Annotated in this window: 41 protein-coding genes, 1 other RNA gene and 1 pseudogene (1 of these 43 running past the window's edge); 24 read left to right on the top strand and 19 right to left on the bottom strand. The window is 68.0% G+C overall.

Features of this window, described 5'->3' with window-relative positions; translation table 11 throughout:
- The 6 genes in view from ACZ7D7_RS30570 to ACZ7D7_RS30545 are tightly spaced (at most 37 nt apart) and all read right to left on the bottom strand, a layout consistent with a single transcriptional unit that may run on beyond the window.
- Positions 1-507: the beginning of a type IV secretory system conjugative DNA transfer family protein gene (locus ACZ7D7_RS30570; RefSeq protein WP_470828534.1), read on the bottom strand. It extends 1,314 nt beyond the left edge of the window; the window shows 507 of its 1,821 coding nt (coding positions 1-507); its start codon is at positions 505-507; the stop codon falls past the left edge of the window.
- The gene (locus ACZ7D7_RS30565; RefSeq protein WP_470828629.1) at positions 504-1,865 is read right to left on the bottom strand and encodes an ATP/GTP-binding protein; all 1,362 of its coding nucleotides are present in this window, start codon (positions 1,863-1,865) and stop codon (positions 504-506) included. The genes ACZ7D7_RS30570 and ACZ7D7_RS30565 overlap by 4 nt, the downstream gene beginning before the upstream one ends.
- Positions 1,866-1,880: 15 nt before the next feature.
- Entirely contained in the window at positions 1,881-3,377 is a 1,497-nt protein-coding gene (locus ACZ7D7_RS30560; protein WP_470828532.1) for an SCO6880 family protein, read from the bottom strand.
- A gap of 27 nt (positions 3,378-3,404) precedes the next feature.
- Positions 3,405-4,970 carry a hypothetical protein gene (locus tag ACZ7D7_RS30555; RefSeq protein WP_470828530.1) on the bottom strand — a complete coding sequence of 522 codons (1,566 nt, stop codon included), beginning with the start codon at positions 4,968-4,970 and terminating at the stop codon, positions 3,405-3,407.
- A gap of 37 nt (positions 4,971-5,007) precedes the next feature.
- Entirely contained in the window at positions 5,008-5,823 is an 816-nt protein-coding gene (locus ACZ7D7_RS30550) for a DUF8175 domain-containg protein (RefSeq protein ID WP_470828528.1), read from the bottom strand.
- Between the two features lies 1 nt (position 5,824).
- Entirely contained in the window at positions 5,825-6,148 is a 324-nt protein-coding gene (locus tag ACZ7D7_RS30545; protein WP_366837082.1) for a hypothetical protein, read from the bottom strand.
- 523 nt (positions 6,149-6,671) lie between these two features.
- Here ACZ7D7_RS30545 and ACZ7D7_RS30540 point away from each other — a divergent pair.
- Genes ACZ7D7_RS30540 through ACZ7D7_RS30530 form a run of 3 tightly spaced genes read left to right on the top strand, consistent with a single transcriptional unit; the run spans position 6,672 to position 8,816 of the window.
- Positions 6,672-7,784: a hypothetical protein gene (locus ACZ7D7_RS30540; RefSeq protein ID WP_470828527.1), complete on the top strand. Its 1,113-nt coding sequence runs from the start codon at positions 6,672-6,674 to the stop codon at positions 7,782-7,784.
- Positions 7,785-7,815: 31 nt separating this feature from the next.
- Entirely contained in the window at positions 7,816-8,622 is an 807-nt protein-coding gene (locus tag ACZ7D7_RS30535; protein WP_470828526.1) for a hypothetical protein, read from the top strand.
- Positions 8,623-8,636: 14 nt separating this feature from the next.
- On the top strand, positions 8,637-8,816 hold the full coding sequence (locus tag ACZ7D7_RS30530) for a hypothetical protein (protein WP_470828525.1): 180 nt from the start codon (positions 8,637-8,639) through the stop codon (positions 8,814-8,816).
- 242 nt (positions 8,817-9,058) lie between these two features.
- Here the strand turns inward: ACZ7D7_RS30530 and ACZ7D7_RS30525 are convergent, their stop codons facing one another.
- Positions 9,059-10,261, bottom strand: a complete 1,203-nt coding sequence (locus ACZ7D7_RS30525; RefSeq protein ID WP_470828524.1) for a hypothetical protein — start codon at positions 10,259-10,261, stop codon at positions 9,059-9,061.
- Positions 10,262-10,642: 381 nt separating this feature from the next.
- Here ACZ7D7_RS30525 and ACZ7D7_RS30520 point away from each other — a divergent pair, with 381 nt between their 5' ends.
- A complete protein-coding gene (locus ACZ7D7_RS30520; RefSeq protein ID WP_470828522.1) occupies positions 10,643-10,954 on the top strand; it encodes a hypothetical protein in 312 nt (103 codons plus the stop codon).
- A gap of 21 nt (positions 10,955-10,975) precedes the next feature.
- Here the strand turns inward: ACZ7D7_RS30520 and ACZ7D7_RS30515 are convergent, their stop codons facing one another.
- The 3 genes from ACZ7D7_RS30515 to ACZ7D7_RS30505 form a co-directional block, all read right to left on the bottom strand.
- Positions 10,976-11,356 carry a hypothetical protein gene (locus ACZ7D7_RS30515; protein ID WP_470828521.1) on the bottom strand — a complete coding sequence of 127 codons (381 nt, stop codon included), beginning with the start codon at positions 11,354-11,356 and terminating at the stop codon, positions 10,976-10,978.
- Positions 11,357-11,483: 127 nt separating this feature from the next.
- Positions 11,484-12,368: an aminoglycoside phosphotransferase family protein gene (locus tag ACZ7D7_RS30510; RefSeq protein ID WP_470828520.1), complete on the bottom strand. Its 885-nt coding sequence runs from the start codon at positions 12,366-12,368 to the stop codon at positions 11,484-11,486.
- Positions 12,365-13,759, bottom strand: coding sequence for a helix-turn-helix domain-containing protein (locus tag ACZ7D7_RS30505; RefSeq protein ID WP_470828518.1), 1,395 nt, complete (start codon positions 13,757-13,759; stop codon positions 12,365-12,367). The genes ACZ7D7_RS30510 and ACZ7D7_RS30505 overlap by 4 nt, the downstream gene beginning before the upstream one ends.
- A 163-nt stretch (positions 13,760-13,922) precedes the next feature.
- Between ACZ7D7_RS30505 and ACZ7D7_RS30500 the strand changes: the two genes are divergently transcribed.
- The 12 genes from ACZ7D7_RS30500 to ACZ7D7_RS30445 all read left to right on the top strand — a co-directional run bounded on the left by ACZ7D7_RS30500 (position 13,923) and on the right by ACZ7D7_RS30445 (position 40,457).
- Positions 13,923-14,399, top strand: coding sequence for an ATP-binding protein (locus tag ACZ7D7_RS30500; RefSeq protein WP_382227878.1), 477 nt, complete (start codon positions 13,923-13,925; stop codon positions 14,397-14,399).
- Positions 14,400-14,473: 74 nt separating this feature from the next.
- Positions 14,474-14,875: a hypothetical protein gene (locus ACZ7D7_RS30495; protein WP_470828516.1), complete on the top strand. Its 402-nt coding sequence runs from the start codon at positions 14,474-14,476 to the stop codon at positions 14,873-14,875.
- Complete coding sequence (locus tag ACZ7D7_RS30490; RefSeq protein ID WP_382227874.1) at positions 14,872-15,051, top strand: hypothetical protein; 180 nt, start codon at positions 14,872-14,874, stop codon at positions 15,049-15,051. The genes ACZ7D7_RS30495 and ACZ7D7_RS30490 overlap by 4 nt, the downstream gene beginning before the upstream one ends.
- A gap of 135 nt (positions 15,052-15,186) precedes the next feature.
- Positions 15,187-15,369, top strand: coding sequence for an FxLD family lanthipeptide (locus tag ACZ7D7_RS30485; protein ID WP_014676476.1), 183 nt, complete (start codon positions 15,187-15,189; stop codon positions 15,367-15,369).
- A 74-nt stretch (positions 15,370-15,443) separates the two neighbouring features.
- The gene (locus tag ACZ7D7_RS30480) at positions 15,444-18,488 is read left to right on the top strand and encodes a lantibiotic dehydratase (protein WP_470828514.1); all 3,045 of its coding nucleotides are present in this window, start codon (positions 15,444-15,446) and stop codon (positions 18,486-18,488) included.
- Positions 18,458-19,642 carry a lanthionine synthetase C family protein gene (locus ACZ7D7_RS30475; protein ID WP_470828512.1) on the top strand — a complete coding sequence of 395 codons (1,185 nt, stop codon included), beginning with the start codon at positions 18,458-18,460 and terminating at the stop codon, positions 19,640-19,642. Before ACZ7D7_RS30480 ends, ACZ7D7_RS30475 begins: the two co-directional genes overlap by 31 nt.
- Before the next feature lie 92 nt (positions 19,643-19,734).
- Positions 19,735-20,955, top strand: coding sequence for a methyltransferase, FxLD system (fxlM, locus tag ACZ7D7_RS30470; RefSeq protein ID WP_470828511.1), 1,221 nt, complete (start codon positions 19,735-19,737; stop codon positions 20,953-20,955).
- Between the two features lie 520 nt (positions 20,956-21,475).
- Positions 21,476-22,642 carry a serine/threonine-protein kinase gene (locus tag ACZ7D7_RS30465; RefSeq protein WP_470828509.1) on the top strand — a complete coding sequence of 389 codons (1,167 nt, stop codon included), beginning with the start codon at positions 21,476-21,478 and terminating at the stop codon, positions 22,640-22,642.
- Between the two features lie 109 nt (positions 22,643-22,751).
- A complete protein-coding gene (locus ACZ7D7_RS30460; protein ID WP_470828508.1) occupies positions 22,752-25,928 on the top strand; it encodes an SNF2-related protein in 3,177 nt (1,058 codons plus the stop codon).
- A complete protein-coding gene (locus tag ACZ7D7_RS30455) occupies positions 25,925-31,411 on the top strand; it encodes a hypothetical protein (RefSeq protein ID WP_470828506.1) in 5,487 nt (1,828 codons plus the stop codon). The genes ACZ7D7_RS30460 and ACZ7D7_RS30455 overlap by 4 nt, the downstream gene beginning before the upstream one ends.
- Positions 31,408-38,130 (top strand): DEAD/DEAH box helicase, encoded by a 6,723-nt coding sequence (locus tag ACZ7D7_RS30450; protein ID WP_470828504.1) that lies wholly within the window; start codon positions 31,408-31,410, stop codon positions 38,128-38,130. Before ACZ7D7_RS30455 ends, ACZ7D7_RS30450 begins: the two co-directional genes overlap by 4 nt.
- Positions 38,127-40,457 (top strand): UvrD-helicase domain-containing protein, encoded by a 2,331-nt coding sequence (locus ACZ7D7_RS30445; protein ID WP_470828503.1) that lies wholly within the window; start codon positions 38,127-38,129, stop codon positions 40,455-40,457. Before ACZ7D7_RS30450 ends, ACZ7D7_RS30445 begins: the two co-directional genes overlap by 4 nt.
- Before the next feature lie 12 nt (positions 40,458-40,469).
- Here ACZ7D7_RS30445 and ACZ7D7_RS30440 read toward each other — a convergent pair.
- Positions 40,470-40,568: pseudogene (locus ACZ7D7_RS30440) on the bottom strand (dTDP-4-dehydrorhamnose reductase); the annotation flags it as partial.
- A 320-nt stretch (positions 40,569-40,888) separates the two neighbouring features.
- Between ACZ7D7_RS30440 and ACZ7D7_RS30435 the strand changes: the two are divergent.
- The 3 genes from ACZ7D7_RS30435 (at position 40,889) to ACZ7D7_RS30425 (ending at position 43,439) form a co-directional block, all read left to right on the top strand.
- A complete protein-coding gene (locus ACZ7D7_RS30435; RefSeq protein ID WP_470828501.1) occupies positions 40,889-41,284 on the top strand; it encodes a site-specific integrase in 396 nt (131 codons plus the stop codon).
- Between the two features lie 30 nt (positions 41,285-41,314).
- Positions 41,315-42,286 carry a hypothetical protein gene (locus ACZ7D7_RS30430; protein ID WP_470828500.1) on the top strand — a complete coding sequence of 324 codons (972 nt, stop codon included), beginning with the start codon at positions 41,315-41,317 and terminating at the stop codon, positions 42,284-42,286.
- A gap of 79 nt (positions 42,287-42,365) precedes the next feature.
- The gene (locus ACZ7D7_RS30425; RefSeq protein WP_470828498.1) at positions 42,366-43,439 is read left to right on the top strand and encodes a hypothetical protein; all 1,074 of its coding nucleotides are present in this window, start codon (positions 42,366-42,368) and stop codon (positions 43,437-43,439) included.
- Positions 43,440-43,470: 31 nt separating this feature from the next.
- Here the strand turns inward: ACZ7D7_RS30425 and ACZ7D7_RS30420 are convergent, their stop codons facing one another.
- Together ACZ7D7_RS30420 and ACZ7D7_RS30415 are read right to left on the bottom strand one after the other, a co-directional pair.
- Entirely contained in the window at positions 43,471-44,427 is a 957-nt protein-coding gene (locus tag ACZ7D7_RS30420; RefSeq protein ID WP_470828497.1) for a hypothetical protein, read from the bottom strand.
- 807 nt (positions 44,428-45,234) lie between these two features.
- Entirely contained in the window at positions 45,235-46,224 is a 990-nt protein-coding gene (locus ACZ7D7_RS30415) for an ATP-dependent DNA ligase (RefSeq protein ID WP_470828627.1), read from the bottom strand.
- Between the two features lie 846 nt (positions 46,225-47,070).
- Between ACZ7D7_RS30415 and ACZ7D7_RS30410 the strand changes: the two genes are divergently transcribed.
- The gene (locus ACZ7D7_RS30410; RefSeq protein ID WP_470828496.1) at positions 47,071-48,384 is read left to right on the top strand and encodes a tyrosine-type recombinase/integrase; all 1,314 of its coding nucleotides are present in this window, start codon (positions 47,071-47,073) and stop codon (positions 48,382-48,384) included.
- Positions 48,385-48,573: 189 nt separating this feature from the next.
- Here the strand turns inward: ACZ7D7_RS30410 and rnpB are convergent.
- Positions 48,574-48,979, bottom strand: an RNA gene (gene rnpB, locus ACZ7D7_RS30405) — RNase P RNA component class A.
- 33 nt (positions 48,980-49,012) lie between these two features.
- Complete coding sequence (locus ACZ7D7_RS30400; protein ID WP_470828494.1) at positions 49,013-49,591, bottom strand: Uma2 family endonuclease; 579 nt, start codon at positions 49,589-49,591, stop codon at positions 49,013-49,015.
- 170 nt (positions 49,592-49,761) lie between these two features.
- Between ACZ7D7_RS30400 and ACZ7D7_RS30395 the strand changes: the two genes are divergently transcribed.
- Together ACZ7D7_RS30395 and ACZ7D7_RS30390 are read left to right on the top strand one after the other, a co-directional pair.
- A complete protein-coding gene (locus ACZ7D7_RS30395) occupies positions 49,762-50,520 on the top strand; it encodes a MerR family transcriptional regulator (protein WP_470828493.1) in 759 nt (252 codons plus the stop codon).
- Between the two features lie 44 nt (positions 50,521-50,564).
- Complete coding sequence (locus tag ACZ7D7_RS30390) at positions 50,565-51,170, top strand: hypothetical protein (RefSeq protein ID WP_470828626.1); 606 nt, start codon at positions 50,565-50,567, stop codon at positions 51,168-51,170.
- Here the strand turns inward: ACZ7D7_RS30390 and ACZ7D7_RS30385 are convergent.
- A complete protein-coding gene (locus tag ACZ7D7_RS30385) occupies positions 51,121-52,638 on the bottom strand; it encodes an RNB domain-containing ribonuclease (protein ID WP_470828491.1) in 1,518 nt (505 codons plus the stop codon). The genes ACZ7D7_RS30390 and ACZ7D7_RS30385 overlap by 50 nt on opposite strands.
- A gap of 74 nt (positions 52,639-52,712) precedes the next feature.
- Here ACZ7D7_RS30385 and yaaA point away from each other — a divergent pair, with 74 nt between their 5' ends.
- Both yaaA and eda read left to right on the top strand, forming a co-directional pair.
- Entirely contained in the window at positions 52,713-53,495 is a 783-nt protein-coding gene (yaaA, locus tag ACZ7D7_RS30380) for a peroxide stress protein YaaA (protein WP_470828489.1), read from the top strand.
- Between the two features lie 86 nt (positions 53,496-53,581).
- A complete protein-coding gene (gene eda / locus ACZ7D7_RS30375; RefSeq protein WP_470828488.1) occupies positions 53,582-54,325 on the top strand; it encodes a bifunctional 4-hydroxy-2-oxoglutarate aldolase/2-dehydro-3-deoxy-phosphogluconate aldolase in 744 nt (247 codons plus the stop codon).
- A 1-nt stretch (position 54,326) separates the two neighbouring features.
- Here eda and ACZ7D7_RS30370 read toward each other — a convergent pair whose 3' ends face one another.
- The 3 genes from ACZ7D7_RS30370 to ACZ7D7_RS30360 are packed head-to-tail and all read right to left on the bottom strand — an operon-like array spanning position 54,327 to position 57,412.
- Positions 54,327-55,778, bottom strand: coding sequence for a bifunctional RNase H/acid phosphatase (locus ACZ7D7_RS30370; RefSeq protein ID WP_470828486.1), 1,452 nt, complete (start codon positions 55,776-55,778; stop codon positions 54,327-54,329).
- 36 nt (positions 55,779-55,814) lie between these two features.
- Positions 55,815-56,558 carry a zinc ribbon domain-containing protein gene (locus ACZ7D7_RS30365; RefSeq protein ID WP_470828624.1) on the bottom strand — a complete coding sequence of 248 codons (744 nt, stop codon included), beginning with the start codon at positions 56,556-56,558 and terminating at the stop codon, positions 55,815-55,817.
- A complete protein-coding gene (locus tag ACZ7D7_RS30360; RefSeq protein WP_470828485.1) occupies positions 56,555-57,412 on the bottom strand; it encodes a Nif3-like dinuclear metal center hexameric protein in 858 nt (285 codons plus the stop codon). The genes ACZ7D7_RS30365 and ACZ7D7_RS30360 overlap by 4 nt, the downstream gene beginning before the upstream one ends.
- Positions 57,413-57,671: the final 259 nt, after the last annotated feature.

Genomic DNA, 57,671 nt, shown 5'->3' with positions numbered 1-57,671 from the left:
GGGGTCGGCGTTGCCGATATGCACGGCGACGTGCCGGATGGTGATCGAGCTCGGGTCCTTCTCGTACATGGTGGGTAGCAGGGAGGAAGCCCGGGCCAAGGCCTGCTTCTCCCCCATGGCCTTTTCCAGCTGTGCCACAGTGGCCATGCCGTCGGCACCGCCGACACCGCGCCGCTTCCACCACGAGTAGCCTTTCCACGCCCCGCAGCCGGAGGCGACCAGCAGAAAGGTGAAGGAGCTCCAGAAAGCGATCGGCCCGCCGACGCCGGCGTGGGGCCAGACGGTGGCCGGTTCGCCGGGGTGCGAAAGGATCGCCAGAATGCCGTTCCCGGCGGCGTTCCAGCCGACCGCCGCGGGCCGGCCGTGCTGCAGCAGCCCGGAGAGCACCGCCGAGGCCCACAGCAGCGCGGTCAGCGTGAAGGCGACGATCAGAGGGATGACCCAGATGGCGTCGCGGCCCATCCGCAGCCGTACGGCGGTCTTCGGGACGGCGGCCTTGGGCATCATGCAGCGGCCCCCTTGCGCAGACGGATCATCGGCGCCGTCGGCGGCGTCACCTTGGTTCCGGAACGCTCGGTCATGCGCCTGTTGGTGTCGGTCAGCCGGACCTCGGTCGCCGTTCGGATGTGCTCAACGAGGTTGATCCGAGAGCCGACCTGCCAGATCGCCCGCCCGGGGGCGCAGATGTTCGCCCCATCCGGCAGCGACTTACGAGCCCAGGAGGTCAGCCCCAGGTAGTCAGCGGTCTTCTCGGCTTCCTCCCGATCCAGGTGGTACACCACCCGCGTCGCCGTGAGCTTGAGGATCGCGGCGGCTTCGGGGGCCTCTTCGAGGACCAAGTCCGCCAGATGGTGCAGGATCGCCCAGAAGGACAGGCCGAGCCGGCGGCCGTAGCGGACCAGCTCTTCGAACAGGCGGGCTACGGGGCGGTGGCTCAGGATGTGCCAGGCCTCTTCGACGATCAAGGTTCTTTTGATGTCGTCGCCGGGCTTGATCCACCCGAACCGGATCCAGGGCCCGATGACCGCCATCAGCAGCGGCATGGCCTCGCCCTCGCGTGGCAGCCGCGTCAGGTCGAAGATGATCAGCCGGGCGTCCAAGTCGATACCCTCGCTGGTCGGTCCATCGAACAGACCCGCCAGGTCCCGGTCGGGGTTGCACAGCTCGTCAAGCGCCAGCGCGGCGGGCTGACCCCACTCGCTCAGCTCCTCTGGGCCGACCGCTTGCTGACCCAGCAGGGCCTCGCGCGGGGCGGTGAGTGCGTTCAGGACGTCCGACAACACAGCAACGCGGCCGTGCGCGCGAGCGCTCGCCGAGGCGGCCTTGTGCGCTTCGGCGAGGGCAAACTTGGTCTGCGAGGACAGCGGCCCGCCGACGAGGATCTCCATCATGGAGACCAGCACCTTGAACTGGTGCTCGCTGGGGATGCGTGGGTCGAGCGGATTGATGCGTATGCCCTCGCCGGCCTCGGCATCCCCATAGATCAGACGGATCGGCTTGATGCCCAGCTCACGGGCGATGCCGTCCCATTCCCCCGTACCATCCTCACCCTGAGCGTCCAGGACGCAGAAGTTTCGGTCGCGGAACCGAAGCTGACGCAACACGTACGTCTTCTCCAGAGCCGACTTGCCGTGCCCGGACTTACCCAGAACCAACACGTGCGGACTGGGCAGGCGCACGCGCGCCTTTGGGTCATAGAGGATGAACGGGTCGAAAATGTACGCCTTGCCGCTGTAGGCCTCCCGCCCAATGATCACCCCGCGCGGATCCATGCTGGCAGCGCCCACGGCCGGGTACAGGCCGCAGGCATTGGCGGAGGTCGAGCGGATTGCCCGCCGCCTGGTCTGCGTCTGGGTGCGCAACATCTCCAGCACGTCTGATCAGCGTCCCTCCTTGATCAGGCCACTGGTGAACGGCAACGTGTTGGCGAAGGCCCGGTGGTGCTCCTTGTCGCACCACTCCAGGCGCAGCCCGCTGCGGGTGGCGGCGTTGCGGATGGTGTCGGCGTCGCGGCGCAATGCCTCGCTGCTGGGAGAGGTGACGGTCAGCCACCCGGCCAGGCGGATACCTGCCGCGCCGTTGGCGATCTCCTGCATGGTGGACAGGGAGGCCTTCTGCGCCTTCTGCTCGCGGGGGTCCTCGATTTTCCCGGCCCGCTTGTCGGCCTGCCCCAGCTCGTTGGTGGCGTCAGCCATCGCCTCAGTAATGGCCTGGTCGGTGGAAACGAGGTCCATGGTCACCGACATCGACACGATGACGTCCTGTACGTACAGCAGCAGCGGCGCGAGGAAGTTGATCCCGACAGGCAGGACGGGCCACTCCTTGATCCATGCGGTGCGCGAGAACCAGGAGTCCGGGGAGGCCTCCCAGCTGCGGGAGACCATGTGGTCGGATGGGCGTGCATCGAGCTCGGCGGGCCAGGCGGTGACCCGGTCCATACCGGTGGTGTCGTCGATCCAGTGGCTGGGGTCGTAGGCGTGGTGCAGGTAGGAGGCGAGCCCTGCCTCGTCCAGGTTGCGCACGTGTCGCAGCTGACCGCGTGCCAGCGAGCGGATGAACGACTCGACCTCCTTGCCCAAGGTGACCGCGTAGCCCTCGTGAAGGGTGTTGTAGCGGCGGGCTTCGGCAACGAGTTCGGAGGTGTAGGGGATGCCGAGCGCGAGGATGAGCCGGCGGTCTTCGGCGGTGACGGCGACCTGACGTATCAGCTCGCCGTAGGAGTGGTCGAGCCAGGCCGGGGCGTACGGGTCGCGGCGCGCGGCGGCGTCCCGGACGTGCGCATTGGGGTCGGTGGGGATGATCCGGGCGATCCACTGCAGGCGGCGGATCCGGCCGCCGCCGTCCGCCGTCGACTTCAGCAGGAACTCGTACGCCCGGATCAGGGCCTCTTTGTCGTCGGTGTCCAGGCTGCCGAAATCCCGCATCGCCTCGACCTCGACCGCCGCGGTGAACATCAGCTCGTGTGGCTGGAGGAGGATAGCGATCTGCCCGAACGCGGTGCGCGCCGAGATCCACTCCATGTCCTGCGGCACACCAGGGGGCACGTCGATGGGCACACGGCGCCCGTCGGCCATCCGGCCCGCGTGCGCGGCCTTGGAGCGGTACAGCAGCGAACCGTCACGCAACAGCCGTTTGTACGTCCGGTTGATCTCGAACCACTTGAGATAGGTGCGCCCCTTGTACGGGGCAAGCGTCGCCCAGGCACAGCTTCCTGCGATCACCGAGAACGCGATGAGCTTGAGAACGACGCCGCTCAGCAGCCAGACCAGGCTCAGGCCGCCGACGAACCCGACGCCTAGGACGAGTTGTTCGTCGGCCTCCAGCTTCCGACCGAGCAAGCCGCGTGGCCGCGGCCTCGGGAACGTGAATGTACGCATCGAACAAAATTCCGATCATGGAGTCGATCATCGCGGCTGATCATCGTCAGGTTCCTGGGCTAGCTCATCGGCCGTCGGCTCGGAGCGCGACCATGACGGCGGAGCAGCCTCCGGAGCGCCGACCCCATCGCCGGCTACAGCGGTGTGGTCCTGTGCGGGCGCGGCCGGAGGCGGCATGTGCTCCGAGGAGATGCCCGCCGGGCCACCAGGGCCGGACACAACCGTTCCTGATTCACTCCCAACGGCTTCGCCGACACCAGTGTCCGAACCGGGCGATGGCGTGTCCGGGGCAGCGGGGGCGTCGTCTCCGGTGCCTGCGGTGGCGCCGTCCACGGCCCGATCGACCGTCTTTTCGGCCTGTTCTTTGGCCATGTCGACGCCCTTCTTGCCTGCCACGGCAGCCGCGCCGACTCCGGTGGACGCCGCTGCGGCCTCCGCTCCCGCAGCTTCCTCCCCGGCGCCGGCCTCTCCCTCAGCGCCACCGCCGTCACCGCCGCCAGCGGCACCCCCACCACCGACTTCGGCAGAGCCGTCGCCTCCGCCGTCCGATGCGCCACCAAACCGGCTTCTGAGCTCACCGAAGGTGTCACCAACCTGGCTGCCGAGGTTCTGCGCCCGGCCTTTGAGGTCGTCGCGGGCCTGGTACATGTGCTGCAACTCGTCCCCGACCAGCGGCAGGAACTTAGCCAAGGAGAACGGCAGGAACAGCGCCAAGAAGAGCAAGGCGAGCGCGGTAAAGACCGTTGCGAATGCCTGGACGACCGACACGTCCCCGTCGCCGCTGGTGGACAGCATGCCGGTGGCCAGGGCGATCGTGGTCAAGGTGACGTACTTGCTGGCGATGATGGCGCCCATGACACCGATCCACCGCTTGGTGTGGTTCCACAGGCTCTTGTCCACCAGCCCGCTGAACACCGACGTACCGAACACCAATCCGGCCAGAATCAGCGCGTTGCGAACGATCAACTCCAGCCACACCCCGGCGACAGCGGTGAGCATGCACATCGCCAGGAAGATGACGATGACCGCGCCGCCTGGAATCGCCATCAGCGCGGCCATACCCGAGGTGACGGTGACCACCATGCTCGCCGCGTCCCCAGCGACCGGCGCGAACATCGCCTCGGCGGCCTCGTCGAACAGCTCCGTGACGTAAGCGACGGCGGCTGGTGCCAGAGCCGAGACCACCACCGAGATCAGAAGAAAGCCGATCGACTCACCCAACGCCTGCAACGGCGGGACTCCTTGCAAAGCACGCTTGGCCGCGGCGATCAGCCAGAGGATCACGGTAAGCACGGCGGAAGCAGCGAACGCCATGCTGTACGTGCGCAGGAACCCCGAGCTGCCCCAGTCGATCCGGGTGGTCGACAGCAGGGCCTTGATCATCTGCGTGAACAGCGAGGTCACCGCGTTGTTGAAGAACTGCGCGATGTACCCCAGCGGGTCACTCATGAAGTCGACGGCTTTGTTGGTGGCCTCGACCGTGTGGCAGATCTTGTCCGCGAACGGGATGTTCTTACACGACCAGTCGCTGAACTCGTTGGCGTGCGCCTGCCTTGCTGCGAAGAGCACCTGGAAGGTGGTCGTCAGCCCCATCAGTACAAGGAGTCGCGTACACAGTCGCTGCCTCGTCTCAGCCGATGTAGGGAGGCGCATCGAACTCCTCATCAGCCGTGCGGAAGTCGTTGACCGAGCTCGGTTCGCTGCCGGTGGATACCGGCGTCGGACCGTTCACCGATGTGACTGACGAGAGCTTCCAATCCCCCTCCTGCCACTGGAGGGTGAGTGTGTAGGTGGTCCAGGACGCCGAGACGGGAAGCGGCGCCTTCTCGCTGGTCGTACCGATCAGCCCGGCCATCCAGACCTCGACAGTGGCGACCTGGTCGGTGTAGCTGACGGTCTTGGTGCCCATGGCCGCAGCCCGTGCCACGAGGCTGTCGGCGTTGACGTCGCTGATGCCGAGCGAGGAGAGCACCTGCTTCATGCCGGTGTCGTCGTTGTCGGTCAGCCTGTCGCGCGCCTCCGATGTCGCCATCGCGGCGATGATCTTGTGTCGCGTAGTCGCGTCGGTGAAGTACTTCGCCGAAGACCGGGCGATCTGATAGTTGACCGCGGCCTCCACCGCGCCGGCCTGGGAGCGGGGATAGCCAACCGGAACGCCGTCGACCGTCTTCAAGGCGGAAGTCTGCGGATTCCCGCCTGCACCGCCAGGGTTTTTCCCCGGCGCCGCGCCGTGCGTCGGGCCGAGGCTGGAAGTGCCGCTCGGGTCAGTGGTACTACCGCTCCCCCGACCGAGGTTGACCACGACGGCCAGGACGAGCAGGACCACGAACAGCCCGCCGGCGACCGCCGCGCCACGCCACAACGGCTTCCTGCCCTGTACCGACTCGCTGCTGTCTCCGCCGAGCGTCTTGGTACCACGGCGCGGGGGTGGGGAGTTGCGTGTCATCTCAGATCCCCATGCCGTAGACGATCGTGAAGATCGTGCCGAGTGACCCGACGACGAACGCGCCGATCAGGGAACCGCCGACCTCCTTCTTGCCCTTGGAGACCTGCGCCACGTCGTGCTGGCCCTCGCCCACCTTGATGTGGAAAGCGCCGAGAGCCGCCCGGCCCAGCAGCGCGAGTACCACCCCAGCCATGATCGCCTGAATCACAGTGCGCGCCGTATTGCCCAGAGCGGCGAACGGCCCCCAGTCCGGGGCTATCCCATTGACCAGATTCCCGATGCTGCCGTTGGCGGCCAGCGTCACCACGTGGTGCGCGACAGACATCGTCACTCCTTCCACGTCCTCGCGTCGCGGAACTGGGTCCAGTACGGGCCGAATCGGCCTCAACGTACAGAGACCCAAGCTTGACAACAACTGTTTATGAGCCTGACGACGGGCTAGGGTACGCCTACGATCACCCGTTCGGTAGCCGAGGCCCGTCGGCGACGCCTTGGCCGAGCTCTGCGCGAGGTAGGTGCATGCCAGAGAAGCCCACCGCCGAAGACTCCCTAGCAAGACTTAACGGATGGCCAAATGCCCAGTTCAGCGCTCGTCTGATGCCCGACTTCCTGACAGTTGAGGAAGCTGCTGGCTGGCTGCGGACGACGAAGGTGCGGTGATGGCCGGCCTCCAACGCGGCGAGCTCCCCGGCCGCAAGGTCGGCGGTGAGTGGCGCATCAGCACCGCCGCTGTCCTCGCCCTCTTTCGCGGGGCGGTGCCGGAGGTCGGCACATCTTGATAGCCGACGGGAGGGAGGTAATGCTCTACTTGGCCTTGTGATTCACGTGCGTTTATGACGGGGGGTCGGGTGAAGGCCGTTCGCAACGTCGCCATCGCGGTATTCGCGGCGTTCATGTCGGTGATGGCGCTGAGCACCTTGGTCGTGGCCGGGGCGACCGGCGAGGCCAACGCCCAGACCTGCAACAGCGGTCTGCAGCCCGTCGGCAACGGACAGAGCGGCCCTGGTTCGGCCGGCGACCCGGTGAAATTCGACGGATCGACCCAACCCACCGACTCCCAGGTCATCGTCCCGCTCGACCCACAGGGCCCGCAGACCCATGCGACGTGGAGCGCTGCCCGGAGACGCAACGCCGCCACGATCACCAACGTCGCCCGAACCCGGGGTCTCGCCCCGCGCGCCGCGGTCATAGCAGTGGCCACGGCAATGCAGGAATCAAGTCTCGACAACCTCGACAATGGCGACCGGGACAGCGTCGGCCTTTTCCAGCAACGCCCGAGTCAGGGATGGGGAACGGTCGCCCAGCTGACTGACCCGGTCTACGCATCCGGCAAGTTCTACGACGCTTTGGTCAAGGTCGCTGACTGGCAGACCAGGCCCCTGACCAAAGTCGCCCAGGCCGTCCAGAGAAGCGGAACCCCTGACGCATACGCCAAGTGGGAGCAGGACGCCGGCGCTCTCGTCGCCAAAACGTGGGGCACCCATGCTGTGACCTCGGTGTCCACCGGATGCGACAGCGACGGCAGCGATGACCCGGCCGCCCACTTCACGGCGAAGAACCCCCGCACCCCGGCCCAGGCGATCAGCGCGGCTCGCCGGGCCGCCGGAAGCGCCGGCTGGTATCGGCGATGCGACAACTTCGTCGCCCAGGCCTACGGTTGGCGAAACAGCGGATCAGTGACCGCCAATGCGCATTGGGACCGCCTGGTCGACATGGGCCTCGCCCACCCCGGCGACAACAACCCGCCGGCCGGCGCGCTGCTGTTCTACGACACCGGCGAGTCGGCTGGCCACGTCGCGCTGTACCTGGGCGACGACATGGTCGCCAGCAACGACATCTTGAGGGCCGGGAGCATCGGCATCGTTCACCGCAAGGACATCACCGACGGCACCTGGCGCCTGCGCTATCGAGGCTGGGCCGAACCCGCCTTCCCCGGCGCCGGCGGCACCAGCACGATCTGACCCCTCTCTCGGCCAGGAAGGAGTAGACGTTATGAACGCCACCGACGCGATGGTCCAGGTTCGCATCACCACCGACGGAACGTGCTTCATCGATGACGAGTTCTTCGCCCCGCCTCCGGGCGCCTCGCTCAACGAAGCCGTCCTCTCCCACCTTCAGCTGGAGGCCGCAGCTCTCGATGCCCCCGTCCGCGCCGTCATCCATGATGAGCAGGCTCATTACACCCTGGCCATCCAGGTCAACAGGGACGGCACCAGCGAACCGCTCTCGGACGACTCGACCAAGGCACAGGGGGCTGCACAGGTGGACACCCAGGTGACCCCACCACCGGGCCCGTCCAGCACCCAACCCCCCGTCGCATTGCCGTGGGACGAACCTCTCGCTCCGGACCGTCCGTACGAGCCGCTACCCGAGCCGTACCGGGCACGGCTTGAAGAAATCTGCGTCACCGCCAGAGAGGGGCGCTTCCCAGAGGCCGCCACAAGCGCAGATGCACTGATAAGCGAACTGACCACGAAATACGGCCCAACTCACCTCTACACGCTGGCAGCCGGAAGCGTTCGCGGCGACATCGCTTGGCTCATGCGCGATGACCGTTACGCTCTGCAGATTTGGATCTTCATCGCTAGGGCGTGGCACAACCTCCTCGGCCCGACGCACAAAACCACCGTGCGTGCCGTCAGCAACGCAGTTGGCTGCTGGCGGCGCCTGCCATCTACACATGCCCTGGCCGCGGGGGACGAAGTCATTTCACTCCTGCAAGAGATTCCCATCCCTCGTGCAGAACCCAACCTCAGAGCAATCAGGCAGCGTCTCCGGCGGTTGGCCGCTACCAAGTAAAGGGAGAGGAAATCATGAACCCGATCCGCACCGGTCGCACCATCCTGTTCGTCCTTCCGTACGTCCTGATCACCACAGGCGTGCTGGTTGCCGGTGAGAAGGCAAGCACACCTGGGGGTGCCATCGGCGCTCTTCAGGCCCTCGCCGTCGCCGCCATCGGTGCGCTCTGGGCATGCGTTCGCGCACGCCGATAGGCGTTTGACGGCGACCGACCACGTTGGCAGTGGGTGGCGTTCGGCAGTCAGGTAGGGGCAGGGCATCGCCGACTGGCTTCGCCCCTTGCACTAAACGATAGATCACCTGCGCAGTCTCGAATCTGCGCAGAAGGCGTCCGACAAGAGACGTCGCAGGCGTTGGCGCGACAGCCGGCGCAAGAGATGCCGACGGACGGCTCCCTCGGTGAGCCCCGGAGTCACAGCGCTACGGCTTGCTCCGCCTACGCGGCAAGCTCTCCGGGTTCTGTTGACTCAGCGGAAATGCCACCGATTGTGAGTCCCAACATGAGCGCTCCTTCAAGCGCTGATAGGACCGCCATGAGCTGTTCGCGTTCTTCGGGTGTACCGCCGTCTGCGTGCTTGAGTTTCTGCAACTTGTTTCGCGCCGAAACCAGGACGAGTGCCAGTACGTCGTGAAGGAAGCTGGGACCCTGTCCATCATCGTACTTATTGGCCTCGCGGGCTCCTATAGGCTCGCCGCCGTAGATGAGACACAAGGCCTCAGCTCGCTTGGTCGGCTTTCTTTGGCCTTCGTCAAGGTACGTGAGGTCCGGCTCATCAGGCAGATTTTTGTCCACCCACAGCAGCACGTCCTTCGGGGGGAAGGACTCGCGCATGATTCGGTCAAGTAGCTCGATGAGGGAGTTCGCGGCCTGTGAGATGCCGTCCTCCGAGTACTTGAGGGCATCCCGCGCGCCGCGGATCTTCCTCACAAGCGGCGAGTTGGCTCGCTCGACGCGTCGCGCAGCAGCTTCTGTGACGAGGGTGCGGCACTGGGCGGCGAGAATGTCCGGTCCATCCGGGGCCCAGGGGGCAAGGTCGGGGCTCGTCGCAGCTGTGGCTTCCATCGGCAGAGAGGCAAGGACCTTGTTGCCCAAAAAATCGTCCAGGCTGATGACCAGCTGGACAGCATTTACTGCGAGAACCTCTCCTCTGCTAGCGGCTTTCAGTTGGCTTTTCGACATGAGGCTGAGGGCATCGTTCCACGCCACGGCGAAGGGAGCTAGTGCGCGGATGCCGCGACGGACGGCCAAGGCAACCACGGCAGCGTCCTCTTTCAGTGCATTCACGAGTAGCCGGTACCGTGCGGCACCCAGAAGCCGCTCCACGAAGCTCTTGTAGCTCTCATTCTTGAACTTGTCTACCCAGTGCTTCGGATTGTCGTTCCGGAACTGCTCCTCGAACGCCGTCAGAATTTCTCGAAGTCTTTCCTCATCGACGTTTTCGAAGCAGGCCTCAATCCGTTCCTGCCACGGCCGAGAGTCGCCAGAGTTAGTGAGTGCCTTGCACGCTGATACAAGCACTTCCGTTACGAGAACAACGGAATCGTCAATCCTAAGAGCCATCAAGAGGGAAGGCTCAAGGCTTTGGATGTACACGGCGAAGCTCGACTGGTAGGTGTCGACGGATCTTGAACTCTGCACTGTGCTTCGCCTCGCTTCACCACGTACGCGCGCTCACTGTAAAGGTACCGGGACAACTGTGGCTCGTGACAGGGGTTTTGTGTGCCGTGGCATCGTTCCAGCACGACAGCGACTTCCCCGAGAGAATGGTAGAGGTCGGCACTGACAACGACGCCTGTGTCCGAGGTCTGCGCCCCGGGCAACCCCGCAGGCGGCTCAATACCCGACGATGATCACGGCATATCAGCGTCGCTCGGCGAAGGCCTCGCTGCGGAGGCAGGCAGTCGCCAGGCGGGCGTAAGCGGTCACGATCGCCAACGGGGCCATCAGGGAGGCACCTTCAGCAGCTCGGTGTCGAGTATGGGGAAGGGGAGGGGCGGCATGTCGAGGGGCAGGCAAACGTTGCGCGAGCTCGGCCACGCGGTACGGGAGGCGGCCAAGGAGGGAGTCGAGGAGAGCGCGCGCGGCTACTACATCAGTGTGTACGATCGCGGCTTCAACGAGGCGGCCCAGACCTGCCTGGGTGTCCTGTCCGATGCCAAGGAGGAGTTGTTGGCGAGGATGAAGTCCGGAAACCTGTCCAAGCAAGAACAGGCGCTGTACGCGCGGCTGACTGAACTGACGGCTGAAATGGACGAGCGTCTCCGGAACGCCTGCCAACAAGAGTCGGCAGGAGCCGCCCTGCCAAAGCTGTCCGGCACCCGACCCAGCTAGCCAACAGGACGTCCCTGCAGCCTACTTCTGAGGATCGGCTCCGTACGTCACGACGTCCGGCACACCGAGAGCCATGCCGGTGATGCAACCCTTGTGCCACGCGTCGCGCTCGTCGCCGTCCAAGCCCCTAGGGAGCGCTTCTGCGCACTCCCGCTGTCCCACGGAGGCGGGGTACCGGGTGTCGGGACCGCCGGGGCGGGTGCACATGTCCTGCCGGGCGGCCACCTCCCCGCCGGTCGTGCAGTACGTGAAGGTGGTGTCGAGGACACGCTTCGCGTAGGCCGTCGCCGTCTGCTCGCCGAACCGGTAGCCGTCCCAGTACCTCGTGGCCTTGTCCTCCTCGGTGGTGCAGCCGGCCAGCGCGAGAGTGGCGAGGACGAGCGGTATGAAGGTGTGTCGCATGCGCTGGAGCTCCTCGGTCCACAGGTCGTCGCAGTGGTACAGGCCGGTCAATGCGTCCCAGGGACGTCTTTAGTGATCTCGCCACGCACATCATCGGCATGCTTAGGCCATGACAGCGCCGCGGCAGTTACATGATCCCCGTCCACTTCCAGGGACGCGGGCCACGCCGGCCGCGAAGGCAGTCCACGCGATACTGCGCTTCCTTCATCCACTCCGGTCGGGTGCCAGCGTGCTGGGCCGCATAGGTGGCCATACGCAACTCGCGGGCACCGGAGAGCAGTTCGTACCCCTCCCACTCCGTCACATCTACGCCGTACAAGTCGCAGAACTCTGCGTACTCGGGGGCGCTCACGGCACCGGTCGTGGTGAGCTTCACCGCGGTGGAGACCAGGTCCCACTCCGGTGGGCCCACGGCCACTCGCTCGAAGTCCAACAGGATCGGACCGCCGGCCGTCCGGGCGACGTTGCCCACCCACGCGTCACCATGCACGACACAGTCGGGCAGCCCGGAAGGACGCTGCACCCACTGGCGTTGTAGCTCCTCATGCCGTTGCCGGAGCCACGACCGGTCGTCCTCGGTCAAGGACGTCGCGGCGTCGATCCTCTCCGATACACGGACGAACGGGTCAAGCTCGCCCAGTGGGAAGCGGGGAACCGGCAGCGGATGAAGCCTTTTGAGGAGCTGCACCACGTCGTGGACGGTGCCGTTTGTGTGCGCGGGTAGTTCCTCCCAGAACGTCACCGGGCGCCCGCTGACCTCGACCGGCTGGTCGATGGGCAGCGCGCGCACTGCTGACACGTCATTGTCGGCCAGCCACTGTGAGACGTTCACCTCTCGGATGGCTGCCACCAACTGACCGGGGCGCGCGATGCGTACGATGGCGCGCTGACCCGGCAGACGCCATATCTCGTTCTCGGCGATGCGGATCGGCTCGGCGGCAGACGAATCGAGTCCGGCCGCCGAGCAGGCTGCGACCAGGACCGCGGAGGAGGCATGGGCCGAGATCGTCATGCCTGCAACGTAGCGCCGATTCGCTCGCGAAGGTACGCCACTTCGGGGATGCGCCGGTGCCGGGCGGCGAACCGGTTGAGTTCCTTCAGGTCATCCGCAGCTCGCCGGGAGGTCAGGTGGCCGGCGTCCGTGAGAGCTTGGTGACCGATGGTCATGGCCTGGTGCGGGTCGCCCTTGGCCATCAGAAGGCTCGCCAGCTTCGTACCAGAGATTGCGCGCGAGCGGGCGTATGCGTCGTCGTGGCCTTCGATGGCGATTTCGAAGCGCCGGCTGGCCTGTCCGGGGTCCTGGTCCTTCAACAGGACCAGGTCGTACAACGCGTGTGCGGTGTCCCCGTGATGCTGGGCTCCGTTGTAGTACGCCATCCACGGCGGATCATCCTGCGGGTTTGACCTCGCGAAGGCGTCGTCGGCGGCCCCGACGGCGGACATCGCACCGCCGATGTCGCCCATCTTTCCGAAGGCGCGAGCACGTGCGGTGTGCAGCATGGCCTGGATGGTTGGTGTCAGCCGGTCGGCCCGGACGAGCCCCTTCTCCGCGTAGGTCAGGCCTGTGTCTGGGTCGCCGATCCAGATGGCCTGCCGTGCGAGGAAGGAGAAGACCTTGGCACGCAAGTGCCAGTCGTTGGCCTCCTCGGCACAGTCTGCGGCGATCTTGAAGGCGATGCGGGCGTCGTCGTGTGCGTAGGCGTCGAAGTGGGATGCGCCGACCACGACGCCCAGGCGTGCGACAGCGGTGTAGAGAGGGGCACGGAGCTGTTCGGGGCAAGGGACGGTGAGCAGACGGACTGCCCACTCCATGGCTCGGCTGGCGAGAACGCCGACGACCCCTCCGCCGCCATGAGCGTTGTCCCGCCGGTAGATGTCTTCCGCCACGTTCAGGACTGCCGTGATGTCCTTGAGGCGAATCCTGGCGGGTGGCTCGTGCGGGGTGGTGGGGGCGACGAGCGCGGCAAGGTCTATCGATGCGATGGCGGCCAGACTGCTGTTGGCCAGGAAGGCGCGACGGTCCACAGGCTCAGTGCTCCCCAGCGGCGAAGAGGTCTCTCTGCCCAGGATGCGCCCTTGGTGTACCTGAACGGTGCCCTCCATCGCAGGGCCGGCATTCTTTTCCGTTTCACGACGGCGCTTTTCCGCTTCGCCGTACACCATCCCCCAGGCGCGGGTGAGCACGCCGCCGGTCCCCAACACCTCGTCCAAACGCTCCGCCAGGTCGCGGCGGCAGGAAGCCTGGCCCTTCTCCACCTTCTCGATGAGGGAGGGGCTGGCCTGCACCAATGGGCCTAACGAGGACGCCGAGTGGCCGCGCCTCTTCCTCCAGTACCGCACCTCGTGCCCGAACCAGTCTCGCGGCGAGGCGTCGGGAGTGAGCTGCTTTTCGGGTCGTGGCATGACGGGGGTCCCCTGGGTCCTGAAACGGAAAGTCGAGCTTTCCGTTTCCGCATCTGCAGGTTTGGGCTTCGGCCTGACTCAATGGTTGCTGACCGATCACGCACCAGTACACACCGCAGTCGGGCCTCTCGCGTGAGGTTCGCCAGAACGAAGTGGATCTGGAATGGCCAGTCTCCTTGCTCACCCCACCGCTGCAACCGGCGTGCGCGGAACGACGCGCGCTACCGCGGGCATGCTGGAGATGGACTACGACGTGACGCCGCTGTCTGTGCGGATCGCACGGGTCATAGTGAGCGCGCACTTGCGCCTGTGGGGCATGGAGAAGCTGGTCGACACGGGGGCTCTCGTCGTCTCCGAGCTGCTGACCAACGTCCTGAACCACACTCGGCCGGACCGCGATGGGCGCCGCAGCGCTCTCATCACCGTCACCCGCACCCCCGATGGAGTGGCGCTCTGCGTGCACGACGAAGACCCATCGCTGCCGCAGCGTCGATGCGCCGGCGATGAGGACGAGGACGGCCGCGGTCTCCAACTCGTCAGCGTCATCGCTGACCAGTTCGGCGTGTCCCGCACTCCCAGCGGCGGCAAGGACGTCTGGCTCACCCTGCTGAGCCCTGGTGAGCCGAAGGCCACCCCGTGATCATGCCGACGGCACTCTGCCGCAACTCCATTCTCAACCACACGACAGCCCACGCCGGGCGGAGGTAGCACCGAATGACCAGCAGAGCGATACAGGCCGGACAGCCGGCGGTGCCTGCAGGCACGGCCCTTGTGTTGTACGCCTGCGTCCCCGCGTCGCTCGGTGTCCTGGCAGACGGGGCTGTCGACGCAGCCCGCCGCCACGCGAAGGAAGCGCACTGCTTGGTCGTCGCCGAGTTCGTCGACCACGCGGACCCCTTGGGTGACCGTGACGGATGCCCGGGATGGCACAACGCCCTGACCGCGGTGGAAGAGGGCAAGGCCATGGGCATCATCACGCCGCTGATGGTGATGCTGAGCCGGGGAAAGGTCGAGCACCTGGCCGCCTGGCAGCGGCACACCGGCGCCTATCTGCTGACCTCGTCCGTCATCGACACGCCGGAGGCGAACGGCTTACTCACGCAGGGGGCAGCGTGAACCCGGAGAAACTGGCGGCTGCCTCACTGACCACGCTGGCCCGCCTCTGGTATGTGCTGCGTCACCCCCGCTGGTACGCCCGCCGGTGCGGCTTCGGCACGTTCCAGATCCTCTTTCTGCCCGCGGTGACGACCGGGAGCCTGCTCACGGCTCTGTATCTCGGCCGCCCGCGGTAGCCCGCGCGGCGGGCATCAAGCCCCCCTCCTCGGCCATCGATCCGACTCGTTCCCCCACGGGCCCAGGTCGGCCGGGGAGGGGTTCCAGGCCGGCCATCCGGCCGGCGTAAACGATCATCCAGAAGGGATGAAGGCATGGCTTCTGCTGCTGTTCTGACCAAGCCGATCACGGAGACCACCACGGCTCCGGCGGAGGACCCCTTCGACGTCCAGGTGGAGGTCGTCACCGAGATCGACGCCGAGCAACTGCCGCAGGCCTGCGGCACCGGCGACGGCTGCAAGTCCACCTGCGCGTCCTCGTGCACCAGCGCGGTGTGACGTACGACCGCTGACGTGGGGCCGGGGGACTCCCCCGGCCCCACACCCTTCCGAACACAACGGCGGAGGCACCGATGGGCAAGCACACCAGGGTCTACCAACACACAGGGGCAGCGCTGTTGCGCGCCGCTGCGGCACCGCTGACGGCGCTCCCCACGTCATGGCCGGACCCGCACGACACAGACGCGGTGAGCGATTGGCTGCGAGACGTCTGCCGTCAACGGGTGTTCGCCGACGCGATCCGGCAAGCGAGCGGTGATCTGGCCGCGCGGCTGAACGACATTTGCAGCGGACGCCCCGTACACCCGAGGCAGATTCGGCGTGCCTACCTCGCTACCGTCTCCTACGTTCTGCGCGCCACCGGGCGCCCGACGCCCTTCGGTCTCTTCGCTGGGGTGGCGGCTGCCGGGATCGACAGGGAGCCGCACGTGCGGTGGGGCGACGCTCACCGCGCCGTCATCCGGGCAGACACCGAATGGCTGGACGACGTCTGTACCCGCCTGGAGTCCATCCCGGAACTACTGGACCGCCTGAGCGTCGTCCTGAACTCGCTGGCCATGCCCCGCGGTGACCGACTGCATGTCCAACACGGCGGCCCGAGGGGCGCCTCTGTCCGGCGCAGCCGCGTCGTACGACTCATCGAGAAGCACACCACTCGCCCTGTTCGCGTCACCGCGTTGCTCGCCGAGCTCGACAGGGCGTTTCCGGAAGCCGATCCCGTTCGTGCGCGTGCGCTGATCGCCTCCCTCATGGGGCAGAAGTTCCTCCTGACGAACCTGCGGGCCCCGATGACCGAGACGGATCCGCTGGGCCACCTCGTCGGCGAGCTCAACGCGATCGACGCGGACAGTGTGCCCTCCGCTGCTGGCATGCTCGTTGGTCTCCTGGCCGTGCAAGAAGCCTTCCGGGAGCACAACACGGCCCCCGCCCACGACCAGGACATCCTGCGCGAGGCAGCCGTGAGGGACTGCCGCAACGTATCCGCGGCGGCACGCAGTCCGATCGCCGTCGATCTGGTCCTGGACGCCGACGTCCAGATCCCCCTCAGCGTCGTACGGCAGATGGAACGTGCTGCCGACGCGCTGCTGCGACTCACGCGACAGCCGGCCGGACAAGGCGTGTGGCGGGATTATCACGCCGCGTTCTGGGAGCGTTACGGCAGCGGCACCCTCGTGCCGGTCAAGGACGTCATCGACCCGGTGGCCGGGCTCGGCTACCCGGCCGAGTACCCGGGCAGCCGTCGACTCGCCGCGAGGCTGATGGTGTCCGAGCGGGACGGGCGCCTGCTCGCCGTGGCATGGGAGGCAGCTACTGCCGGCAGCCGCGAGATCATGCTCACCGACGAGCTGGTCGACCAGATCGCGGGGGCGCCTGCCGTGAGCGAAGCAACACCCCCGTCCGTCGAGATGTGCGCCCGCATTCACGCCCGCGACCTGCAGGCCCTGCGGGATGGCCACTTCACGGTCACGGTCACACCGGCAAGAAGCGCAGGGACGCTCACGTCCCGGTTCACCCCGGTAGCCACCGGCTCCGGCCTCGAAGGGGTGTACCGCAAGGTCCCGCCCAGCATCGAAGGCGCGCTCACCGCCCAGCTCTCCTTCCCGGGCCTGTACGCCCACATCGAGAACGTGGCCCGTATCCCTGCCTACCTTCCCCATGTGATCTCTCTGGGAGAGCATCGCCCCGCCGGTGAGAAGGTCGAGGTCATCGACGTCGACGACCTCGCCGTCACCGCCACTGCCAACCGCCTGTACCTCGTCAGTCGTTCGCGTCGCCAGGTCATCGACCCGCAGGTCTTTCACGCGATGGCGCTGGAGAAGCAGCCGCCGCTCCTTGCCCGCTTCCTCGCCCACCTGAACCGGGCCTTCGGCCCCGCCTGGACCGGGTTCGACTGGGGCCCGCAAGCAGAGCGTCTACCGTTCTTGCCGCGCGTGCGCTACGACAAGACCATCCTGTCACCGGCCCGCTGGTACCTTTCCGCCGACAGCCTTCCCCCTGCCAAGGAGGACAGGAGCCAGTGGATGGATGCCCTCACCTCCTGGCGGAAGATGTGGCAGTGCCAAGGGCCCGTAGAGCTACGCGACGACGACCGTGCCCTGCGACTGATGCTCGACGTGCCCGCACATGCCGCAATCCTGCGGGAGCACCTGAACCGTAACGGGCAGGCCGTACTCACCGAGGCACCGCCGGAGGACGGATTCGGCTGGATCGGCGGCCGTGTCCACGAGGTGGCCGTGCCGATGACCAGCACCCGGTCACCCTTGCCCAATCCCCTCACCGGTCGCCTGCCCGTGCAGCGCAACCGCACGCTCGGCCCCCTCCCCGCCGCACCCGCCGCGCCCTGGGTGAACGTGCAGCTCTACGCCCACCCCGATCTCCATGACGAGCTGATCGCCCAGGGCGTGGCCACCTTCGCCCCGCGTCTGCAGGATCACCCTGACTGGTGGTTCATCCGATATCGGACGCCACACGGTGCGGACCACATCCGCCTCCGCGTTCGCGCTGCGAGCGCCGGCCAGCGCAGCGCCTACACCGAGGCCATCGGCACTTGGGCGGCGATACTGCACAACTGCGGCATGATCAGTGACCTCGCGTTCACCACCTACACTCCCGAAATCGGCCGTTACGGCAGCGGTCGCACCCTCGCGCGCGCCGAAGCCGTGTTCGTCGCCGATTCGTACGTCGCAGCCACGGCCCTCGCAGGCACCACAGCTCCGGGCACCCACGGTCACGCCCTCACAGCCGTGGGCATGGTCGACATCGCTTGCGGCCTGCTCGGTGCTGACAAGGGCCTGCGCTGGCTGGCCGAACGCCCGGTATCAGCCGCCGCTGGACGCGATGCGACCGACCAGGCCATCGATCTCATCCGGGCCGGAAACCCAGCCGCACGCGGCTGGTCCGCGGCCCTCGCCGACGCGTGGCACCGCCGCGGTGAGGCCCTCGCTCGCTACCGCGAGCTTCTGGACGACGGTATGGACGTTGATGCGGTGCTGGAGTCGCTGCTGCACATGCACCACAACCGGATGCGCGGCGTCAACCGCGACGACGAGAAGACCTGCCGCCGCATCGCGCGCCAGACTGCCATCGCATGCCTCGCATGGTCGGAGGCACGCCGGTGAACCCTACGGCCCAGGCAGCGCCCGGCTGGCCGCAGTCCCTCTACTCGGGAGCCGCCGGCATCGCCCTTTTACAAGCGGTTAAAGAGCTTGTGGGCGTGGGCGATATGGAAGCGATGCGAGCGTGCGCCGAGTCCATGTTTCGTATGCCGATCATGGCGGGTCCCGAGGGATTCGGCCTGTACGAGGGCGCCCCAGCAGTCGCCTATGTCCTCACCTTCACGGACACCCCCTCCACCGAGCGGCTCCTGTCTGCCCTCGACGGCCATGTACGGCGCATGACGACCTCGCGGCTGGAAGCCGCCCGCGCCCGGCAGGAGAGCGGGCAGCCCGCGAAGACGGCCGAGTTCGACTTGATCAGCGGACTGGCTGGCTTCGGCGTCTACCACCTGCGCCGGGGCAACATCGGTGAGCTGCAGGGCATCCTGTCCTACCTCGTTCAGCTCTGCGAGCCCATCACCGTCGGCGGGCAAACGCTGCCCGGCTGGTGGAGCATTAGCGAGGCCGGTACCGCGTGGCCGGCCGACGGGCACGGCAACTTCGGTCTCGCCCACGGCATCACCGGGCCCCTGGCGCTTCTCGCCACCTCCTCGTTGCGCGGTTACACCGTGCCCGGCCAGGAACGCGCCATGACTCGCATCTGCCAGTGGCTGGACGACTGGAGGACCGGCGACGGGCGCTCCGCCCACTGGCCGGAGTGGATCGACTTGCAGGAGCAGCGACGCGGCAGTACCGCGAGCATGGGCCCGAAGCGACCGTCGTGGTGCTACGGCACTCCAGGGATCGCCCGTGCGTTGCAGCTCGCCGGACGCGCGCTCGGCGACGCTGCGCTCCAGGAGCATGCCGAGCAGGCACTCGCCGGATGTCTGCTGGACCCGCAGCAGCTCGCCCTGCTGACCGATGCTTCCTTGTGTCACGGGTGGTCGGGGCTCATACAGGCGGCCCGACGTGCTGCCGAGGACGAGAAGGGCGGACAGCTCTCCGACCTGCTCCCAAGGCTCCGGGGCGGGCTCACGACCCACCTCGAAGAGCACGGGCCACCGGCCCGCTCCACCCTCATGGAAGGCACAGCGGGACTGGACCTGGTCCGCCTCGACGACTCCAAGTGCGCCACGCCCGAGACGAATTGGGATCTCTGCCTGTTGTTGAGCGGCTGACCCGATTCACCACCATTTCCCACCACCACGACGTAGCTAGGCTCTGCCCGCACTCCGCCCAGGACGAGCCGGGCGCTCCCGGAAGGACATGTATGACTGAGCACAGCACTCCGCAGGAACTGCGCAACCGCCTGGTCGACCGGATCGTGAAGGCCAGCCTCCCCGGCCTCTACGACGCGCGGGTCGAGGACGCGATGCGCACGGTCCCCCGGCACGACTTCATTCCCCAGGCATCTCTGGAACTGGCCTACGCCAACCAGGCCGTAACGATCAAGGACAACCCGGACCCCGACGCCCTGCCCCTCAGCTGCGCCTCACAGCCCGACGTGGTGTTCTTCATGCTCGCCCAGCTGGGCATCCAGCCGGGCAACAACATCCTGGAGGCCGGCGCGGGTACCGGGTACAACGCCGCGCTCATGCGACACCTCACCGGCCCGACCGGGACCGTCACCACGCTGGACTACCACGAGGACGTCGCTGCCCACGCGCGGCAGCGGCTCGACGCGACCGGCTTCAGCGACGTGCGGGTCCTCACGCGCGACGGCGCCCTGGGAGCCCCCGAATATGCGCCGTTCGACCGGCTGATCGCCACCGTCGGTGTATGGGACCTGCCCGCATCTTGGTGGGATCAGTTGGCCGTCGGTGGCCGCCTGGTGCTTCCGCTGCGCTGGCGCGGCCTGACCCGCAGCATCGCCTTCGTCCGCGAGGCCGACTGCCTGCGCTCGGAGTCTCTGGCCACCTGCGGCTTCCTGCCGATGATCGGCCAGGACGGCGAACGTGAGGGCTACGTCGACGAGGACCACCTGGTCAAGCTGTACTGGGATGCCGACCAGCCCATCCACGCGCTCAGCCTGCGCAAAAGCCTGGCCGAGGCGAAGGAACACCTCCTGTGGACCAACGTAGCCGTCGCACCGGACGAACCCCTCGACGGAATCTGGCTCCGCCTCAGCGCAGTGGATCCGGCGACCTGCCGCATCACCGTCCGCCCCGAGGCCTTCGCCAGCGCCGCCGGCCTCCATCGCCCGACCATCCCCGCTCTGAGCCCTGCCCTGGTTGAAGGCGACTCCCTGGCCTACCTGGTTCTCGAACCGGTGGACGTTCAGGGCAGCAAGCGGTATCGGCTGGGCGCCGCCGGGTACGGACCGGCCGGCCAGGAACTGGCCGAGCGACTGGGTGTGCAGCTGCGTGCCTGGGACGACGACCGCACCCTGCCACCGTCGATCATCGCCTACCCGGCGGGGACTCCGGACGAGAAGATGGCCAGCGGACACATCATCGACAAGCCATCCGTCCGCCTGGTCATCACGTACTGATTCTCCCCCTCGACCTGGCGCGGCAGCTGGCGCAACGGATGCGTCCGCTGCCGCGTCATGGCTGCGAACTTCACTCTCACCCGGTCGCTGCCCACGAACCTGAACCGAGGCACCGAAGTCGACGGCCTCGCCGTCGGTCCTGATCCACGGGTTGGTGCCGCTGGCGTCGTTGTCCCGCTTGCGTTGGAGAACCCGAGTCCCAGCAGCCGCAGCCACTGACATGTACCGGACAGTGAATGTCGTCGGTGAACAAGCCGCCGGCTCCCCTGCCATCGCGCCCGGGCGTGCGTGCTCAGACGCTGAACCCCGATAATCAGCAAAGTACGAGCGATCACCGCATCCGGACATACGAGGCATACGCCTGTTTCCGCCGCCGCCTTCGCCGCCCCGTAAGGAGTGAGTGCGTCCGGAAGGCAGGACGCGTCGTAGGGTCGCCGAACTGGTATGACACTCGTACGACCACGATCAGTAAGTAGTCTGTAGCGGTCGTACAGTCGTTGCGGAAGTCCCGGGGGGTGTGGTGAAAGGCGCGACTCTGCCGCCGCGAATCGGTCCGTATCTCGTCGAGCGGCGGCTCGGCGCCGGTGGGATGGGGGAGGTATACCTCGCCTACTCCATCGCTGGTGAACCGGTCGCCGTCAAGGTGATCCGGCCCGACCGCACGGATCCGCACACGCGCGCCCGTTTCGAGCGCGAGGCAACCATCGCGCGTACGATCTCGGGAACGGGCCGTGTGGCCCGTTTCATCGAGGCGGATCCCTTCGCCGAGCAGCCCTGGCTGGCCATGGACTACGTCCCCGGACGCCCGCTCTCCGACGTCGTGGATGATCAGGGTCCACTATCCGCGCCACTCGTGGCGAGCCTCGGCGCACTCCTGGCAGAGGGGCTCGCCGCCGTACACGCTGCAGGTCTGGTGCACCGCGACCTGAAGGCGCAGAACGTCATCCTCGGCGACTTCGGACCCGTGATCATTGACTTTGGCCTCGGCGCCTTCGTCGGGGCGTCCAAGGGGTCGCTGACGCAAGCCGGCTCGGTCATCGGCACGGTGCGCTGTATGCCGCCCGAGCAGGCCATGGGCGAGCTGGACGTGACGCAGGCCGCCGATGTGTACGGCCTGGGCACCGTACTTCTGTACGCGGCGACCGGGCACTACCCGTACGACGGCGCCCGATGGGAGGCTGTCGCCGCGCAGGTGGTCAACCCGGAGGTCGGCCCAAATCTGTCCGGGCTGCCCGATGAACTGCTCCCCGTCGTGACGGGCATGCTGGCGCACAAGGCGGACGACCGGCCCTCCCTGGAGGAGGTGACCCGGCAGTGTACCGATCTCCTGCGTCTGCTGGGAACGAGTCCAGCCCGTGCCCGGCGCGCTCTGATCCAGGAGACGACGGCGACGGACCATCCCACGATGGTGTTGCCGCAACCTGATGCGCCGATGCTGGACCGGCTCGACTCGCTGGAGCGGCAGCTGCGCGCAGAGTCGGAAGCTCCGGCGGAGAACGTTCCTGCCCCGGCGCCGGACCTGGAATCGGCTCCGGACGCGGCATCCGAGCACGAGCCGGAGTCCAGGAGGGGGAGCCCGGACAAGCCCGCACCCCGAAGGGGCCGTCCTCCCGTTTCCCGCAGGGTCGCCGAGGAGCTGCGCGAGCGCTACGCGGCCAAGCCGACGCTCGCCTGGTCGAAGCGCTGATCCGCTCCCCCGTCTGTCAGCGGTGGGGGCCGGTTCAGGGCGTTGACCACCTCGCGCCCCATATGTGCACACTGCACATCACCGATCACAGTCCACAGAGGAGCACCACGTGACCACGGCGATGCAGCCCGAGGTTCCTGAGGCGCGCGACGCCGACGCGAGGGAGTGTGCGTATCCGGCCGGCGCGAGGCCGGCCTTCGCCCCTGGTGCCCAGGTGCGCATCCGGGAGGAGCAGTGGCTCGTGAAGTCCGTCGCGGAGTCCCGTGACGGACTCATGGTCGAGGTCAGCGGAGTGTCCCCGTTCGTCCGCGGTACGGACGCGGTCTTCTACTCCGGCCTGGACCAGATCGACGTACTCGATCCGCGCAAGACCAAGCTTCGGCCCGACGACACCTCCAGGCACGCCAAGGCCCGCCTCTACCTGGAGGCGGTGATCCGCAAAACCGCGCTGCCGCAGACCGAGCACGGCATCGCGCTCGCCGACTCCTTCCTCATGGACCGGCAGGAGCATCAGCTTCGTCCCGCCGAGCTGGCGCTGTCGATGCGGAACCCGCAGCCGCGGCTGCTGATCGCCGACGTGGTCGGTCTGGGCAAGACCCTGGAGATCGGCATCACGCTCGCCGAGCTGATCCGGCGCGGGCGCGGCGAGCGCATCCTCGTGGTCACGCCTGCCCATGTGCTGGAGCAGTTCCAGCGCGAGCTGTGGACCCGCTTCTCCCTGCCGCTGGTGCGCCTGGACTCCACCGGCATCCAGCGCATCCAGCAGGAGATCCCGGCGGGCCGGAACCCCTTCGCCCACTTCAAGCGAGTCATCGTCTCCGTCGACACCCTCAGGTCGGCGACGTACGCCCACCACCTGGAGAACATCACCTGGGACGCGGTGGTCATCGACGAGTCGCACAACCTCGTGAACAAGGGCACCCGGAACAACGCCCTGGCCCGCCGCCTCGCCGAGCAGACCGATGCGCTGATCCTGGCCTCCGCCACCCCGCACAACGGCGACGCCGAATCCTTCGCCGAGCTGATCCGGATGCTCGACCCGGCGGCGATCGCAGACCCCAGGAACTACAAGGTCGCCGACCTCGACCACCTCTACATCAGGCGCACCAAGACCGACCGCGAGGTACGCGACGGCCTCAAGGGCAAGCCGTGGGCCGAACGCGGTCCCTCCCTGCCGGTGCCCGCACCTGCGACGCCGAAGGAGATCGCCGTCCTGGAGAAGCTCGCGAGCGAGTGGACCCCGGGTGACCCGAACCGTTCGTCGGTCTGCGCCGACCCGCTGGTCGGCTACAACTTCCTGAAGGCATTCCTCTCCTCCCACGTCGCCCTGCGGGAGTCCCTCGCCAGGCGCCGTGAGCACCTGAACAACCCGAAGAGCGGCACGACGAAGGGCCGCAAGGCCAAGACCGCGGCGGACGCCGCCGCCCGCCGCGCAGCTCTCGCCGCCGAGAGCAAGGCCCTCGCCGAACTGGAGACGCTGGTCGCGGACTTCACCGACCAGGACTCCGCGAAGCTCGACGTGCTCGTACGCACACTCAAGGACGACCTCGGTGTCGGACCGGCCTCCCAGCGCCGCGTCGTGATCTTCTCCGAGCGGGTCGACACGCTGAACTGGCTGGCCCAGGTGGTTCCGGCCCGCCTCGGCTTCAAGAAGAAGCACCAGGCCAAGCCCGATCAGACACGTCCGTGGAAGGCGTACGACGGCGCCGTTGAGGTCATGCACGGCGACACCACCAACGACCAGCAGCAGCAGGAGATCGTCGACCGCTTCGGCCGACTCGAGGAACCGGTTCGGCTGCTCTTCACCGGAGACATCGCCTCCGAGGGCGTCAACCTCCACCATCAGTGCCACGACCTCATCCACTACGACCTGCCCTGGTCCCTCATCCGGATCGAGCAGCGCAACGGACGCATCGACCGCTACGGACAGGCGGTCAGCCCGGAGTTCCGTGCGCTCATCCTGACCGCCGACGTGCCCTGGCGGCGCGACGAGGAGAGCGGCGAGATGCTCACGCTCGACGACCGGCTCGTCGGCACCCGTCTGCTGCGGCGTGAGGCCCAGGCTCACGAGATCGAGACCGGCGAGGGCAGCGCCGAGGCTGTCACCGGGCTCTACAACGACAAGAAGGAAGAGGACCGCCTCACCCGCGACCTGATCAAGGGCGGCACCGTCGAACGCTCTCTCAAGCAGTCCCGGCAGGAGTCCGGTGGTGTCCTCGCCGGGCTGCTCGCCGGCGCCAACGCCAGGCTGGCCGACCCGACTGCTGCCCCGGCCACCGTCGGGAAGGCCCCGGTCCCCGAGGCGGACGTTCCCCATGTGTTCGCGAACACCAAGGCATACTTTCAGGCCGCGGTGGAGCTCATCTACCCGCCGGCCGAGCGCGAGGACCTGGGCTGGAAGCCCGAGACGGCGGGTGGGCGCATCGAGTTCACCCCGCCCGACGACCTCCAGTACCGCTTCCGGGAACTGCCGAAGTCGTACCTGGAGCAGGAGAAGATCCTCACCACCCCCAAGCACGAGGGCACGCTGCGCATCACCTTTGACAAGAAGTACGCCGCCGACCGGCTGGAAGCCGCCCGCAACGCCAAGCAGGGCAAGACCGGCCAGCCCACCTCCCAGTGGCCCAATGTCTCCTATGTCTCCGACATCCACCCGGTGCTCGACTGGGTGACGGACAAGGTCCTCGCCAAACTCCGCTACGACGAAGCGTTCGTCCTCGCCTACCGGCCCGACGTCGACAAAGCCAAACGGATCGACGCCGCCCTGCCCGCGGCGCTCACCGGCCCGGTCTACCTCCTCCAGGGCGTCTACTCCAACGCCGCGGGCAAGCCGACGGTCGTCGAGTGGATGGCCGTCACGGGCCTCGCGGAGGCCGCACCTCGCGTATGGCGCATGGACTCGGCGTTCCTCGCCGCCTGCGGCGTCGGCCCCGACATGCCCGGCCGTGGCCGGCCCGTCGATCCCGACCTCCTCCAGGCACTCGTCCCCGCGGCCGTCGACGCGGCCGAGACCCACCTGCGCGAGCGCCGCGCCGACTACGACAAGCAGGTCGACTCCTACCTGGCCCCCTACGAGGAGCGGGTGCAGGCCTGGGAGCAGGGCGCGCTGATCGCCGTAGGCAACCAGGAGCGCCGACGTCGGCACGTGTACGACACGGCCGCCCGCCGCCGCGACCTCGTACGCCGCCTGCGAACCGACGGCGACCCGATGCTGCGGGTCCTCGCCGTCCTCGAACCCCTCCACATCACCGCGTCCGCCGCGCAGGCCGAGGAGCCCGCACGATGAGCTACACCTACGACTCCTTCGCCAACCGCGGCGAATACCTCTCCGCCCACTACTTCAGTGAAGAGCTGGAGAACACCCTCAAGAAGAGCAAGGCGGGCGACGAGGGTCTGTTCACCCTCTGGACCAACCGCGAGACCGACCCGCACGACCCGCGCGCCACCCCGCGCGAACTGCTCCCCCGGCTACGCGGTGACTACCAAGCCACCGTGCGCCCCTTCCTGGCCTCCCGCGCCCAGCAGGAGGAACCCGGCAGCACCTACGACGACCCGACGGGCGAGTGGGCCGAGCACCTCACCACCTGGCACACCGCCTTGCTAAAGGCCCTCGGCTACGGCGGTGACCGGCCCGAGCCGATCACCGTGCACAACGCTGGCCGGGACTACGAGCTCCAGGCCGCCTGGCACGGAGACGGCATCGTGGCCGTCGACTGCGGGTGGACCGCCACACTCGACCACGCTCTCGACCCCGAGAAGGCAGGACTGCTCCTCCACCCCCTCAAGACCGCCGACGGTCTCATCGAAGTAGGCGAGAAGCTGGCGGGCTGGCTCTTCCAGAGCGAGCTGCACGAGCCCGGCGGCGAGGCTCCTCGCTTCGTGCTTCTGCTCTGCGGCGGCGTGCTCGTCCTCGCCGACCGGGGTGCCTGGGCCGAGGGCCGCTACCTCGCCGTCAGCCTCGACGCGGCCCTCGCCCGCAACGACACGGCAAAGGCAGGGGAACTCGCCCTGCTCGCCGCCCTCTTCTCCCACGACATGCTCGCGCCCCGTCCCGACGGCAAGGGCCGGCGCATCGACGACCTGCTCAAGGCGTCCCGGGACAACGCCGTCGGAGTGAACTCCGAGTTGCGCAAGGGCCTCCAGCGCTCGGTCGAGATCATCGCCAACGAGGTGCTGGCCCGTCTGCGCGAGGCGGAGGTCGAGCCACGGGACATCGAGGACCCCAAGCAGGGACCGTTCGCCAAGCAGCTCACCCGCGAATCGCTGCGCTACCTCTACCGCATCCTCTTCCTCCTGTACGCGGAGGCCCGTCCCGAGCTGGGCATCCTGCCCGCCGAGGACTCCACGTACGAGGCCGGCTACTCGATCGCCCGCCTGCGTGAGTTGGTGGCGCGAGAGAGAAAGCTGGTCGACGAGGAGAGCCGCATGGGCTTTCACCTGTACGCATCCCTCGACGTCCTGTTCAACAAGGTCAACTACGGCCACCGACCGCACGGCACCGAACCGGACGACCACAAGCCCGCCGCCGAGCGCAGCGAGCAACGCGGCCTGCGTTTCGAGGCGCTGCGCAGCGAGCTGTTCGACCCGAAGGCGATCACCCTTATCGGTCGCCGCGTCCTCGATCCGCGCTGGGACGAGGACGGGGACGAGCAGCCGCGGTGGCTGGACCTGCGGCTGCGCAACGAGGCCCTGCACCAGGTGCTGCGTCTGCTGACCATGAAGGAGGCCAGTCAGAGGGGAAGGCAAGGCGGCTTCATCTCCTACCGCAACCTCGGGATCAACCAACTCGGCGCGGTCTACGAGGGCCTGATGTCCTACACCGGCATCATCGCAGAGGAGGAACTGGCGGAGGTCGCCAAGCCCGGCGCGAAGAGGGGCGACAAGCAGTACGGCGACCCGGAGAAGGGCTCCTGGCTCATCCCCGCGGACCGGCTGAGGGACTACCCCGAGAACACGCATGTCGTGTACTCCGCCCAGGACGCGGAACAGTACGGTCTGCGCGGCCCGAAGAAGTACGCCCCGGGCACGTTCGTCTACCGCCTGGCCGGCCGCGACCGGGAGACCTCCGCCTCCTACTACACCCCCGAGTCCCTCACGAAGGTCACCGTCGAGCTGGCGCTCAAGCACCGCCTCGACCAGGAGAAGGACGCAGAGGGAAACACAGTCCGGACGCGGGCGAGCGATCTGCTGCGCTACACGATCTGCGAACCCGCCCTGGGCTCCGGCGCGTTCCTGAATGAGGCGATTAACCAGGTCGCCGAGGAGTACCTCAAGCGTCGCCAGGAGGAGCTGGGCGTCAGTCTTGACACGTCGAAGACGCTGGACGCCAAGCAGAAGGTGAAGGCGTACATCGCGCTCCACAACGCGTACGGGATCGACCTGAACGCGACGGGCGTGGAGCTGGCCGAGGTGTCGCTCTGGCTGAACACCATGCACCCGGGCATGCGGGCGCCGTGGTTCGGCCTGCACCTTCGACGAGGCAACTCCCTTATCGGAACTCGTCGTTGGGTGTATGAGGCGGAGCGCATCAAGAAGGAGCGGACGATCGGCGCCCAGACGCCGACCAAGCTGCCTTTCCGAGCTCCGGAGGACGGTGCGGAGCAGCCCCTGCCGGAAGGGGCTGTGCATCAGTTCCTGCTGCCCACGCCCGGGTGGGGTGCGGTCGCGGGGGCGAGCGGCGATGCGAAGAAGCTGGTCGAGCAGCTCGCCGGGCCGCAGGTGGAGAAGCTGAAAGCGTGGAAGAAGAGCGTCCAGACCAAGCCCAAGCCGACGGGCGGCAAGAGCAGCCAGCTCGCCCGGTTGCAGGCCGCGGCCCGTCGGGTCGAGTTCCTGTGGCAGCTGGTGGCCAAGCGCATGGAGCTGAGCGAACGGGAGATCGCCCGAACGATCGATGTGTGGGGTACCGACCGTGCGGAGGACGCGGAGGAGTACGCCTTCCTCCGCCGCGACAAGCAGAACGCGGACCGAAGCCTGCCGCTGACCAAGGAGCAGGTCTTCAAGGACCTCTTCGACGCGGAGGGTTCCCCATACTGGCGGCTCAAGCAGGTCATGGACGCGTGGTGCGCGCTGTGGTTCTGGCCGCTGGACAAGGTGGGGCTGCTGGACGGGTCGGACGCGGAGTACGCCACAGCTCCGGTGGTGACGGCACAGGCGGGCGCCGACCTGGACGCGCTGCTGTCGTCGGTGGCCGGGCAGACCGTCGAGGCCGCCGGGCAGCCGCCTGAGCCGACGCCCGCGCCTCAGTTCGTCGAGAACGGGCTGCTGTTCAGCATGGACGGTGACCAGATGTCCTTCGGCGAAAGCGGGGACGACGACGCGCTCGTGGTGAAGAAGGAGGTCAAGAAGGGGCGTGGCTCCTCCGGACCGAGGAAGCCCGCAGGCGCGGCGCGCCGCCGGGACGTCATCCCACTCGCGAGCCTGGACGACTGGATCGCCTTCCTGGAGTCCATGGTGGGCACGGGACCGATCCCCGAGAACACCTTTGCCACGACCGTCGGCTCTCTCAAGGAACTGAAGGCTTTCGAAGACCTGATCCAGGCTGAGATGGGCATGGATGACGCCCGGAAGGCGGTGGAGACGCGGTATCCGTGGATGCGGGTCGTCCGTGACATCGCCGAGGAACAGGCGTTTCTACATTGGGAGTTGGACTTCGCTGGCGTCTTTGTCAGCGAGGCCGGGGGCTTCGACCTTCAGGTGGGCAACCCGCCGTGGGTGCGGCCGGAGTGGAAGGAGAACCCGGTCCTTGCGGAGTACGAGCCGTGGTTCATGCTCACGGAGAAGCCGAAGGCGGAGGACAGGAATCGGCGGCGGGAGGCCGAGCTCGCGCGCAAGGAGGTGCAGGAGTACCTGGTCGGTGAGGTGACGAATACGGTGACGATGGCGAGCTATCTGTCTGCGTCGCCTGTCTACCCGCTGATCTCGGGTAGCCAGCCGGATCTGTACCGGGCGTTCATGTGCGAGGTCTGGGACCACGCCGGGCGCGGTGGTACGGCCGGAATGGTGCACCCCGACACCCACTTCGCGGGTGACAACGAAGCCAAGCTGCGGGCTGCGGCGTACCAGCGGCTACGCGTGCACGGTGACTTTGTCAATGCGGGAAACCGCTTCTTTCCGCCGCCGGTGGGTCGGTCCAGTCACTTCGGCGTGCACGTCTACGGGCCCGAAGGGGAGATCTCCTTCGACTCTCTGTCGTGGCTCTTCACCGTCGACTCGCTTCGGCTGTCCGCCTCCGCCGAGAACGCCGGCGCCGATCCCGGCGTCAAGTACGACGGCGACTGGGACGAACGCCCCCACCCGAAGCGTGTCGTCCGCGTCACGCGCGACACCCTCAAGCGGTGGCGTCGGCTGGCGGGTGACGAAGGGCCGCTGGAGCACACGCGTCTGCTCACGCCGGTGAGCACGGCGGAGGACCCGGCGATCGACGCGCTGGGCATGTATCCCTTGCGCCTGGGTGCGCTGCGCCCGGAGATCACCCGCGGATACGACGAAAGCGGAGCCAAGAAGGCGAGGTTCGGTCCGGACAAGAATCAGCGGCTCATCGACTACAACACCGGCGTCGACCGCCAGGAGGACTACCACGCGAAGGCGTGGAGCGACGTCATCCTCAAGGGTCCGCAGATCGGCGTTGCGAACCCTATGTTCAAGCAGCCCAGCCAGGGCGGTGGCGAGGTTCGCGGCCTCGACCCCAGGGTGCTCGCGGACGACGCGGTGCCGGAGTCGGAGTACCGGTGCGTGGCTCCTCGCGAAGTATTCCTGGGCGAGCAGGACAGGTGGCCCGACTGGGAGAAGTACGAGTCGCTGCTCGCTTCGGAGGAGGAGCGGGCGCAGGCGCGGCTCCGGATCGCGGAGAAGCGGGACGTGGAGCCGGAGGCGGTCGAGGACGAGCAGGTGGAGAAGTTTCTGCTTGCTAAAGCCAGCAGGCCATACAGTGAGCGATTCCGTTGGGCGTGGCGGAACCAGATCGCTCCGGACACTGAACGCGCCTTGTATACAGCCTTGTTGCCTCGCGAGGTCACTCATGTAGGTGGAATCCGCAGTGCCTTCGTTTCATCGATGCGGCATTCGGCCTTGATCGGAGGATTCTGGTCGGGCCTGCCGATCGACTACTTCTTGCGGACGCTTGCCTGGTCGCATCTTCACGAGAACCCAGCCAAGCTGCTGCCGGCCCCCCAGGAAAACCACCCCCTAGCCCCCGCCCTCCTCCTCCGTACCCTCCGCCTGAACGCCCTCACCACCGCTTACGCCGACCTCTGGGCCGATCTGTACGACTCCAAGTGGCCCGGCTACGAGCCCTGGGCCGTCGAATGGCCTCACCTCAAGACCGAGCTGCACAGGGTCACCCCTACCTGGCAGCGCGACACACCCCTCCGTACGGAGTACGCCCGCCGCGCCGCACTCGTGGAGATCGACGCGCTCGTGGCCGTATGGCTCGGTATCGACGCGGACACGCTCATCGCCATGTACCGGGCTCGTTTCCCGATCATGCAGGACTTCGACCGGGTGACGTGGTTCGACGCCGAGGAGCGGAAGATCGCCGGGGACCGGTACACGTACGGATTCGACCAGACCAAGGACCACTGGACCCAGTTCGAGGCCTACCTGAAGGACCCCGAAGCCGCCCCCGTCCCCGACGGATACACCGCCCCCTTCTACAAAGCCGACCGCGAGCGCGAGATGCGGGAAGCGCATGCCTATTTCAAGAAGCGCCTCGACGAAGCCGTGGCGAAGGGTCTCTGGGACCCGGAGAAGATGGAGGTCCCGGGTAAGTGAGACCGACCCTCGAAGCACAGGGACTGAAGGAAAGCCTGCTCCAGTACCTGTCCACGACGTACGGCCTCGCGGACGAGGGCGCTCGCAAGGCCCTGCACGCCTTCCTCGGAGACGAGACGACGGGCATGTTCCGCGGCCCGTACCTGCGGCTGCGTACGCCCTTCACCCCGGCCGAGGACGGCTGGCAGCAGCACCTGGACTGGGTGCGTACCGACGGCTGGAGGCCGTACGCGCACCAGGCCCGCGCCTTCGCCCGGCTCACCTCGAAGGACGGCCACACGCCTCAGCCCACCCTGGTCACCACGGGCACCGGGTCCGGTAAGACCGAGTCGTTCCTCTACCCCGTACTCGACCACTGCGCCCGCGAGCGCGCCGCCGGGAACGACGGGGTCAAGGCGGTCTTCCTCTACCCGATGAACGCCCTCGCCACCGACCAGGCGGCCCGCATCAACGGACTGCTCACCGAGTACGACGAGCTGGGCGGCGTACGCGCCGGCCTGTACATCGGGGACAAGGCGGCCACGCACTACGACAAGGTCTACACCCGCCGCCAGGACATGCAGCTGTCCCCGCCGGACATCCTGATCACCAACTACAAGATGCTCGACCTGCTGCTCCAGCGTGCCGCCGACGCACCGCTGTGGGACAGCAGCGACATCCGCTATGTGGTCGTCGACGAGTTCCACACGTACGACGGCGCGCAGGGCACCGACGTGGCCATGCTGCTGCGCCGCCTCGCCATCGCCGTCGGCGCCACGAGGCCCGGCAGTCCGCTCGGCACGATCACTCCCGTCGCCACGTCCGCGACCCTGGCCTCCGGCACCGACGAGGACGGAGTACGTCGGCTCCTCTCCGTGGCCACCAACGTCTTCGGCGCCGAGTTCACCGCGGACGCGATCATCGGCGAGGACCGGCTGACCGTCGACGAGTTCATGCTCGACGAGTCGATCCCGGACGCGAAGTTCTTGCCCGGCCAGGCCACGCCTCCCGAAACGCTGACCGCACTGCCTGATCCCGCCTCCGGTCCCGAAGCGCTCGCGGACCTCGCCGAGGCCGTCACCGGAACCCGTACGACCGATCCGGTCACCCTCGGTGCCGCGCTCAAGCGCAACCGGCTCACGTACGCGGTGCTGAACGCCTTCGACGGGACTGTGCGCACCTACGACGAGGTGCTCGACGTGATGCGCCGCAGTGGGGCGAAGAGCTGGGACGAGGCGATCACAACACGGCCGCAGATCGCCGCCCTGGCGCTCGCCCGCTTCGTCGCCCTGCTGTCCGTGGCGCGTGACCCGGACGCAGCGGCCGCGCTCAGCCGTCCCCTCGTGCAGGTGGAGGTGCACCAGTGGGCGCGGTCCGTCACGCGCGTGCTGCGTGGCCTACTGCCGTGGCCGAAGGCCGAGTTCGCCTGGGACACCGCCGGGGCTCAGAGCCGGCTGCGTACCACGCCGGACACGACCACCTCACGCGACACCAAGATCTTCCTGCCCGCCGTCTACTGCCGCGAGTGCGGGCGATCCGGATGGTCGGTCCTCGCTCCGGAGTCGGACCTGGAGGAGCTGGAGTTCGAGGCACACAAGATCCGCCGCGCCACCGTCACCGCCGAGAAAGCCAAGGTACGCACCTTGGTGGCGGCCACCGACAACGAGGCCCGTGAAGGCAATGGCCGTACCGCCATGGACCCGGCGGCGCAGAGGTCGCTGACCACCGGCGGCGCAGGTGTGCTGATGGTCCTCGACGGGCCCTCCCGGCGTCTACGTCTGCCCGACCCCCAGGCCGACTACGACGACGAAGGCAACCCGCAGCCCGCCGGCCCCGATTCGGCTTTCGTCCTCGTCCAGCTCGGCGACACCGCGGAACGTGCCGCCAAGGACGACTGGTGCCCAGCGTGCGGCACGCACAACGCGATCCGCTTCCTCGGTACCGGAGCCGCCGCACTCGCGGCCGCGTCCGTCACCCAGCTGTTCACCGGCGGGGAGATGGACAAGGAGCAGCGCGAGACGAAGACGCTGATGTTCAACGACTCGGTGCAGGACGCCGCGCACCGGGCCGGATTCGTCGCCTCCCGCTCGTACACATTCTCCCTGCGGGCACTGTTCACCAAGCACTTGAGCGAGGAGCAGCCCAGCGCGCTCAACGATCTCGTCGCCGACGTCGTCGCGGCCACCACCGACCGCGAGACGCTCGCCGCGGTCGTCCCGCCGGACCTGCACGACGACACGGGTGTGGCGCGTCTGTTGTCGGGCAAGGGCCGGGGCGGAGACAAGAAAACCTGGGACCTGATCGGTGAACGGTTCGCCTTCGAGGCCGTGATGGAGTTCGGCCACCGGTCCCGCAACGGCCGTACCCTCGAACTGACCCGCACCGCGGCCGCCTGGGTGGACCTCCCCGAAGAGCAGGCGGCTGTGGCGCTCGTACGGGCCGTGCATGAAGAGGCCGCCCAGCGCGGGCTGGCGCTCACCGAGCACGACGACGCCCGCTATCTCGCGTTCCTGCGCGGCCTGTTGGAGCGGCTGCGGACCCGGGGAGCTGTCGGACACCGGTGGCTGGAGAAGTTCCTCGACGAGGCGGGTACCAGCCGTTACTACATCTGGGGCGGCCGCCCGCGCGGCATGAAGGCCTTCCCCAAGGGCGTCTCCGCGCCGATTTTCCTGCTCGCGCGGCCCAAGCAGGGCAGCGAGTTCGACTTCGCCGCCGGGCGCCTGTCCTGGTACCAGACCTGGGCGCAGCGCTGCTTCGACATGACCCGTGAGCAGGCCGACGAGTTCTGGGTGCGACTGCTGCCCCGGCTCACCGATGCGGGACTGCTCGCGGCACGTACCCCCGGCGATACAACTGCCCGGATGTACGGCCTCCAACCCGGCGCCGTCCGACTTCAGTTGCTGTCGGACTCTCAGGTCAACGAGGCGTACGTGCGCTGCCCGAAGTGCTTCTGGGAGCAGACCGTCCACCCCTCGCTGCTGGCGCAATATCACGGTCAGCCCTGTCAGGCGTACCGCTGCACGAACGGGCGGCTGGTCGCCGGTGACCGGTGGCTGGAGACCGTCGACCGGCACGACCGGAACCGCGACTACCGCGACGACTACTACCGCAGCCTGTATCGGCGAGCGGGTACCTACCAGGTCATCACCGCCGAGCACACCGGCCTGCTCTCCCGCGGCAAGCGCGAACGCGTCGAGGAGGCCTTCCGCAGCGGTAGGGGCTTCAACGACCCCAACGTGCTGTCTTGCACGCCCACCCTGGAGATGGGCATCGACATCGGCGACCTCTCCGCCGTCGTCCTCGGTGCCCTGCCACGGCGGCCGGCCAACTACGCCCAGCAGGCGGGCCGGGCCGGACGCCGTACCGGCAACGCCTTCCTGCTGACCATCCCCGACCGCTCCCGCCGCGACCTGTACTTCCTCGACCGGCCACGCGACATGATCGACGGCCGGATCGTGCCGCCCGGTTCGTACCTGTCGGCCATCGAGATCCTGCGCCGCCAGTACACCGCGCACCTCCTCGACCTCGCGGCGCGCGGCCGGCTGCTGCGCGAGGACGGCAGGCCACTCGCCGCACTGCCGCGCCGCGTCGACGAACTGTTCGGTCCCTCCGGTTACCTCGCCGACTTCAGCGAGGCCGCCCTCGCCCACGGCGAGGAACTCGTCGCGGGCTTCCTCGCGCTCTTCCCGACCGGCGTGAGCGACACCGCCAAGGAGGAGCTGAAGAAGTACGCGGTGCGCCGCATCCGCAGCACGATCGAGAAGGCCGAACGCGAGTGGGAGCGTGAGAACCAGAAGCTGCGCACCCGTATCCGTACCATCCGATCCGCGATCGACGAGCTCAAGGAAGGCGACGACGATCAGGCGCGTACGAAGGCGGAGTTGGAGGCCGAGCTGGGAGCCCTCTCCCGGCAGGGCGCCGCACGTCAGCGCCAGCCGGCCCAGACCGTGCTCTGCGATCTCGGCCTGCTGCCCAACTACGCCCTGATCGACGCCGCGACCACCCTGCACTCCACGGTCTTCTGGCCCGAGGGCCCCACACCGGAGGGCAGCGTCCGCTACAAGTCGAAGCCGTTCTCCTACCAGCGTCCGCGTGGCTACGCTCTGTCGGAGCTGGCCCCCGGCAACACCTTCTACGCGGAGGGTTACAAGCACCGCATCACCGGTATCGACATCGTCACCGGCCGGGACCAGGACTGGCGCCACTGGCGCTTCTGCCCCTCGTGCGGCTATGTCCGCACCGAAGACGCCGAGACCGACATGACGCCCTGCCCGCGCTGTGGGGAGGCAGGCATCGCCGACTCCGGCTGTCTGTGGCAGATCGTCCAGCCCAGTGTCGTCACAGCCCGCGACAAGCGTGAGGACGCCAGGATCGGCGACGAGAGCGACGACCGTGATCACCGCTTCTACTCGGTCGTCGACATGGTCGACATCGATCCCCAAGACTTCGCGGTGGGCAAGTCCTGGCGGCACACCAAGGAGATCTTCGGCGTCGACTACACCCGCAGGGCTGTCATCCGCCGCGTCAACACAGGACCGCTCAGCGTCGGCGCCCAGGACAACGACCAGCTCGCCGGGCGGGCCGTGCGGATCGCGCCGTTCCATGTGTGTACCGCCTGCGGGGCCGCGAGCGCCGACGGCCGTCCGGTTTTCGACGACGACCGCGATGCCGTGGACAACTCCGCCAACCGCCAGCGCGAACTCAAGCACCACACCCCGTGGTGCCCGCTGCGGCGCGGCAAGAAGGGCGTACCCCAGGAACCGGTCCTGCTCGCCCACGAGCTGGAGACCGAAGCGCTGCGCATCCTGCTGCCCGCGGCGACCGTGCTCGTCGACGAGAAAGTCCACTCCTTCCAGGCGGCCTTGCGCCTTGGCGTGGACGATGCCTTCGGTGGTGACCCACAGCACCTCGACACCACCCTCGCCACCATGCCGGACCGTGACACCGCGGAGAAGCGGCACTTCCTCGTCCTGTACGACCGCCTTCCGCACGGCACCGGCTACCTCGACCGGCTCACCGACCCCGCGAACTTCCGGGAGGTGCTCGAAGGGGCGCGCCGGCTCCTCGTGGAGTGCCCCTGCGAAGGGGAAGGCGGGCCGGCCTGCCACCGCTGCCTGTACCGCTACGCGGACGAACAGCACATCGAGCGCGTTTCCCGCCAGGCCGCCCTGGAGATCCTCGACGAGCTCCTCGGCACCGAGACCGACGCCTGGGACACCGAGCCGGTCGGCAACACCGACCAGATCGGGCTGGACGGACAGGTCGAGTCCGACCTCGAAGCACGCTTCCTGAAGGCCCTGCGCGGGTGGGCGGGACAGCGCGCCGACGCCGTGCTGGAGGAGAGCGGCGACAACAGTGCCTATCTGCGGCTGGACGAGGTCGGCACCGTGCACGGATGGCGACTGACCGCTCAGCGCAACGAGGGTTTCACCCGTACCGACTTCACCTTCGAACGCGTCGACGGGCCCAAGCAGAAGATCACCGTCTATCTCGACGGTCACCGCTTCCACGCCACCCGGCGTCACAACCGGCTCGCTGGAGATGCCGACAAACGCAATCGGCTCCGGGCCGAGGGGCGTACCGTCTTCCAGCTCACCTGGGACGACCTCGACGCCTTCGAACGGCTCACGAACACGTCCGAGTCGGCGGTGGACCGGGAGCCAGCCGAGCCGGTCTGGCCGCCCTACCCGGCCAGTGCGCAGGACGTGGCCAAGCAGCTCTACGCCGACCGTGGTGGTGACGACCTCGCCTCCACCGCCTTCACCGACCCGATGAGCATGCTCCTCGCCTACCTGCGCAGCCCCGACGATGCCGCCTGGGGCAAGCGGGCGGCGGCCGTGGTGGGCGGACTCCTCGGAACCGGCCAGGAGATTCTCATCGGCAACGGCACCCCCAGCCAGACTCGCCAGATGCTCGACCTGCTTCTCGGCGCCTGGGGACGCGCCGACGGCATCGCCCCGGCACCCGTCCAGGACACGGGCACGCTCAACCTGTTCCAGACCTGCGACCAGTCCGGTCTGCCCGTCGCCTTCCTGGTCGACGGGGCCACCGGCTACTGGACCGCCCTGGCCTGCCTGGACGACACCGAGCCCGACCAGCTTGGCACACCCGAGCACAAGACGCGCTGGCGCGCCTGGCTCCAGTGGTCCAACATCCTGCAGTTCCTCGCTCACGACGGCGGTGACGGCGTCCAGCTGACCACCGCAACCGCGGGCCGCTTCGACACCGCGATACTCAAGGCCTTCGGCGGAGTCGGCGAACTCGAATCCCTGATTGTGCAGTACGGCACCGGCGCACCCGCGCCACAGCCCGTGGCCGCGGAGATGTCCCCCGTGGAGGCGTCCAACGACACACCCCTCGAAGCGGCGCTGCGGGATCTGCTGTGGGACCGGGAAATTCTCGTTTACCTCGACGAGGACGAACCCGACGCCCCCCTCACCCGCCTCGCCCATGCCTTGGCCGACGGCGGCAAGAAGGCCCCCGCATACGGCTACGAGCTCGGCGAACGCGGTTGGCTCGCCGACTTCGCCTGGGACCACGGCGACCTGCGGATCGCCGTCATGGCCGAGCCGTACGACCAGGATGACGACGAGGGCGAGAAGACCTGGCGTGCCTACCGCGACGCTGGGTTCACCATCCGCTCGGCCGACGAGTGGCTCGCCGATCTCGACGCCCTCCTCGCCGCTCTCCCCGACGCTGCCGCCCGCCCCGACTCCGAAGAACAGAGTGCCGCCCGATGACCGCACGCCTGAGCCTCTACCAGAAGGCCGAAAACGAGCTCTACAAAATGGACTCGTCGGTCAAAACGAAGTTCTACGACTTCTGTCACCAGTTCCGTCTCGACCCCGATCACCCAAGCCTCGATCTCAAGCCGCTCAAGGGCGACGGCCGGATCTTCCGCGCCAAGATCGACCGGTCGTACCGGGCGCTTCTAGCCCGGGCCGGGGTCGGCGCCGACGGGGTGCAGCAGTGGCTGATCGTCGCCGTTCGCCACCGCAAGGACGTCTATGAAGAGCTCAGCGTCGCCATCAACCGGATCACCGGTGAAATCGAGTTCGTCGACCTCGGTGTAGTCGGCCAAAGTGTCCTCCAGCGGGCGGGACTCCAGCTCACTCCGGCCCCGGACGAGCAAGCCGCACCCGCGGCGGAGCCCACGCCCGCGCCGGTCGTAGCAGATCAACCGCCCACCCCTGCCGAACCACTTCTCGTCGGCTGCACCCCTGAGGACCTGCGCCGGCTGGGTGTCGCCGACGCCCTCATCGACCTCGCCCTCACCGTCACGACCGACGAGGAGCTCGACCAACTCATCGCCGGCGCCCCGCGCCTGACCGCCGAGGTCCTCACCGGGCTCGGCTCAGGCATGTCCGTCGAGGAAGTCGAACGCGAGATCACCCAGCCTGCTTCCACCGAACTCGAACCTGGCTTCGAGAACGACATGGCGGCAGCCCTGACCCGCACCGCGGTCACCACAGTCGACGACGACATCCGCAACGTCCTCGCCGAGGGCGACTTCCGCGCATGGAAGGTCTATCTCCACCCCACCCAGCGCAAGATCGTCGAGCGGAACTACAGCGGTCCCGCCCGCGTCAGCGGTGGCCCCGGCACCGGTAAGACCATCGTCGCCCTGCACCGCGTCGCCCGTCTGGCCGCCGCTCTGCCACCCGGCCACGGCAAGCCGATCCTGCTGACGACCTACACCAAGAACCTCACCGCCGACCTGCGCTCCCGGCTCACCTCGCTCATGGATCCGGCGCTGCTGAGCCGGGTCGACATCAAGCACATCGACCAACTCGCCCAGAGCGTCCTCAACGAGAACTCGGCACCTGGCTCTCAGCGCAGCCTGATCACCGATGACGCGGCCCTGGACGTGCTGCGTGAAGTCCTCTTCGAACACGACGAACAGCGCTGGGACGCCGAGTTCCTCTTCGACGAATGGGAACAGATCGTCCTCGGCCAGTCCCTTGCCACCCGCCAGGACTACTTCAAGGCCCGCCGCGCCGGTATGGGGCGCGCCCTCAGCCGTCCCGAACGCGCTGTCATTTGGAAGCTGCTCGACCAGTTCACCCTGCGCCTGAACGGACTGGGCCGTGAAACCTGGGCGCAGGCCGCCGAGCGGGCGGCCCGCTACGAGATGGAACGCGCCCGCAAGATCCAGCTCCGGGCCGAACGCAAGGGAGACATCGGCGGTGGCGACCTGACCCACCTTGACGACAACAGCTCCGCGATGCGCTACCTGCGTCACCGCTACCGGCACATCGTCGTCGACGAGGCTCAGGACCTCAGCCCCGCCCACTGGAAGATGCTGCGCGCCATGGTCGCCCCCGGCTCGAACGACCTGTTCATCGCCAGCGACACCCACCAGCGGATCTATGACCGGCAGGTCACCCTGTCCACAGTCGGCATCAACATCCGCGGTCGTTCCTCGAAACTGTCCCTCAGCTACCGCACCACCCAAGAGATCCTCGACCAGGCCGCCAAGGTCGTCCGCGGAGTCACCTACGACGACCTCGACGACGGCACCGAGACCCTCAACGGCTACCACTCCCTGCTGCACGGCCCGGCCCCCGAGTACGTTGCATGCGACGACTGGACCGACGAGATCACGCAGCTCGCCGAGGCCCTCAAGAGGTGGCGCGAGGAAATCACGCACCCCGCTGAGGACGGCACCGTACGTGACCCCAGCGGCACCATGGCGGTCTGCGTCGCCGATGGCGACATGGCCGGCCGCGTCGCCGCCGACCTGGAGCTCAAGCACGGCATCACCACGGCCACCCTCACCAAGGACGGCCCACAGGGAAGCGGCGAGGTCCACATCGGCACGATGCACCGCTTCAAGGGGCTCGAATACCAGAAACTCGCGGTCGTCGGCGCGAGCGCCGGCATCCTCCCGCGCACTGCAGTTGTCGAGAAGTACGAGACAAGCGACCCCAAGCGGTACGAACGCGAACTCAAGAAGAGCCGTAACCAGCTCTTCGTTGCCACCACGCGAGCCCGCGACGCGCTGCGCATCTCGTGGCACGGCAGGCCCAGTCCCTTCCTGCCTTTGCAGGGAGCGGGCAGGCTCTGACCTTTGCAAACAGGGAGCGGCAGACGAATCGGCCTGTATGCGGGCGCCGGAAAACACCGCATCGCTGGACACATGGACCAGGCGGCTACCGTACTTCACGGCAGCCATCGAAGAGTACGGCCTGGACCGCCGGCGCACCCGGGCCAGCGTGCTCGGACACCTCGGCGAGATTCGCTTTCGGCAGGGCGACCTCGACGGCGCGCTGAGCGCCTGGTCGGAGTTCGTTGTATTGGAGTACGCGCGGGTTGCTTTGACAGCTCTGGCAGGAGAATCGGTGCATCTCAGCAGGTCAACGGCCTAGCTGGCGGCCCTTTCGCGATCTCCAGGAATCTGCGAGCAACTTTCTCGACTATGCCGGCAACCCGTTCGAGAGGTTCATCATCGTCCTGGTCGCCGTCCATGCCCTTGCCGGCACCACGATCCCGACCCCCTTGCACGAGGATCTCGACCTCGCCGCCGGACGGCTGACTGTTCGGCGCGGGAGCTGGCGGCACACCGTCTTCCTCGACGATCTCTCCCACCAAGTGGCCGCCGACTGGATTGCCGAACGACATCGGCGCTGGCCCGGAACCACCAACCCGCACCTGCTGGTCAGCCAGCAGTCCGCCATGCACACCGGCCACCCGCCGATCAGCACCAGCATGTTTGACCACGTCTTTCGCAGGGCCGGGCTGACGATGCAGCAGGTGCGAGAGGACCGCATCCTCTTCGAGGCCCGGGAGACCACTGACCCCCTCCACCTGCGCGTGTTCGGCATCAGCGACGGCACTGCCATGCGTTACATCACCGCCGCCCACCCCGAGCGCACCACCAAACTTCCTCGCTGAAGGAACAAAGCGCCTGCCATGATCTCTCGCATGACGGAACAGTGGACATCCGCGCTCAGCTTCGCCAGCTTCGCTGCCCCTCGGAGGGCCGATGGCACGCCAGCAACTTCTGACCCGCGCCGTGATGTTGAAGAGACCGCGATGCGCTGGCAGAGCCACAGCAGCCGGGGAGGAGCTGCGGGATGGTCATCGCTGCACTCCCTGGAAGCCGCAGGAGTGCAGGGACGCGGAATCCTGATAGACCGGGTGGTGGAGATACACGGCCTTGCTGGCAGCATCGGCGAGCAGTTGACACTCGCTTGGGCCGCCGAACAAGATGCCCAGCGTTTCCAGGATCCTGAAATCGAACGCGATCCGGGCCACCTTGAGGAGGTACAGACAGTCCAGCGCATGGCAGTGAGAGCCTTGTGCGAAATGAGCACCCACTTCCTGCTGGGAGCCGCGCACAGTCTTGCCAACCTCGTGCTGCGCGTTACGCTATGCAATTCCCTGGCGGCTGACGTAGTCAACGCACCAAAGAGGAATCGCAAGGCTCAAGGCTTCGAGCCGGGAACCGGTCTTCCGTTCGCATGGCCTACCTTCTCTTCATCCCTCGCGGTAGAACTATGGGCGCAAGTACTACCTGACGCTGCTGAAGCAAGCGGCATCGATAGCATTAGAAAGCTTGTCTCCCGCCTGCTGTTGCTTCAGCGAGACCATCGATTCCGGGCACTTGACGAACGTCGTGGCTTGGATTATCACCGTCGACGCCCCCAGTCGGTCAAGCACACCTCGCCCCGCACCGGCATCTGGTCCTACGACCAGGAGAAGAAACTTTCGACCACCAGAATGGTGGCCTCTGCCGAGGACGCTCAGCGAGACGAAGTCCTCATCCACCAGATCTGCGTTGACGCCTTGACTTGTATCACCGAAGCCATGGTCGACATCGAACCGCTGATCGCTGAGAGCCTTGCGGCCTGCCACCTGGCATGGCGGCTGGATGAGCCTCGTACGATCCAGTGAGCATCACCCACAGGGCGAGCGCGCCGGGGCCCTTCTCAAAGTAGTGGAACGCGGTCCGATCTCTCATAGACAATGAGACATGCAGATTCGCCTTCCAGGAACCGAAGAGCTGCCGGCCCCGGCGACCCCCGAGCAGCAAGAGCTGCTCCAGACCGTATGGAACGCCTTCGCGTCAACCTCAGAGTGGCCTACCTTCGACTGGGTAGACCGGAAGCTCGACCGTAAAGGGATCGACACTGTTGCGGCGCTCGCCCAGCTTCCTGACGGGCTGATGCGCGGCCTGCCCGACCCGAGCCGACCCATTCCCCAGGATGACTCGGTCCTGGCATTGACAATCGCTGGCGCGGCGCGGTGCAACGGATCCTCAGACGTGGTGCTGCTCTTCCTCGCCCTCATACGCGTCCTTGCCGAGACCGAACAGAAGTGGCAGGCAGGGCCAGGTGGAGAAAAACCGAACCTTTCTGAGCACACTGCTATCCGTCGTCTGAATCTAATGCCTATCGAGGACCATACGACGTTGCTCCTGCAGGCGCGCATGCTTGCGCAGTTCGAACCCGGCATCGAGGGTCATCACATTGCCAATGACGGCCGCGCGTGGACGCTAAAGATCGGGCGGTCCATTCGCCCTTTCCGCGAAGTTGGCGACATCGGCGCGTACTGGCGCACGCGCGAGGCTCTGAGAGCTCCAAACCCTGTCTCCCCGGCGAACCGCGGCGGCGGGTCACCTGACGTGCAGCATGTTGTGCAGAGTGGATCGCCGTACATTAGTGATGAACTCATCGCGGCTTTGGAAACCACGACCACGAAGTACAAGCTCGACAAGCTCAGCGCTCTTGCTCGTGAGCTCAATGAGAACTACAGCGCTGGGCACCCGTATGCCAGCCAGATGCTCTTGCGAGCAATCCTGGACCATGTGCCACCTGCCTTCGGACAGAAGACGTTCGACAATGTAGTGGCTAACGTTTCATGGAGTCGTACAGACAAGGCCCATGTGAAGAAATTGCGAGACACTCGCGCCTCTGCTGATGATGTGCTCCACCGTCAGATCCGTCAGTCGCCAAGTCACTTCAACATGAATGACATGCCACCCCGTGCGGCAATCAATGCCCTTCTCCAAGCGCTGATAGATCGCCTTGCGAATGTCGAGCAGTGATTACAGAATCGGAGTCCGAAGAAACTGGCATTCAAATTCGCACTACAACCATTCCTGCCAACCGGTCGGACAGATCACTCGGTGGCAGGGCACCGTTCATGACAGGCTCTACGTATTCCGGAAGTCGCCTCCGCAACCCATTCAAAATGTGAGGGTAGTAGGGGGCGCGAAAATGCCCGATATCGCGTGGAGTCGCCGGAAAGACAAAGGTTCCCTCGTTGCTGATCGCCGGACGCTCAGGGGCCACCGCCGAGAACTGTCCCCTACGCATCCTCGAAACTACTTCAAACATCATCTTCGCGATTTCGCGCGGCCCGTGTTGAGGGGTGACGAGGAACTCGCGAAGGGGAGGGTCAAGTGACCTGATGTTAAGGTCTTGAATGAGGGGTTTCGTCGAGACGTTTCGGTCGACGGCGTCTTCGAGTGGAAACCCGTCACGGAAGGCATCCTCTGCCGCGATCGACGGCGTGTGAGACCGCAGGTGATCGGCGGCCAACGCAGGCAGCAGGAGGGTTCCAGCCCGCTCGCACCGCCGGCAGTGAGGGTCCTTACCTGAGCAGGCGGGGCACCACGAGTTAGAGTCCCGCCTGTATTGCATGTCCCCGCAGTAGAGCATATAGGCGGCAGGGAGATTGAACTCGCGGGCAGTCGCGAAGAGGTCATTCATCTGCTGCCCCGTGTTTTTGGGATACTTGAAATCGACGGTTAATCCCGTTTTGGTCTGCTTCATTTTCTTGGCTTGAACGACAATCCCGAAGCACTCTCCGGTAAGGTCCACGAACCACCACAGCCAGTCTGCCCCGATCGCTTTTTCCTGTTGACGGTTAAATGGCACATACGGGACGTCGGGCCAGACAGCCATTAAAAGTCGCTCGGTTGCAGATTCCTCGCCCCAGTTGTGCTCTCGTCGGGCGCTTTCCGATGCATAGGAGTCAACGGCCTGCCGACCCCGCGTAAAGGCGGTGAGGAGGATGTCGGATTTCGACATATTTGTCTCGTCTCCGGGGGATGTGCAAGGAGCCGCCCTTCTATGGGCTCCCGTGCTGGCGGATCGATCGAGCAACCCTAGCCGGACAGCAGGCGATAGGCCGCCCTCGATCTGCTGCTAGTGACCTGAGTCGGAGATTTTTTGGTAGTTCTCGCGAGCTACTCGAAGTGCCGAAGACCGGATTCCAGCAGGCCGGGCCTAACCTGGCGGCCGCGCGGCTTCCGGCTGACGGCCGCCGATCTGACGAATAATCTTTGACTCAGGTCACTAGGTGCCGGGCGCAAGGCCGTCAGGAACCCGCTCCCGCAGTGGCCGCAACGGCGATCCGAGGCGCGGGTTGAGACTCCAGGGGGCTCAGGCAGCCACGGGCAACAGACCGCTCGCGCCCGCCCGGAACGATACGCCACCATCCATGCTGCGACGCCTCTTCGGCCGCAGTCACTGAGCCTCAGCGCCGCTCGCACGCTGTGTACCCCAGTCGCGCCGCCCGCTCCGGTACCCATGGCCGCACTCGGCGACTCCCGGACAGCCCGACGGTCCTCCGCCAGGCACCAAGCAGGGCGTCACCTGGCGTGAGCAGCCGAAAGTCCGGACGTACATTCGACGCATGGATGGGATGCCAAGACGCATCGACCCCAGCACAGACCGGACAACCGCTGCAGTCATGCTGGGCTGCTCGCCAGACGAAGTCGGATACTGCCCCAGGTGCCAAGGGCTGACGCGCAGATACGGCCGCAACGCTCAGGTCATCTGCCGGGCATGCCGGGCAGCTGAAACAGCGAAAGACGCATCAAGCTGACTGGCCGATCAATCACCAGCCGGCACCGCGCCCTCACCGAACGCCGCGACATCTTCGGGCGCCATGTCCTCGCGAAGGCGGACGAACCGGGCCGGGTGACGCCATACCCCTCGGTCCTGTGCACGATCCACATCGATCTCGGCGACCAGCTCTGGCGCCACGAGGACGACCTCCAGCGGGGTTCGGGATCCCCACGACGTGGTGAACCGTACGCCTACCCAGGGATGACTTGTCCCCGCTTGAGTGAGCAGGTCGGCGAAGCGCCGGGCATGGTCGGGATGCAGCTGGGTACTACGCGCGACCGGCCTCAGCACCCCATCGTGGTCGTAGCGGCCCAGCAGAAGACTCTGCGGGCGGCGGAGCGTGCCGGTGATCGCCCCAACGATGCCCTCCGTCGTGTCCCGCCGGCGGATCTTGTACCAGCCTCGGACACCCGGGATGTACCGCTGCTTCCGCCCGCGAATCACCAGTCCTTCAACGCCAGGAACCTCCGTCCAGGAGGTCAGCCAGTCCTGCGCCGCCCGGACGTCGTCGGTTTCAGGGCACAGCGTCCACGGCGGCGCGAGCGCGTACTCGGTGAACAACTCCTCCAACTTCGCGCGTCGACGTTCGTACGGTTCCTGGAGAAGCTCTTGTCCCTCAACCTGAAGAATGTCGAAAGCGACGAAGTGGGCGGGCAGCACCTCAGCCAACCGCGCAGCCGTCCGTCCGTCGGACGCCGCGCGACGTTGCAATGCCTCAAATGAGAGCTGTCCCCCCTCCCACACCAGAAGCTCCCCATCGAGAACCAGGCCGTCGGGGAGGCGCGTAGCCGCAAGGACCAGGTCAGGGAACCGGCTCTGCACCAGGGCGCCCCTACGCGACTGGAGCAGGACTGGACCCGGTCGAGGCTTCGGGGTGAATAGGAGGGCACGATAGCCGTCCAGTTTCGGTTGGAAGATCAGTCCTCCAGGCAACGCTCCGGGCGGGGGAAGTTGGTCGCGAGCCTGCGCCAGCATCGGTTCCACCGGCGGTCGGAGCACCATAAGTCCTGTCTACGGCTCCGGCGCCTTGACCGCACGCTGTGCACCGACGACCTGCCGCGCAGCCAGTTCCAAAACCTCGACTCGCGAACGGGTCACCACCGAGATCCGCAACAGAGCGCACCCAGCGGCGAGGCACACAGAGCGTCTCCGTGCGACCGCTGACGTTCCCCCAACAGGGCCAGCCTACGGAACTCCTAGCAACAAGTGTTTACGACAGAGTATCTCAAATGCGCCTATAACACCCTTACCGTGCTGCCATCCAGGGGTTGCGTGGGCTAATCTGGCGGCAGGTCATAAACACCTGTAGATGACTGGCTCTGGTGCGCTCTTCGCTCGCGCGCGAAGCTCCGCCTGCCGTCATCCACGGGTCGGCTGCACGCACATTGGGGGAGGCTCGGCCTTGCTGGAGACAGGGCACGCGCATGCGGAATATTCGACTCCGATTCAGCGCGACATACAGGTTTCGGTGCCTCGATGACCAGAAAAGAAAAGGCGCTGGAAACCGGTTCTTCTGTTTTCGATGACCGCTATATGATGCCCCGCGAGGTGGAACACCGCCTGGGTATTTCACCTTCAACTCGGCGCAGGTGGACTAATCGGGGTCTGCTGCGCGCCTACCCTCTTGGCCCGTATTACCAACCCGGACCAGGTGACAACCGGAGAGGAAACAGGAATGGCAGCAGGGTGCGCTACAGCGAGAGGCAGGTGAACGACCTTTTCGAGCGCATCAAGAGGGGAGAGCTTGCACGCCCCCCGAAGCCGGCTGAACTGTAGGACCGCGGGCCGAGGAGAGCTGTACTCACCACATGGAAGGGGCACATGGCCGAGTCCGACGCGCCATTCGACCGATGGCACAAGAAGTACCCGAAACCAGGAGACAAACCGTGCAAGTGCGGCACAAAGAAGAATCCACTGTACCCATCGGCCGACCACGGTCGGGGACAGCAGTGGCAGGCTCGTTACACCGACCCGAACGGCAAGCCTCGACGGCCCATGTTCGACACGTGGCAGGAAGCCCGAGACCACCTCGACGAGGTGCGGGTTAGCATCCGCGGCGGCACGTGGGTGGACCCGGACGTCGGCAGCCAGAGGGTCAAAGCGTTCGCAGACGAGTTCATCGAGCGCAAGAAAAAGAAGAACAAGAACGAGAACACGACCGGCACCTACGAGACACATCTCCGGGTCCACATCGTTCCATTCCTTGGCTCGCGCGTCGCCAAGACGCTGAAGCGCCGGGACACCATGGCGCTCGTGGATCACCTCATCGGCAAGCCCGGCATCGAGTCCGCGTACTACGTCCACCAGATTTATAAGACGTGGCGCATCCTCGTGAACTACATGATCGATGAGGATGTGCCCCTGCCGGCGAATATCGTTTCCCGCATCGAGCTTCCGGAGATCGAAGAGCGGGAAAAGGTTGCGCTGTCCCCTGAGCAGGTCGCGGGACTGGCTCTCGCCATGCGGCAGGTCGAACCTCGTTACGAAATCCTCGTATGGATCGCAGCTTGCGCTGGACTCCGCGAGGGCGAGGCTTTTGGCCTCAAGGAGACCTCAGTCGTGTGGGAGCATGACCTGCTCTATGTCGAGGAGCAGCGGCAGCGGGGCAAGAAGGCGAAGCTGAAGACCAAGGCGAGCTACGCCACGCTGCCCGTCGACCACTTCCTTATCGAGCGCCTTTCGGAGCACTTGTCTCAGTTCAGAGGTCCGGCTCCGGTTTCCAAGGCAGCGCTGCAGAAGCGGAAACAGCGCGGCTACGTACCGCCGCCTGACGAAGGGCTGATCGTCACGACCCGGACCGGCCGGCCGCTGTCGCGCAGCCACTTCAACGACAAGTGGCGCGCGGCCGTCGAGCTGGCCGGGCTGCCCGAGGGCACACGGTTCCACGACCTCAAGCACTTCTACACGAGCCGCTTGGGGGCAGATGGCAAGTACGACCCGAAGACGGTCCAGGCGCTCTCCCGTCACGCCGAGTTCTCCGAGACGTGGGACACCTACGCACACCCGCCCGTGGCTGTGCAGGGCGTGAAGGTGGACACCTTCAGCGGTCTCTTCGGCGCAGGCGGACCCGGCATCACGCAAGCGCAGCTCGGCACCCAGCAGCGGGCCGACGGCGTCGACCGCGCGGCCGCATGACGTGGATGCGGGACTTGACACCGACCGCACCGCAAGTGCAAGACTCTTCGACGCAACGAGGCGAACCATCGTGGCGCGAGGGTGAGTTGACCCGTGGAACGGTCTGCCCACCCAATTCGACCCCGATTCGACCCCGGAGCCGAATGGCAGAGTGGACACCCCCTCTGACCTGGGCCGGAGGGGTGCGACAGGACGAGCCGGGCTGTACGCCGGGTTCTGTTCCCGGGGTTCCTCGCGGAGCCCCGGGCGACGGCCATCCATCTAGGGCCAGCGTTGCCGTCGGCCTCGTGCGGTCTACCCGCGGACTCGGGCGGGCAGCCCTCGAACGTCCGCGCAGGAACCCCGAGGGGTTCCCTCTTGACCTTGCTCCGGGTGGGGTTTACCGAGCCGCCTGAGTCACCTCAGGCGCTGGTGGTCTCTTACACCACCGTTTCACCCTTACCCGGCGCCGAAGCGCCGGGCGGTTTGCTTTCTGTGGCACTGTCCCGCGGGTCACCCCGGGTGGCTGTTGGCCACCACCCTGCCCTGTGGAGCCCGGACGTTCCTCGGGAAGCTCCCCCGAAGGGTCACTCCACGCGGCCGTCCGCCCGGCTCGTCTGCCGTGTGGACCATGCTACCGGGCTCGGGCTCAGAGAAAGTCCGCCGTCTCCAGGTCGAAGGCGAAGGGGGCGGGGAGGGGCAGCGGCTTGCCGAACGCGACCGTGATGTGTTCTCGGTAGTCGTCGTTCCGGGGATCGCTGAAGAGCGTGACCTGGGAGGTGTCCCGGTCCACGATGAGGTAACGGGGGATGCCCGCGCGGGCGTAGCAGCGCCGTTTGGCCTCGCGGTCGGCAGTGGGCTTCGTGGACGTCACCTCCAACACCAGGGCGACGCCCTCGGAGGGCATCCAGGGGTCGGAGTTCCCGAAGAGGTCGAGGTCGAGGGCCGCGAACGTGGCATCCGGGACCACGTGATTCTTGGGGCAGGCACCTCCGCTCCTCAGCTTCAGGCCCTTGTTCCCGGAGACGTCCATCTCCGTCCGCGACCGCTTGATCACCTGCCGCACGATCCGGCTGATGTACTTCTCGTGATCCCCGTCCGGCGGCGGCGTCACAACGATCTCCCCCTCGATCAGCTCGGCCCGGAAACCCTCCGGTGTCTCCAGGTCGAGGAAGCCCTCCAGCAGGACTTCCGCCTGCGTGAGCGACTCGTGAGCCGTGGCAGTCATGTCACGCCCCTCCTTCTGTCGCCCGCCAGACTGGGACATCGAGTGATCACCTGCCCGAGAGATCGGGAACCGTTCCCTCGATCGTGGCACAACGGCACCGCAGGCGGCAGGCGGCAGGCGGTGAGCCGGGCGCTTGACCCTGCCGTTGCGTCAACGTCTCTACTGGACCCATGCGGATCGGAGAGCTTGCTGCTGCCGTCGGTGTCACCACGCGGACCGTGCGGCACTACCACCACCTGGGGCTGTTGCCCGAGCCGGAGAGGCTCGGCAACGGGTACCGGCAGTACACGCTGCGGCACGCCGTCGTGCTGGCGCGGATCCGGCGGCTGACGGAGCTGGGGCTCGGGCTCGGCGAGGTGCGGGACGTCCTCGCGGACGACGCCGGGAAGGACCTGGCGGAGGTACTGGAGGAACTGGACGCCGATCTGGCCCGGCAGGAAGTCGCCCTCCGGGAGCGGCGGGCCCGGCTGCGCGCGCTGCTGGAGAGCGAGGGCGGGCTCACCGACGAGGGGCCGGTCTCGCCGGAGCTCGCGGCGCTGTTCGCCGAGATGCACCCGGACCTCGCCGACTCGCCCATGGCCACCAAGGACCGCGAGATGCTCGCCCTGCTGGACGCCACCGTGCCCGCGGAGGAGCGGGAGCGGCTGATGGGGCTGCTCAACGCGACGGTCGCCGTGCCCGGCGGGGTCGAGCGTGCCACGCAGGCCTACGCGCTGCTCGACGCCCTCGCCGACGCCCGCCCCGACGATCCCCGCGTGGACGAGGCCGCCCGCGCCCTCGCCGCGTGCGTGCCCGCCGGGCTGCTGCCGGAGGGAGCCGGCGTGGACGAACGGCACGGCTTCCTGCGTGCCTTCTACGCCGACTTCCCCGCCGCCCAGGCCGAGGCGATCCGCCGGGCCCTGCGCATCGTCACCGAGGAGCGGTCGTGAAGGCCGCGGTGCATGCCTCCGTGAAGGCCGCCGTGAAGGCCGCCGTGACGGTCGCCCGCGCGCTCGTCCGCCACGAGCTGCGGCTGTTCGTCTGTCTCGCGCTGTGGACGGTCCGGCGGCGGCAGGGGGCCGGGCTCGCATTCGGGTACGCGCGGGGGCAGGGCGCCATGACCGCCGGGTTCGCGTTCGTGTGCGTGGTCGAGACCGTCGCCCTGGCCGTGCTGCTGCGCGACTGGCCGACCCTGCACCACGTCGTGCTCTTCCTGGACGTCTACACCGTCGTCTTCGTCGTCGCCCTGCACGCCTCGTCCGTCGTACGGCCGCACCTGATGGACGGCGGCACGCTGCGGGTCCGGCGGGCCGTGCACGTCGACGTGCCGATACCGCTGGAGCGGATCGTCTCCGTACGGCGAGAGCTGCGGGCCAGTCACGATCCGGCCGACGGGGTGCTCGACGTCGCCGTCGGGTCCCGGACCTCCGTCACCATCGAGCTGGCCGAGCCCGTCACCCACGTCTCGTTCTTCGGCCGCCGCCGCGAGGTGAGCGTCGTCCGCTGTCACGCCGACGACGCCGACGAACTCGTACGGGCCGTCAGGGCCCTCACGCGGGCGCGAAGCGCACACGCCGTGTCTGAGGGTCCGCCTGCGTGAGGCGGGCCCTCAGGCGCCGGCCGAGCATGGCCTCGTCCACGCCCTCGATACGGCCGATCACGGCCGGCGAGGTCACCTGGATCGTGCCGGTGGTCGGGCGGTCCTCGTCGATGTCGACCAGGACCGCCTCGAAGACCTCGCCCACCCGGTCCTTCAGGAGGGCCGCCTCGACGATGTCGACGCAGGCCCGTTCGGCGGCGTTCGCGCGGCGGCCGCCGTCGGCCATCCGGGCGGGCAGCACGTCGAGGGCGGCCCGCACCCAGTCGGGCGGGGCCTCGCCCGCCACGGCGGCGAGGCACAGTTCGTTCGCGTAGCGGTCGGCCAGGCGGCGCAGGGGCGCGGTGCAGTGGGTGTACGGGGCGGCCACGGCGGCGTGGGTGGTGATGTCGGGCAGTTCGCCGTCGCGGAAGACGGTGTAGCCGGCGCCGCGCAGCAGGGTCGTGCACTCCTGGAGGAACGCCGCGTGCCGCGGTTCGCGCGGGTCGAGGGAGCGGATCAGCGCCGCGTACGAGACGTGGTGCGGCCAGTCGACGCGCAGCGCCTCGGCGGTGCGGCGCAGTCTGCCGACCGCTCCGTCGGGGGCGGCGGGCAGCGTGCGCAGCACGCCGGTGCCGGACGCGAGCATCAGGTCGGCCGCCGCCATCCCGGTCAGCAGGGAGATCTGGGCGTTCCAGCCCTCGGCGGGGAGCGGGGCGCGGTAGGCGAGTTCGTACGTGTGGTCGCGGGGGACGATCTCCTGCTCGGGGACGCCGAGGGAGATGCCGCCGCGTTCCGCCTCCTGGCGTTCGCGCAGCCGGCCGATCTCCGCGAGCAGGGCGAGGGGTTCCTCGGCGGTGCCGGCGTCGATGAGGCGCTGCGCGGTCTCGTAGTCGTAGCGGGCCCGGCTGCGGACCAGCGCCCGGCGTACGTCCACGGCGAGTGTGCGGCCCTCCGCGTCCAGGTCGATCGTCCACAGGGCCGCCGGGCGCACCTGGTCCGGCAGCAGGCTGGCCGCGCCCTCCGACAGCACCGGCGGGTGCAGCGGGACCCGGGTGTCCGGGAAGTAGAGGGTGGTCACGCGGCGGTGCGCCTCCGCGTCCACCGCGCCGCCGGGCCGGACGAAGGCGGCGACGTCGGCGATGGCGTAGCGAACGCGGTAGCCGGTGCCCTGCCGGGACAGGTGCATCGCCTGGTCGAGGTCGGTGGAGGTGGGCGGGTCGATGGTGAGGAAGGGGATGGCGGTGGCGTCCGCGTGCGCGAGCCGTGCCGGGTTCTGTGCCGCGGGCCACCGGAGATCCTCCGTCGCGTTCCGTGGCGCGTTTGTCGCGTCCTGTGGCGCGTTCCGTGCCGACTCCTCCGCCTCTGCCAGGACCTCCGGCGGGAAATCCGTCGAGTGCTCCGGGATGTCCAGTTCGGCGCGCAGTGCGGTGAGGGCGGCTCGCAGCGGGGCCGCGGGGGTTCCGGTCACGCGGATGTGGCGGCGGGGCATAGGGCGAGCGTAGGGCGGGGGCGGCCGGGCGGCACGCCGTACGCTGTCCGGAGTTCAAGAGAAGGAGATCCTCGGTGCTTGTCCTGCTGCCTCCCTCGGAAGGAAAGGCGTCCTCCGGCCGCGGCGCCCCGCTGAAGCCGGAGTCCCTGTCGCTGCCGGAGCTCGCCGCGGCCCGCGAGGCCGTGCTGGAGGAGCTGGTCGAGCTGTGCGCGGCCGACGAGGAGAAGGCCCGCGAGGTGCTGGGGCTGAGCGAGGGTCTGCGGGGCGAGGTCGCGAAGAACGCCGAGCTGAGGACGGCCGGGACGCGGCCCGCCGGGGAGATCTACACGGGCGTGCTGTACGACGCCCTGGACCTGGCCTCGCTGGACAGCGCGGCCAAGCGGCGGGCCGGGCGTTCGCTGCTCGTCTTCTCGGGGCTGTGGGGCGCGGTGCGGGTGACGGACCGGATTCCGTCCTACCGCTGCTCGATGGGCGTGAAGCTGCCCGGCCTCGGCGCGCTGGGCGCGCACTGGCGTACGCCGATGGCGCGGGCGCTGCCCGAGGTGGCCGGGGGCGGTCTCGTGCTGGACCTGAGGTCGGCCGCGTACGCCGCCGCCTGGAAGCCGAAGGGCGAGGTCGCGGAGCGGACGGCGACGGTACGGGTGCTGCACGCGCCGACCCGGAAGGTGGTCAGCCACTTCAACAAGGCGACCAAGGGGCGGATCGTACGGAGTCTGCTCACGGCCGGGGCCGCGCCCAGGAGGCCGGCCGAGCTGGTGGAGGCCCTGCGGGACCTCGGCCACGAGGTGGAGGCGCAGGCGCCCGCGCGGGCGGGGCAGGCGTGGTCGCTGGACGTGCTGGTGGACGAGGTCCACTGACCGAGCCGGGACTGAAGCTCACGGCAGTCATTGCACCCTGCGCAACGACCTTTGCGCAGGGTGCGCGAGCTGGGCAGGATGAGGTCATGACCTCCTCCTCCCCTGCCCCTGCGTCCTCCGCCCTGCCCGGCTCCGTGCTGGACCTCGCCCCCGTCGTGCCCGTCGTCGTCATCGAGGACGCGGCCGACGCCGTGCCGCTCGCGCGGGCGCTCGTGGCGGGCGGGCTGCCCGCGATCGAGGTGACGCTGCGGACGCCCGCCGCGCTCGACGCGATCCGCGCGATCGCCGGCGCGGTGCCGGGGGCGGTGGTCGGAGCGGGCACCGTGATCACACCCGGTCAGGTCTCCGACGCGGTGGCGGCGGGGGCGCGGTTCCTGGTGAGCCCGGGCTGGACGGACGTACTGCTGGAGGCGATGCGGGCGTCCGGGGTGCCGTTCCTGCCGGGGGTGTCGACCACGTCCGAGGTGGTGGCGCTGCTGGAACGCGGGGTGCGGGAGATGAAGTTCTTCCCGGCCGAGGCCGCCGGCGGCACCGCCTACCTCACGTCGCTCGCCGGTCCGCTGCCGCAGGCCCGCTTCTGTCCGACCGGCGGCATCGGTCCCGGTTCCGCGCCCGCGTATCTGGCGCTGCCCAACGTCGGTTGTGTGGGCGGCAGTTGGATGCTTCCGGCGGACGCGGTGGCCGCGCGGGACTGGGGGCGCGTGGAGTCGCTGGCCCGCGAGGCGGCGGGGCTCGGGGCGGGGGCGGACGCGCGGACGGGCACGAATGCGGACGCGGGCACGAATGCGGACGCGGGGGCGGGTGCGGACGCGGGGACGCGGGGCCGGTGAGTCAGCGCAGGTGTGAGGTGTCGTTGAAGAGGCGGACGCTGGCGTTGCCGTCCGCGTAGTAGGCCACCGCCGACAGGGACGCCGCGGACAGCTCCAGGCGGAACAGCGCCTCGGGCGGGGCGCCCAGGGCGAGGCGTACGAGCGTCTTGATCGGCGTGACGTGCGAGACGAGCAGTACCGTGCGGCCCGCGTACGCGGCGACGAGCTTGTCGCGGGCGGCGGCGACCCGGGTCGCGGTCGCCGCGAAGCTCTCGCCGCCGCCGGTCGGTTCGGCGTCGGGGTCGGCCAGCCAGGCGTTCAGGTCGTCCGGGTGGCGCTCGCGGACCTCGGCGAAGGTGAGCCCTTCCCAGGCGCCGAAGTCGGTCTCGCGCAGGCCCTCCTCGACGGCGACGTCCAGACCGAGGCGGGCGGCGACGATGCCGGCGGTCTCGCGGGTGCGGGCGAGGGGTGAGGAGACGACGGCCTGGATCGTGCCGCGCCGGGCCAGCGCGGCGGCGACTTTCTCGGCCTGCTCCCGGCCGACGTCGGACAGGGCCGGATCGCTGCCGCCGCTGCCCGAGAACCGCTTCTGCGGGGTGAGCGGGGTCTCGCCGTGCCGCAGCAGGACGAAGGTGGCGGGGGCGCCCATGTCCGGGGGTCCCCAGCCGGGCGTGGCAACGACTTTCGCGGCCCGCACGTCGGCCTCGGCCTTCCCGTCCACTTCTCCACCGCTCCCGCTGTCGTCGGTCACGGCGCCGTCAGCGCCCTCGCCGGTACCGCCGGCCTGGCCGCCGATGCCGGCAACGCCGTCGCCCTCGCCGCCGGTCCCGGCGCCGCCTTCCGGGGCGCCGCCGTTCCGGCCCCCGGCCTCCGCAGTGCCAGTGACACGCGCCCCGGCGCCCCGCACCGCGCCCTCGCCGACACCGCCGCCCTCGCCGTCACGGCCCTCGGCAGCGCGGTCGGCATCACGACCCCCGGCGTCGCGGCCCGCGCCGTCGCCGCCGTCCTCCCCAACGCCGTCCCCCAGCAGCTCCGCCCCGGCGCGACGCGCCACGTACGTGCCCGCCAACGCCCCCGCGTCCATCGCCTCGTTGGCCAAACGGTCCGCGTGCTTGTTCTGTTCTCGGGGGATCCACTCGTAGGTGACGCGCCCGGGCGGGAAGATCCGGGCCGCCTCCGTCGCGAGGGGCTTCATGCCGGGGTGTTTGATCTTCCAGCGCCCCGACATCTGTTCGACGACCAGCTTGGAGTCCATGCGGACGTGGACCGACGCGGCCGGGTCCAGGTCACGGGCGGCGCGCAGGCCGGCCAGCAGCCCCTGGTACTCGGCGACGTTGTTCGTCACGACGCCGAGGTACTCGGCCGCCTCGACCAGCGTCTGCCCCGTCGCCGCGTCGACGACCACGCAGCCGTAGCCCGCGGGCCCCGGGTTGCCCCGTGACCCGCCGTCGGCCTCGACGATGAACTCCCGCACGCCGTACGCCCCTTACCGCTCCGCCGGCCCCGCGGGCTACAGGCCCGACTCGGCCGTGCGCACCAGGATGCGGCGGCAGTTCTCGCAGCGCACCACCGTGTCGGGCGCCGCCGCGCGGATCTCGCTGAGCTCGGTGATGGCGAGTTCCTGGCGGCAGCCCTGGCAGGTGCGGGCGTAGAGCTTCGCCGCGCCGACGCCGCCCTGCTGCTGGCGGAGCTTGTCGTAGAGCCCCAGGAGGTCGGCCGGGACGGAGGCCGCGACGACCTCGCGCTCCTTGGTCACGGTGGCGACCTCGCCGTCGATCTCCTCGAACGCGGCGTCGCGGCGCGCGGTCGCGTCGTCGATCTTCGACTGGACGGAGGAAACCCGCTCGGTCAGCTCGGCCACCCGCTCCTGTGCGGACTCGCGGCGCTCCATGACCTCCAGGACGACGTCCTCGAGGTCGCCCTGCCGCTTGGCGAGGGACGTGAGCTCGCGCTGGAGGTTCTCCAGGTCCTTCGGGGAGCTGACCGCGCCCGAGTCGAGGCGCTTCTGGTCGCGGGCGGCGCGCTGGCGCACCTGGTCCACGTCCTGCTCGGCCTTGGTCTGTTCGCGGGCGCAGTCGCTCTCCTCGGTCTGCGCGGCGACGAGCAGGTCGCGCAGCTGCGTCAGGTCCTTGGTCAGCGACTCCAGTTCGGCGTGCTCGGGCAGGGACCGGCGCCGGTGGGCGAGCTGCTGCAGGCGGACGTCGAGGTCCTGGACGTCGAGGAGTCGGATCTGGTCGGCGGGCGCGGCGTTCAGTTGGGGGCTCCCAGTGGGTCAGGTGTGGTGGTGGAGGCCGCGTGGGCGGTCCAGGGGTCGGTGACCGTCTTCGAGACGTGGACGCGGAGATCCCATCCGTGCCGGTCGGAGATCTCGTCGAGCTGGCTCGCGGCCAGCTCGCACCAGGGCCATTCGGTGGCCCAGTGCGCCGCGTCGAGCAGCGCGAGGGGACTGTGGGCGCGGGCCTCGGACGCCGGGTGGTGGCGCAGGTCCGCGGTGAGGAAGGCGTCGACGCCGGCCGCCCGTACGTGGTCGAAGAGGCTGTCGCCGGAGCCGCCGCTGACGGCGACCGTGCGGACGGTGGCCCCGGGGTCGCCGGCGACGCGGATGCCCTGCGCGGTGGCGGGCAGCCGCTCGGCGGCGCGGGCGGCGAACTCGCGGACCGTGACCGGGTGGTCCAGCTCGCAGACGCGGCCGAGGCCGCGGCGGCCCTCGGGGTCGGTGGGGTCCGGCACGAGGGGGCGTACGACGCGGAGGCCGAGCGCGCCGGCGAGGGCGTCGGAGACGCCGGGGTCGGCGGTGTCGGCGTTGGTGTGGGCGACGTGCAGCGCGATGTCGTTCTTGATGAGGGTGTGCACGACGCGGCCCTTGAAGGTGGAGGCCGCGACCGTCGTCGTTCCGCGCAGATAGAGCGGGTGGTGGGTGACGAGCAGGTCGGCGCCCAGCGTTACGGCCTCGTCGACGATCTCCTGCACCGGGTCGACGGCGAACAGCACCCGGGACACGTCCTGGCCGGGATCGCCCACGACGGTCCCGACCGCGTCCCAGGACTCGGCCCGCTCGGCGGGCCACAGGTCTTCCAGCGCGGCGATGACTTCAGACAGACGGGGCACGTGGGAAAGGCTACCTGCCTGCTCCACACGGCTGAACCGTCACCGCCCCCGCCCGGCCGACGGCACGCCACCCCCGCCCCTCTACTGGGCCCACCCTCGCCCCTCCGCCGAACCGTCCGCGCCCCTCCCTGTCCGTCCGCGCCTTTCCTGAGCCCGAGCACGCCCCCCCGTTATGTTCTTCGCGGTCCTGCAATGGGGCTGCTGGCCTCCGGGCCCGGTATGACTGTGTCCCCTCTGTCGAAGGCATGACCTGGGGGGT

Source organism: Streptomyces sp. NPDC037054, from assembly GCF_055606745.1.
This window is presented reverse-complemented; position numbering and strand designations above follow the sequence as displayed.

What these genes read in the sequence shown, in the direction of transcription:
- ACZ7D7_RS30510 (WP_470828520.1), bottom strand. Translation starts at nt 12,368, where the DNA reads ATGACGATCTCGGCCCATGCCTCCTCCGCGGTCCTGGTCGCAGCCTGC.
- ACZ7D7_RS30530 (WP_470828525.1), top strand. Translation starts at nt 8,637, where the DNA reads ATGAACCCGATCCGCACCGGTCGCACCATCCTGTTCGTCCTTCCGTAC.
- ACZ7D7_RS30420 (WP_470828497.1), bottom strand. Translation starts at nt 44,427, where the DNA reads ATGTCGAAATCCGACATCCTCCTCACCGCCTTTACGCGGGGTCGGCAG.
- ACZ7D7_RS30515 (WP_470828521.1), bottom strand. Translation starts at nt 11,356, where the DNA reads ATGCGACACACCTTCATACCGCTCGTCCTCGCCACTCTCGCGCTGGCC.
- ACZ7D7_RS30495 (WP_470828516.1), top strand. Translation starts at nt 14,474, where the DNA reads ATGACCAGCAGAGCGATACAGGCCGGACAGCCGGCGGTGCCTGCAGGC.
- ACZ7D7_RS30425 (WP_470828498.1), top strand. Translation starts at nt 42,366, where the DNA reads ATGCAGATTCGCCTTCCAGGAACCGAAGAGCTGCCGGCCCCGGCGACC.
- ACZ7D7_RS30485 (WP_014676476.1), top strand. Translation starts at nt 15,187, where the DNA reads ATGGCTTCTGCTGCTGTTCTGACCAAGCCGATCACGGAGACCACCACG.
- ACZ7D7_RS30430 (WP_470828500.1), top strand. Translation starts at nt 41,315, where the DNA reads ATGACGGAACAGTGGACATCCGCGCTCAGCTTCGCCAGCTTCGCTGCC.
- fxlM (WP_470828511.1), top strand. Translation starts at nt 19,735, where the DNA reads ATGACTGAGCACAGCACTCCGCAGGAACTGCGCAACCGCCTGGTCGAC.
- ACZ7D7_RS30500 (WP_382227878.1), top strand. Translation starts at nt 13,923, where the DNA reads ATGGCCAGTCTCCTTGCTCACCCCACCGCTGCAACCGGCGTGCGCGGA.
- ACZ7D7_RS30560 (WP_470828532.1), bottom strand. Translation starts at nt 3,377, where the DNA reads ATGCGTACATTCACGTTCCCGAGGCCGCGGCCACGCGGCTTGCTCGGT.
- ACZ7D7_RS30395 (WP_470828493.1), top strand. Translation starts at nt 49,762, where the DNA reads ATGCGGATCGGAGAGCTTGCTGCTGCCGTCGGTGTCACCACGCGGACC.
- eda (WP_470828488.1), top strand. Translation starts at nt 53,582, where the DNA reads ATGACCTCCTCCTCCCCTGCCCCTGCGTCCTCCGCCCTGCCCGGCTCC.
- ACZ7D7_RS30385 (WP_470828491.1), bottom strand. Translation starts at nt 52,638, where the DNA reads ATGCCCCGCCGCCACATCCGCGTGACCGGAACCCCCGCGGCCCCGCTG.
- ACZ7D7_RS30410 (WP_470828496.1), top strand. Translation starts at nt 47,071, where the DNA reads ATGGCCGAGTCCGACGCGCCATTCGACCGATGGCACAAGAAGTACCCG.
- ACZ7D7_RS30455 (WP_470828506.1), top strand. Translation starts at nt 25,925, where the DNA reads ATGAGCTACACCTACGACTCCTTCGCCAACCGCGGCGAATACCTCTCC.
- ACZ7D7_RS30555 (WP_470828530.1), bottom strand. Translation starts at nt 4,970, where the DNA reads ATGGGGCTGACGACCACCTTCCAGGTGCTCTTCGCAGCAAGGCAGGCG.
- ACZ7D7_RS30505 (WP_470828518.1), bottom strand. Translation starts at nt 13,759, where the DNA reads ATGCCACGACCCGAAAAGCAGCTCACTCCCGACGCCTCGCCGCGAGAC.
- ACZ7D7_RS30475 (WP_470828512.1), top strand. Translation starts at nt 18,458, where the DNA reads ATGCCTCGCATGGTCGGAGGCACGCCGGTGAACCCTACGGCCCAGGCA.
- ACZ7D7_RS30565 (WP_470828629.1), bottom strand. Translation starts at nt 1,865, where the DNA reads ATGTTGCGCACCCAGACGCAGACCAGGCGGCGGGCAATCCGCTCGACC.
- ACZ7D7_RS30400 (WP_470828494.1), bottom strand. Translation starts at nt 49,591, where the DNA reads ATGACTGCCACGGCTCACGAGTCGCTCACGCAGGCGGAAGTCCTGCTG.
- ACZ7D7_RS30550 (WP_470828528.1), bottom strand. Translation starts at nt 5,823, where the DNA reads ATGACACGCAACTCCCCACCCCCGCGCCGTGGTACCAAGACGCTCGGC.
- ACZ7D7_RS30480 (WP_470828514.1), top strand. Translation starts at nt 15,444, where the DNA reads ATGGGCAAGCACACCAGGGTCTACCAACACACAGGGGCAGCGCTGTTG.
- ACZ7D7_RS30445 (WP_470828503.1), top strand. Translation starts at nt 38,127, where the DNA reads ATGACCGCACGCCTGAGCCTCTACCAGAAGGCCGAAAACGAGCTCTAC.
- ACZ7D7_RS30535 (WP_470828526.1), top strand. Translation starts at nt 7,816, where the DNA reads ATGAACGCCACCGACGCGATGGTCCAGGTTCGCATCACCACCGACGGA.
- ACZ7D7_RS30415 (WP_470828627.1), bottom strand. Translation starts at nt 46,224, where the DNA reads ATGCTGGCGCAGGCTCGCGACCAACTTCCCCCGCCCGGAGCGTTGCCT.
- ACZ7D7_RS30545 (WP_366837082.1), bottom strand. Translation starts at nt 6,148, where the DNA reads ATGTCTGTCGCGCACCACGTGGTGACGCTGGCCGCCAACGGCAGCATC.